The organism is Aquabacterium sp., from assembly GCF_016234775.1.
Classification (GTDB): Bacteria; Pseudomonadota; Gammaproteobacteria; order Burkholderiales; family Burkholderiaceae_C; genus Aquabacterium.
In genome coordinates, this window is the sequence record NZ_JACRAH010000027.1 from 1 (window position 1) to 57671 (window position 57671).

51 protein-coding genes and 1 tRNA gene are annotated in these 57671 nt (G+C 61.4%); 25 read left to right on the plus strand and 27 right to left on the minus strand.

Annotation, left to right across the window (positions count from 1 at the left end):
* The 3 genes from rho to HY836_RS07895 all read left to right on the plus strand — a co-directional run.
* Positions 1–687, plus strand: a 687-nt coding sequence (gene rho / locus HY836_RS07885) for a transcription termination factor Rho (RefSeq protein ID WP_290675222.1), incomplete at its 5' end; no start/stop codon positions are given.
* Positions 688–876: 189 nt separating this feature from the next.
* Positions 877–1134: a type B 50S ribosomal protein L31 gene (locus HY836_RS07890; protein WP_290675224.1), complete on the plus strand. Its 258-nt coding sequence runs from the start codon at positions 877–879 to the stop codon at positions 1132–1134.
* Positions 1135–1263: 129 nt separating this feature from the next.
* Positions 1264–2973: a hypothetical protein gene (locus HY836_RS07895; RefSeq protein ID WP_290675226.1), complete on the plus strand. Its 1710-nt coding sequence runs from the start codon at positions 1264–1266 to the stop codon at positions 2971–2973.
* An 11-nt stretch (positions 2974–2984) separates the two neighbouring features.
* Here HY836_RS07895 and phoR read toward each other — a convergent pair whose 3' ends face one another.
* The 7 genes from phoR to pstS all read right to left on the minus strand — a co-directional run bounded on the left by phoR (position 2985) and on the right by pstS (position 9683).
* Positions 2985–4316 carry a phosphate regulon sensor histidine kinase PhoR gene (phoR, locus tag HY836_RS07900; RefSeq protein ID WP_290675228.1) on the minus strand — a complete coding sequence of 444 codons (1332 nt, stop codon included), beginning with the start codon at positions 4314–4316 and terminating at the stop codon, positions 2985–2987.
* Between the two features lie 24 nt (positions 4317–4340).
* Positions 4341–5042, minus strand: coding sequence for a phosphate regulon transcriptional regulator PhoB (gene phoB / locus HY836_RS07905; RefSeq protein WP_290675230.1), 702 nt, complete (start codon positions 5040–5042; stop codon positions 4341–4343).
* A 36-nt stretch (positions 5043–5078) separates the two neighbouring features.
* On the minus strand, positions 5079–5786 hold the full coding sequence (gene phoU, locus HY836_RS07910) for a phosphate signaling complex protein PhoU (RefSeq protein WP_290675232.1): 708 nt from the start codon (positions 5784–5786) through the stop codon (positions 5079–5081).
* 51 nt (positions 5787–5837) lie between these two features.
* A complete protein-coding gene (pstB, locus tag HY836_RS07915; RefSeq protein ID WP_290675234.1) occupies positions 5838–6623 on the minus strand; it encodes a phosphate ABC transporter ATP-binding protein PstB in 786 nt (261 codons plus the stop codon).
* Positions 6624–6661: 38 nt separating this feature from the next.
* Positions 6662–7519, minus strand: coding sequence for a phosphate ABC transporter permease PstA (gene pstA / locus HY836_RS07920; RefSeq protein ID WP_290675235.1), 858 nt, complete (start codon positions 7517–7519; stop codon positions 6662–6664).
* Complete coding sequence (pstC, locus tag HY836_RS07925; protein WP_290675237.1) at positions 7516–8475, minus strand: phosphate ABC transporter permease PstC; 960 nt, start codon at positions 8473–8475, stop codon at positions 7516–7518. The genes pstA and pstC overlap by 4 nt, the downstream gene beginning before the upstream one ends.
* Before the next feature lie 185 nt (positions 8476–8660).
* A complete protein-coding gene (gene pstS, locus HY836_RS07930; RefSeq protein WP_290675239.1) occupies positions 8661–9683 on the minus strand; it encodes a phosphate ABC transporter substrate-binding protein PstS in 1023 nt (340 codons plus the stop codon).
* 250 nt (positions 9684–9933) lie between these two features.
* Between pstS and HY836_RS07935 the strand changes: the two genes are divergently transcribed.
* Positions 9934–10437, plus strand: a complete 504-nt coding sequence (locus tag HY836_RS07935) for a fasciclin domain-containing protein (RefSeq protein WP_290675241.1) — start codon at positions 9934–9936, stop codon at positions 10435–10437.
* Between the two features lie 74 nt (positions 10438–10511).
* Here the strand turns inward: HY836_RS07935 and glmM are convergent, their stop codons facing one another.
* From glmM to HY836_RS07955, 4 genes are all read right to left on the minus strand, one after another.
* A complete protein-coding gene (gene glmM / locus HY836_RS07940; protein WP_290675243.1) occupies positions 10512–11843 on the minus strand; it encodes a phosphoglucosamine mutase in 1332 nt (443 codons plus the stop codon).
* A 61-nt stretch (positions 11844–11904) separates the two neighbouring features.
* Positions 11905–12765 (minus strand): dihydropteroate synthase, encoded by an 861-nt coding sequence (gene folP, locus HY836_RS07945; protein ID WP_290675245.1) that lies wholly within the window; start codon positions 12763–12765, stop codon positions 11905–11907.
* Between the two features lie 44 nt (positions 12766–12809).
* Entirely contained in the window at positions 12810–14714 is a 1905-nt protein-coding gene (ftsH, locus tag HY836_RS07950; RefSeq protein ID WP_290675247.1) for an ATP-dependent zinc metalloprotease FtsH, read from the minus strand.
* Positions 14715–14940: 226 nt separating this feature from the next.
* Entirely contained in the window at positions 14941–15615 is a 675-nt protein-coding gene (locus HY836_RS07955; protein ID WP_290675249.1) for an RlmE family RNA methyltransferase, read from the minus strand.
* A gap of 17 nt (positions 15616–15632) precedes the next feature.
* On the opposite strand from HY836_RS07955, the gene HY836_RS07960 reads away from it, so the two are divergent.
* A complete protein-coding gene (locus tag HY836_RS07960) occupies positions 15633–16100 on the plus strand; it encodes a YhbY family RNA-binding protein (RefSeq protein ID WP_290675251.1) in 468 nt (155 codons plus the stop codon).
* Here HY836_RS07960 and HY836_RS07965 read toward each other — a convergent pair whose 3' ends face one another.
* From HY836_RS07965 to carA, 4 genes are all read right to left on the minus strand, one after another.
* On the minus strand, positions 16101–16553 hold the full coding sequence (locus HY836_RS07965; RefSeq protein ID WP_290675253.1) for a DUF4149 domain-containing protein: 453 nt from the start codon (positions 16551–16553) through the stop codon (positions 16101–16103). It abuts the gene before it with no gap.
* A gap of 20 nt (positions 16554–16573) precedes the next feature.
* Positions 16574–17050: a transcription elongation factor GreA gene (greA, locus tag HY836_RS07970; protein ID WP_290675255.1), complete on the minus strand. Its 477-nt coding sequence runs from the start codon at positions 17048–17050 to the stop codon at positions 16574–16576.
* Between the two features lie 173 nt (positions 17051–17223).
* The gene (gene carB, locus HY836_RS07975; protein ID WP_290675257.1) at positions 17224–20499 is read right to left on the minus strand and encodes a carbamoyl-phosphate synthase large subunit; all 3276 of its coding nucleotides are present in this window, start codon (positions 20497–20499) and stop codon (positions 17224–17226) included.
* Entirely contained in the window at positions 20492–21670 is a 1179-nt protein-coding gene (carA, locus tag HY836_RS07980) for a glutamine-hydrolyzing carbamoyl-phosphate synthase small subunit (protein WP_290675259.1), read from the minus strand. The genes carB and carA overlap by 8 nt, the downstream gene beginning before the upstream one ends.
* A 223-nt stretch (positions 21671–21893) precedes the next feature.
* Here carA and bfr point away from each other — a divergent pair, with 223 nt between their 5' ends.
* The 5 genes from bfr to HY836_RS08005 all read left to right on the plus strand — a co-directional run bounded on the left by bfr (position 21894) and on the right by HY836_RS08005 (position 25734).
* The gene (gene bfr, locus HY836_RS07985) at positions 21894–22373 is read left to right on the plus strand and encodes a bacterioferritin (RefSeq protein ID WP_290675261.1); all 480 of its coding nucleotides are present in this window, start codon (positions 21894–21896) and stop codon (positions 22371–22373) included.
* Positions 22374–22493: 120 nt separating this feature from the next.
* Positions 22494–22706 (plus strand): (2Fe-2S)-binding protein, encoded by a 213-nt coding sequence (locus HY836_RS07990; protein WP_290675263.1) that lies wholly within the window; start codon positions 22494–22496, stop codon positions 22704–22706.
* Between the two features lie 173 nt (positions 22707–22879).
* Positions 22880–23431 (plus strand): hypothetical protein, encoded by a 552-nt coding sequence (locus HY836_RS07995; RefSeq protein ID WP_290675265.1) that lies wholly within the window; start codon positions 22880–22882, stop codon positions 23429–23431.
* Between the two features lie 77 nt (positions 23432–23508).
* On the plus strand, positions 23509–24516 hold the full coding sequence (locus HY836_RS08000) for a D-2-hydroxyacid dehydrogenase family protein (protein WP_290675267.1): 1008 nt from the start codon (positions 23509–23511) through the stop codon (positions 24514–24516).
* A gap of 12 nt (positions 24517–24528) precedes the next feature.
* Positions 24529–25734, plus strand: a complete 1206-nt coding sequence (locus tag HY836_RS08005; protein WP_290675269.1) for an MFS transporter — start codon at positions 24529–24531, stop codon at positions 25732–25734.
* A gap of 100 nt (positions 25735–25834) precedes the next feature.
* On the opposite strand, the gene rlmB is transcribed toward HY836_RS08005, so the two are convergent.
* Together rlmB and HY836_RS08015 are read right to left on the minus strand one after the other, a co-directional pair.
* Positions 25835–26572: a 23S rRNA (guanosine(2251)-2'-O)-methyltransferase RlmB gene (rlmB, locus tag HY836_RS08010; protein WP_290675271.1), complete on the minus strand. Its 738-nt coding sequence runs from the start codon at positions 26570–26572 to the stop codon at positions 25835–25837.
* Positions 26573–26593: 21 nt separating this feature from the next.
* Positions 26594–27295, minus strand: a complete 702-nt coding sequence (locus HY836_RS08015) for an ABC transporter ATP-binding protein (protein ID WP_290675366.1) — start codon at positions 27293–27295, stop codon at positions 26594–26596.
* Positions 27296–27338: 43 nt separating this feature from the next.
* Here HY836_RS08015 and HY836_RS08020 point away from each other — a divergent pair, with 43 nt between their 5' ends.
* Entirely contained in the window at positions 27339–27983 is a 645-nt protein-coding gene (locus HY836_RS08020) for an arylesterase (RefSeq protein WP_290675368.1), read from the plus strand.
* 6 nt (positions 27984–27989) lie between these two features.
* Here HY836_RS08020 and phaR read toward each other — a convergent pair whose 3' ends face one another.
* From phaR to HY836_RS08045, 5 genes are all read right to left on the minus strand, one after another.
* Positions 27990–28565 (minus strand): polyhydroxyalkanoate synthesis repressor PhaR, encoded by a 576-nt coding sequence (phaR, locus tag HY836_RS08025; protein WP_290675273.1) that lies wholly within the window; start codon positions 28563–28565, stop codon positions 27990–27992.
* 99 nt (positions 28566–28664) lie between these two features.
* Positions 28665–29567, minus strand: a complete 903-nt coding sequence (locus HY836_RS08030; RefSeq protein WP_290675275.1) for a hypothetical protein — start codon at positions 29565–29567, stop codon at positions 28665–28667.
* A gap of 241 nt (positions 29568–29808) precedes the next feature.
* A tRNA-Val gene (locus tag HY836_RS08035) sits at positions 29809–29885 on the minus strand.
* Positions 29886–29905: 20 nt separating this feature from the next.
* Positions 29906–32122 (minus strand): bifunctional (p)ppGpp synthetase/guanosine-3',5'-bis(diphosphate) 3'-pyrophosphohydrolase, encoded by a 2217-nt coding sequence (locus tag HY836_RS08040; protein WP_290675370.1) that lies wholly within the window; start codon positions 32120–32122, stop codon positions 29906–29908.
* Positions 32123–32196: 74 nt separating this feature from the next.
* On the minus strand, positions 32197–33147 hold the full coding sequence (locus HY836_RS08045) for an alpha/beta hydrolase (RefSeq protein ID WP_290675277.1): 951 nt from the start codon (positions 33145–33147) through the stop codon (positions 32197–32199).
* 76 nt (positions 33148–33223) lie between these two features.
* On the opposite strand from HY836_RS08045, the gene HY836_RS08050 reads away from it, so the two are divergent.
* The 9 genes from HY836_RS08050 (at position 33224) to HY836_RS08090 (ending at position 44965) form a co-directional block, all read left to right on the plus strand.
* Positions 33224–34006, plus strand: coding sequence for a 3-hydroxybutyrate dehydrogenase (locus HY836_RS08050; RefSeq protein WP_290675279.1), 783 nt, complete (start codon positions 33224–33226; stop codon positions 34004–34006).
* Between the two features lie 3 nt (positions 34007–34009).
* Positions 34010–36163: an FAD-dependent 5-carboxymethylaminomethyl-2-thiouridine(34) oxidoreductase MnmC gene (gene mnmC, locus HY836_RS08055; protein ID WP_290675281.1), complete on the plus strand. Its 2154-nt coding sequence runs from the start codon at positions 34010–34012 to the stop codon at positions 36161–36163.
* Positions 36164–36177: 14 nt separating this feature from the next.
* Entirely contained in the window at positions 36178–36609 is a 432-nt protein-coding gene (locus HY836_RS08060) for an RNA-binding S4 domain-containing protein (RefSeq protein WP_290675283.1), read from the plus strand.
* 207 nt (positions 36610–36816) lie between these two features.
* Positions 36817–37362: a nucleotide exchange factor GrpE gene (gene grpE, locus HY836_RS08065; protein ID WP_290675285.1), complete on the plus strand. Its 546-nt coding sequence runs from the start codon at positions 36817–36819 to the stop codon at positions 37360–37362.
* A gap of 146 nt (positions 37363–37508) precedes the next feature.
* Positions 37509–39449, plus strand: a complete 1941-nt coding sequence (gene dnaK, locus HY836_RS08070; protein ID WP_290675287.1) for a molecular chaperone DnaK — start codon at positions 37509–37511, stop codon at positions 39447–39449.
* A 138-nt stretch (positions 39450–39587) separates the two neighbouring features.
* Positions 39588–40730, plus strand: a complete 1143-nt coding sequence (dnaJ, locus tag HY836_RS08075) for a molecular chaperone DnaJ (RefSeq protein WP_290675289.1) — start codon at positions 39588–39590, stop codon at positions 40728–40730.
* A gap of 163 nt (positions 40731–40893) precedes the next feature.
* A complete protein-coding gene (locus HY836_RS08080) occupies positions 40894–42540 on the plus strand; it encodes a tetratricopeptide repeat protein (RefSeq protein WP_290675291.1) in 1647 nt (548 codons plus the stop codon).
* 20 nt (positions 42541–42560) lie between these two features.
* The gene (locus tag HY836_RS08085; protein WP_290675293.1) at positions 42561–43181 is read left to right on the plus strand and encodes a HAMP domain-containing sensor histidine kinase; all 621 of its coding nucleotides are present in this window, start codon (positions 42561–42563) and stop codon (positions 43179–43181) included.
* Positions 43182–43297: 116 nt separating this feature from the next.
* Positions 43298–44965, plus strand: coding sequence for a response regulator (locus tag HY836_RS08090; RefSeq protein WP_290675295.1), 1668 nt, complete (start codon positions 43298–43300; stop codon positions 44963–44965).
* 30 nt (positions 44966–44995) lie between these two features.
* Here the strand turns inward: HY836_RS08090 and HY836_RS08095 are convergent, their stop codons facing one another.
* On the minus strand, positions 44996–47260 hold the full coding sequence (locus HY836_RS08095) for an arginine/lysine/ornithine decarboxylase (RefSeq protein WP_290675297.1): 2265 nt from the start codon (positions 47258–47260) through the stop codon (positions 44996–44998).
* Positions 47261–47451: 191 nt separating this feature from the next.
* Here HY836_RS08095 and HY836_RS08100 point away from each other — a divergent pair, with 191 nt between their 5' ends.
* Positions 47452–47883 (plus strand): NfeD family protein, encoded by a 432-nt coding sequence (locus HY836_RS08100; protein WP_290675299.1) that lies wholly within the window; start codon positions 47452–47454, stop codon positions 47881–47883.
* A 22-nt stretch (positions 47884–47905) separates the two neighbouring features.
* Complete coding sequence (locus HY836_RS08105; protein WP_290675301.1) at positions 47906–48304, plus strand: DUF2237 domain-containing protein; 399 nt, start codon at positions 47906–47908, stop codon at positions 48302–48304.
* Between the two features lie 21 nt (positions 48305–48325).
* Here HY836_RS08105 and def read toward each other — a convergent pair whose 3' ends face one another.
* From def to smc, 4 genes are read right to left on the minus strand one after another with little or no spacing between them, the layout of a single operon-like run.
* Positions 48326–48862 (minus strand): peptide deformylase, encoded by a 537-nt coding sequence (gene def, locus HY836_RS08110; protein WP_290675303.1) that lies wholly within the window; start codon positions 48860–48862, stop codon positions 48326–48328.
* 12 nt (positions 48863–48874) lie between these two features.
* Positions 48875–51058 carry an NAD-dependent DNA ligase LigA gene (gene ligA, locus HY836_RS08115; RefSeq protein ID WP_290675305.1) on the minus strand — a complete coding sequence of 728 codons (2184 nt, stop codon included), beginning with the start codon at positions 51056–51058 and terminating at the stop codon, positions 48875–48877.
* A gap of 13 nt (positions 51059–51071) precedes the next feature.
* Positions 51072–52151 (minus strand): cell division protein FtsZ, encoded by a 1080-nt coding sequence (locus tag HY836_RS08120; RefSeq protein WP_290675307.1) that lies wholly within the window; start codon positions 52149–52151, stop codon positions 51072–51074.
* 13 nt (positions 52152–52164) lie between these two features.
* Entirely contained in the window at positions 52165–55680 is a 3516-nt protein-coding gene (gene smc / locus HY836_RS08125; protein WP_290675309.1) for a chromosome segregation protein SMC, read from the minus strand.
* Between the two features lie 240 nt (positions 55681–55920).
* On the opposite strand from smc, the gene queF reads away from it, so the two are divergent.
* The 3 genes from queF to HY836_RS08140 are packed head-to-tail and all read left to right on the plus strand — an operon-like array spanning position 55921 to position 57669.
* A complete protein-coding gene (gene queF, locus HY836_RS08130; protein WP_290675372.1) occupies positions 55921–56373 on the plus strand; it encodes a preQ(1) synthase in 453 nt (150 codons plus the stop codon).
* A 37-nt stretch (positions 56374–56410) separates the two neighbouring features.
* Positions 56411–57067 carry an energy-coupling factor ABC transporter permease gene (locus HY836_RS08135; protein ID WP_290675310.1) on the plus strand — a complete coding sequence of 219 codons (657 nt, stop codon included), beginning with the start codon at positions 56411–56413 and terminating at the stop codon, positions 57065–57067.
* Positions 57064–57669, plus strand: coding sequence for a M949_RS01915 family surface polysaccharide biosynthesis protein (locus HY836_RS08140; protein WP_290675312.1), 606 nt, complete (start codon positions 57064–57066; stop codon positions 57667–57669). Before HY836_RS08135 ends, HY836_RS08140 begins: the two co-directional genes overlap by 4 nt.
* Positions 57670–57671: the final 2 nt, after the last annotated feature.

Here is a 57671-nt window from a genome sequence, read left to right on the forward strand (position 1 = left end):
CACGCCCTGGTTGCCAACCACCCCGAAGTGCATCTGATCATGCTGCTGGTGGACGAGCGCCCTGAGGAAGTGACCGAAATGCAGCGCACCGTGCGCGGCGAAGTCATCAGCTCGACCTTCGACGAACCCGCCCAGCGTCACGTGCAGGTTGCCGAAATGGTGATCGAGCGCGCCAAGCGCCTGGTCGAACTCAAGATGGACGTGGTCATCCTGCTGGACTCCATCACACGTCTGGCCCGCGCGTACAACAACGTGCTGCCCAGCTCCGGCAAGGTCCTGTCGGGCGGCGTGGACTCCAACGCCCTGCAGCGCCCCAAGCGCTTCTTCGGCGCGGCCCGCAACATCGAGGAAGGCGGTTCGCTGACCATCATCGGCACCGCCCTGATCGACACCGGCAGCCGCATGGATGAAGTGATCTACGAAGAATTCAAGGGCACCGGCAACTGCGAAATCCACCTGGATCGTCGCATGGCCGAAAAGCGCGTCTACCCTTCGATCCTGATCAACAAGTCGGGCACCCGTCGCGAAGAACTGCTGCTGAAGTCGGACATCCTGCAAAAGAGCTGGATTCTGCGCAAGCTGCTCTACCCGATGGACGAAATCGAGGCGATGGAGTTCGTTCTGGACAAGATGCGCTCGACGAAGAACAACCACGACTTCTTCGACATGATGCGTAGGGGTGGTTGAAGTAAGGCAAGCCACCCCCAGCGACCACCGCGGATCCGGCTTCGCCGGTCCGCCAGTGGTGCCCCCTTGAGGGGGCGCGCAAAGCGCGTAGGGGGTGTGCTATACTCCAAGGTTTTCCGGCTGTCGGAAAGTGTCAGGCATGGTGCCTGATGGCTCCCGATGATGCAAACAGCAGCAAGAGGTTTTGATATGCCCAAACAAGGTATCCACCCTAACTACCGCGAAGTCGTTTTCGTGGACCAATCCAACGGTTTCAAGTTCGTGACCCGCTCGTGCGCTCCTACCAAGGAAACCACCAAGCTGGAAGACGGCCGTGAACTGCCCCTGTTCAAGCTGGAAACCTCGTCGGAATCGCACGCTTTCTACACAGGTACTCAGAAGTCTGTGGACTCCCTGGGCGGCCGCGTGGAAAAGTTCCGCACCAAGTTCGCTCAGTTCCGCAAGTAATCAGCCTGGCCGCGCATGGCTTCATTGCTTGCGGCCTGCTGATTCACATCGAAAGGGTAGCTCTGGCTGCCCTTTTGCATTTGTGCCCTACCCTGTACGCCAGCGCTCGCACAGCCTGACTTTGCCCGCATGAACGCCCGTTCGCATGCCCCGGTCATCTCCCCCGCCCTGGTCACCCAGAAGGCGGTGCAGCGCCTTCCTCGGTGGGCGCTCGTGTTGTTCTGTGCGGCCTATGTGATTCCCGGCCTGCTGGGCCGTGATCCCTGGAAAAACGAAGACATCACCTCGTTCGGCCACATGTGGAGCCTGGCATTGGGACAGGCGTCCTGGCTGCATCCCAATGTAGGCGGCGTTTTGCCTACCTCCGGCGGCATCCTGCCCTACTGGCTCGGCGGTGCCTTTATCTCTGTACTGAGCCCCTGGGTCGACCCTGCTGTTGCCGCGCGTATCCCATTTGCGCTGCTGCTGGTGGCCATCCTGGCGCTGACCTGGTATGCCTGCTACAACCTGGCTTTGACTGACGCCGCCCAGCCCCTGCCACTGGCTTTTGGTGGAGAGGCCAAGCCGCATGACTATGCTCGCGCCGTGGCTGACGGCGCCTTGCTGGCCTTGATTGCCAGCCTGGGTCTCCTGCAACTCGGGCATGAAACCACACCTGAACTGTTGCAGTTGACCGGCAGCACCCTGTTTTTGTTCAGCCTGTCAGCGGTTCAACGCAAACCAAGGCAGGCCAGACTGGCGGTGTTGATCTCGCTACCCGTGATGGCAGCCAGTGGTAGCCCGGTTGTCGCGGGCTTGCTTGGGATGGCCGGCCTGGTGGTCTGCGTGCGATCCAGGCACGCCACCATGAAAGCCCACCTCATCTGGGTCTTGCTGGCCAGTGTGCTGGCACTGGGACTTGCCAGCGGCCTGAGTGCAGCCGGCTTGTCTGGCTGGGCATGGCGCCTCGACCCAGACTTCAGTCTTAAAGAATACCTCCAGCTCGTGAGTTGGTTTACCTGGCCAACGCTGCCGCTTGCCATCCTGACCGTCTGGCATTGGCGTCGGCAGATCTGGCGGCGTCACATTGCCGTGCCCTTGCTGGCGGCCACCGTCGGCTTTGCGGCATCCATGGCCATGGGGGCCAACGAGCGCGCCTTGCTTGCTGCGCTGCCACCGTTGGCCGTACTCGCCGCTTTTGCCCTGCCCATCCTGCAGCGTAGCCTGGGCTCGGCGATCGATTGGTTCTCCGTCTGCTTCTTCACCGCATGTGCCGCCGGGATATGGGTCATTTACCTGGCCATGCACAAAGGTGTGCCGGTCAAGGTCGCAGGCAATGTGGCCAAACTGGTGCCCGGCTACTTGCCTCATTTTTCCTGGCTGGCACTGATCGTGGCCGCGCTGGGTACGCTGCTCTGGCTGGGACTGGTCAGGTGGCGCACTGCTCGTCAGACACATGCACTTTGGAAAAGTCTGGTGCTGCCCGCAGGGGGTGTTGCGCTATGCTGGTTGCTCTTCATGACCTTGTGGCTTCCGCTGCTGGACCAGGCGCGCAGCTATCGCCTGGTCATGGCGCGCATGGCGCCACACATTCCTTCAGGCCAGCAGATTTGCGCGCCAGGTGCGCCGGTTGGTTTGCTGACGGCCATGGAATATTTTGGCCACCATCGCGTCAACGGCCTCCCGCTTGCCTCGGCGGGTGTGTCGGCAGCATCCTGCCCATGGCTTGTGCTCCGCGTACCCGCACATGCGAAAGCGCCAGCAGTAGAAAGTTGGCGCCTGATCGTGCAATACAACCAGCGCACACACAACTCCGAGCAGATCGTGATTTACAAGCGCGCACCACGCGCCGTTGACTGAGCATCAGCCCGTCAAACAAGGCGCGAACGAACGGCTGGCAGTGACAGCGTAAACGTCGAGCCTTTACCAGCCTCACTGGTAATGCGAAGTTCACCGCCATGACGCTGCACCACGTGCTTGACGATGGACAAGCCAAGGCCTGTCCCTCCCGTCTCTCGTGACCGACTGCCATCCACTCGATAGAAGCGCTCGGTCAGGCGAGGGATGTGCTCGGGGGCAATACCGATGCCGCCATCTTTCACACTGAACTCGGCACTGCCATCTGGCAACGTCTGCCATCGCACATCGATCGCCTTGCCCTCCGGGGTGTAGCGGACGGCATTGGAAACCAGGTTGCCCATGGCGCTGAGCCATTCGCTCTCGATACCGGCGATCTCGCAATGCTTGCCACCGGCCTCGGTCACGAATGTCATAGGATGACGGTCGCGGGATAGCCCCCTGCCATCTGTCTCTATGCGCGCCATCAGTGTGTCCACCTTGATCCAGCGATCCGATGCGGGCCTTGGGCTACCCTCGATCTGAGCTAGAGTCAGCAGATCACTGACCAGACCTTGCATCCGCTCAGACTGCTGCATCATCAAGGTGATCACGCGCTTGCGCTCTACCTCGGTCAGCGGTAATGAGCCCAATGTTTCGATGAAGCCGTTCAGTACAGTCAGCGGTGTGCGGATCTCGTGAGATACGTTGGCCACGAAGTCTCGTCGCATGGTATCGGAGCGCTCCCGTTCCGTGATGTCCTGGGACAGCACCAGCTTCAATCCGTCACCGTACACACGCACCAGAATCTGCAGCACGGTTTGCCTGCCATGGCTCACCTGGCACTTCACCACGTCACGGTAGTCTCCAGCAGCGAGGTACTGAACGAATGCAGGCTGACGGACCAGATTGGTCACACGTTGCATCAGGTCTCGCTGAGGGTTCAAGCCAAAGTGGTCGGCCGCTGCAGAACTGATCCAGGTGATTTGATCATTGGCATCAAGCAGCATCACGCCATTGGGCGATGCCTCGATTGCGGACAGAAATTCGCGCAGACGCGCTCGCTCTTCGGCAATGCGCACGTCTTTGAGATGCACGACGCGCTGCACGCGGTGGGCCACTTCCCCCCACATGCCGGGCAAATCAGGTGGCACGGCTTCCGGCGTTCTCAGCCAGTCCAGCAGCCTGTGTCCCTTGAGCGTGTCATTCACCGACAGGATCAGAACCGCTGACGCCGCAGCAGCCATGCCTGTGGTCGCAGGGTATCCGATCTGATTGCCAATCCACCAGCCCGCGAAGCCGCCCGCTGACGCCGCCAACAGACGCGCGCCTACACGTGACAACAGCCACGAATCGCTTGTATCCACGATGTCTCTTTATGAAGAGGAAACTCAGGCCGCGACGTCCGCTACCTGTTGTGTCAGGCGGTAGCCCGCACCCCGCACCGTCTCGATCAGCTGCGAGCGCTGAACGGGCGACAAAGCCTCGCGCAGACGCTTCACATGCACGTCCACCGTACGCTCTTCAATGAAGACATGATCACCCCAGACGCGGTCCAGCAACTGGGCTCGGCTGTGCACACGCTCAGGGTGGGTCATGAAGAAATGCAGCAGCTTGAATTCCGTTGGCCCGATCTTGATCTCGTGCTCACCGCGGCAAACGCGCCGTGTAGCAGGATCCAGGCGCAAACCGGCCACCTCGACGGCGGCATCCAGCGCCTGAGGGGCCTTGCGACGCAAGACAGCACGTACGCGCGCCATCAACTCATGCGTCGAAAATGGCTTGGTCAAGTAGTCATCAGCGCCGGCATCCAGGCCCGCGACCTTGTCCACCTCTTCGGCACGCGCCGTGAGCATGATGATGGGCAAGTCACGCGTACGGGTGGCGCTACGCCAGCGCTTGGCCAAGGCGAGGCCCGATTGGCCGGGCAACATCCAGTCCAGCAGGACCAGATCAGGCAGCACCTTGTCGAGCTCATTCTGGGCGTCATCGGCGTTGTGGGCTACGACCACATCAAAACCTGAATGACGCAGATTCAGGGCGATCAACTCGGCGATCGCCATTTCATCTTCAACAACCAGCACACGACTCATGAAGTGTTCTCCGTGCTTGCGCTTTAAATGGGTGACTTACTTGATGATCGACTCAACCGCCTCAGGCGTGTTGTGTCGCACATCAGTGCCCTTGACGATGTAGATGACCTGCTCCGCCAGGTTCTTGGCGTGATCACCCACGCGCTCGATGGCCTTGGCCACGAACACCAGGTCGATCGACGCAGAGATCGTGCGTGGGTCTTCCATCATGTAGGTGATGAGCTTGCGCATCAGGCCATCGAACTCGGCGTCAATCTCGTTGTCGCTCTTGATGACCTCCAGGGCAGTCTGCGTGTCCAGACGCGCAAATGCATCCAGTGCACGACGCAGGGAGGCCGTGGCCAGCGAAGCCTCGAATGACACGTCGCTCACCGGCAGACGCAGGCGGCTCGACACACCCGTGTTGATCAGGCGCTGAACCGTGCGCGCAATACGCGCAGCCTCATCGCCCACACGTTCCAGGTTGCCGATGGTCTTGGAGATGGCGATCAGCAGACGCAGGTCGCGTGCAGTGGGTTGGCGGCGCGCAATGATGGTGGACAGATCTGCATCAATGTCCATCTCCATCTGGTTGACGCGCTCCTCGCCTTGCAGCACCTGCGTGGCGGTCTCCCCGCTGAAATGAGTCAGCGCATAGATGGCCTGCGCGACCTGAGATTCGACCAACCCGCCCATTTCCAGCACACGCGTGGAAATGCCGCTGAGCTCGACATCAAACTGGCTGGACAAATGCTTCTCGGACATACGAAGATTCCTTTGAAAACCTGTTTTTGATATTGGGGGGATCAACCGTCATCAGCCGAAGCGGCCGGTGATGTAGTCCTCGGTTTCCGTACGCTTGGGCTTCATGAAGATGTCGGTGGTGGCACCGAACTCGATCAACTCACCCAGGTACATATAGGCCGTGTAGTCCGAGCAACGTGCCGCCTGCTGCATGTTGTGGGTCACGATCAGCACGGTGTAATCGTTCTTCAACTCGTGGATCAGTTCTTCGATCTTGCCGGTTGAAATCGGATCCAGTGCGGAGCAAGGCTCGTCCAGCAGCAGCACTTCGGGCTTGATGGCAATGCCGCGTGCGATACACAAACGCTGCTGTTGACCACCCGACAGGCCGGAGCCGCTTTGATTGAGCTTGTCCTTAGCTTCGTTCCACAGCGCGGCCTTCTTGAGTGCCCACTCCACGCGCTCATCCATCTCGACGCGTGAAAGGTTCTCGAACAGGCGCACGCCAAAGGCGATGTTCTCGTAGATGGACATCGGGAATGGCGTCGGCTTCTGGAACACCATGCCAACACGGGCACGGATCAGCGACACGTCTTCCTTGGACTTCAGAATGTTGTGGCCGTCCAGCAGGATCTCGCCTTCGGCACGCTGTTCTGGATAGAGTTCGAACATGCGGTTGAATGTGCGCAACAGCGTGGATTTGCCGCAACCCGATGGGCCGATGAAGGCCGTCACCTTGTTTTCGGGCAACTCCATGTTCACGTTCTTGAGTGCGTGGAACTTGCCGTAATAGAAGTTCAGGTTGCGCACGGCCAGCTTGGCCTTGGCGGGGGTCTGAGTTTGAACCTTGGCATCCATGGTGCAGGGTCTTTCGTAAACTTGTAAAGCCGCGCCAATCAGCGCTGGCGGAACATTGTGCGGGCGATGATGTTGAGCACGAGCACGCCGGCCGTGATCAGGAACACCCCAGCCCAGGCCAGCTTCTGCCAGTTCTCATAGGGGCTCATCGCGAATTTGAAGATCGTCACGGGCAGGCTGGCCATTGGATGGCTGAGGTCAGCCGACCAGAACTGGTTGGACAGTGCCGTGAACAACAAGGGGGCGGTTTCACCGGAAATGCGCGCCACGGCCAGCAAGATGCCTGTGATCACACCGGCACGAGCCGACTTCAACGTGATCGTGGCGATCACACGCCACTTGGGTGTGCCCAAGGCGTACGCCGCTTCCCGCAATGCGCCAGGCACCAGTGACAGCATGTTCTCGGTGGTGCGAATCACCACTGGCACCACAATCAACGCCAGGGCGAGCACACCAGCCCAACCTGAGAAGGAGTGCATGCGCGCGACCACCATCGAGTAGATGAACAGGCCCACCACGATGGAGGGTGCGGACAGCAGGATGTCGTTGATGAAGCGGGTCACGCTGCCAAGCCAGCCCTTCTGACCGTACTCGGCCAGGTACACGCCAGCCATGACACCCACAGGCGTGCCAATCAAGGTGGCCAGGCTGACCATCATGAGTGACCCCAGGATGGCGTTAGCCAGACCACCGACCTCTTCTGGAGGTGGCGTCATCTGCGTGAAGGTAGCCAGGGTCAGGCCATCCACACCCAGCCTAATGGTCTCCACCAGAATCCAGATCAGCCAGACCAGGCCAAAAGCCATGGCGGCGAGAGACAAGGTCAAGGCAATGTAGTTGGTGCGCTTGCGGCTGGCATACCGCCGGGCGCGCAGCGCTTGCAGTTCGGCGTTCATGAACGCGCTCCTTCGGACTTCTTGAGGCGGGCCAGCAATACTTTGGAGAACGCCAGCACCACAAACGTGATGAAGAACAGAACCAGCCCCAGGTAAATCAATGAGGCCTGGTGCAAACCTTCGCCCGCTTCGGCGAATTCGTTGGCCAGGGCCGAGGTGATGCTGTTGGCAGCTTCGAACACCGACAAGGAGTTGAGCTGGTTCATGTTGCCGATGACGAAGGTCACAGCCATGGTCTCACCCAGCGCTCGCCCCAGGCCCAGCATGATGCCGCCCACCACACCGGTCTTGGTGTAGGGCAGCACGACCTTCCAGACCACCTCCCACGTGGTGGAGCCCAGGCCATAGGCCGACTCTTTCAACAACGGCGGCGTGACTTCAAACACATCACGCATCACTGATGCGATGAAGGGGATGACCATGATGGCCAGGATGATGCCAGCCGACAGGATGCCGATCCCGACTGGTGGCCCGCTGAACATCGCGCCCAGATAAGGCACGCCCTGCGTGAGGCTTTGCAGGGGTTGTTGTACATAGGTTGCCAACAAGGGGCCAAAAACCAGCAAGCCCCACATGCCGTACACGATGGATGGCACGGCAGCCAGCAACTCTACGGCGGTACCTAGCGGGCGCTTCAACCAGGAAGGCGACAACTCGGTCAGAAACACGGCAATACCGAAAGAGACGGGTACAGCGATCAACAGTGCGATGAACGAGGTCATCAAAGTACCGTAGATCATGACCAGGCCGCCGAATTGCTCCTGAACAGGATCCCACTCGGTGCGCCACAGGAAGCTGAGACCATAGGTCTTGATGGCGGGCCAGGCCCCCACGATCAACGAGACGATGATGCCCAGCAACAAGGCCAGCGTCAGCAGCGCAGCAGCTCGGGCCAGGCCGGCAAAAACGGCATCCGCCCAAGGGGCATTCACACGACGCGAAGGAGGATTGGTCATAGGGTGGCCCTTGGTACCACGAGCGGGCGGAGCGTTCGCACCATCCATGTCAGCAGGAAGAATGGCAGTCATAGCGTGCCTCCGTTGGAGGGGAACATCCGGGTCATGTGCTACTTGATAGAACAACAAGGCCGGACACCTGCGTGACAAGTGCCCGGCTGTGCAAGAACATCAACTCAGCGCGATCACTTGTACGAAATCGCCTTGCCAGCCGTGTCGCCGATAGCGGCCCACTGCTTGCGCACCAGATCCTTGACGGAAGCGGGCAGCGGCACGTATTCCAGATCCGAAGCAGTCTTGTCACCGCTGACATACGCCCACTCGAAGAACTTCAGCGTGCTGGCAGCTTGTGCAGGCTTGTCTTGCGACTTGTGCATCAGGATGAAGGTCGCACCACTCAAGGGCCAGGCGTTCTTGTCAGCCTGGTTGGTCAGCACCTGGTAGAACGACTTGTTCCATTCCGCACCGGCAGCAGCAGCCTTGAACGTGGCGTCATCAGGCTCCACGAAGTTGCCTGCGGCGTTCTTCAGGGCCACATGAGACATCTTGTTCTGCTTGGCATAGGCGTATTCCACGTAGCCGATCGAGTTGGGGAGGCGTTGCACGAAAGCGGACACGCCTTCGTTGCCCTTGCCGCCCGCACCAGTTGGCCAGTTCACTGCAGCACCTTCACCAACCTTGGCCTTCCACTCGGCATTCACCTTGGACAGGTAGTTGGTGAAGATGAAGCTGGTGCCAGAGCCGTCAGCGCGACGAACCGGGGCGATGGCGGCGTCGGGCAGTGCCACGCCAGGATTCAGGGCGGTAATGGCAGGGTCGTTCCACTTGGTGATCTTGCCCAGGTAGATGTTACCGAGCACTTCGCCGGTCATCTTCACTTGACCAGGAGTGATGCCCTTGATGTTCACAACGGGCACCACGCCACCGATCACGGTGGGGAACTGCACCAGGCCGTCCTTGGCCAGCTCCTCGTCCTTGAGCGGCATGTCGGATGCACCGAAATCCACCGTCTTGGCTTTGATCTGCTTGACGCCAGCACTGGAACCAACCGACTGATAGTTGATTTGCACGCCCGTTGCCGCGTTGAACGCGGCGGCCCACTTGGAATAGATGGGGGCGGGGAACGATGCGCCGGCACCAGTCACGCCATCAGCCATCACGCTGCTGGAGATCAGAGCCAGGGCCACAGCCATCGTGGTGCGAATCATCTTGAAGCTCATTTGTACGCCTTTCCTGTCATGTGACAGACAAATTTCCATGCGGCGAACTGTAGGGCGCAATTGTGACGCGTATGTGACAGCAATTTTCACAATCGTCACGAAAACACAGTCCCTTGAGACCATGTATTTCATGACATTTCAGTCATTGAGTTGTCACGTGACAGTCACATGACAACTTTATCGTGCCGGCGTGCCCCCCAACATCCCAGGGAGCAAACACCTTGTACGGAGACCCCTCATGACCCTTCGCCACCCTCACGTCCTGCTGAGCAGCCTGATCGCCCTGACTGTCACATTCGCTGGTTGCGCCAGCACCGAGGTCGTTTCGACGCCCGCCAACGTGGTGGTTGCCGCCGGCGCCCAAGCAGAACTGAGCACGTTTACCAAGCTGATCAAGCAGGCCGGACTGGAAAGCACCCTGGAAGGTGCTGGGCCTGTCACCGTTTTCGCACCGTCCGATGAGGCGTTCAAGGCCATGCCGGCTGCCGCGCTGGACAAGCTCGCCAAGGATCCCGTGCACCTGAAGGCTGTGTTGAACTACCATGTGCTGCCGGGACTGATGAAGGCCGCCGATTTTGAGGGTAGCAAGCAGATCACCACGGCCAATGGCGCCAAGGCCACGGTGGCCAAGGCCGGCGACTTTGTCACCATTGACGAGGCGTTGGTTACCAAGGCCGACATCACCTCAGGCAACGGCGTCATTCACGTCATTGACCGCCTGCTGACACCGCCCAAGAAGTGAGACAAGGGCTTAGGCTTACCGACCAATGAAAAAGCCGGTCAAGACAGCCGGCTTTTTGCGTTGAGGAAAACCCATCAGGACTGTACGGCGTCAGCCAGCGCTTGCGCGCATTGGTCAGCCAGCGCCCGGTCTTCTGCCTCCACCATCACACGCAGCAATGGCTCCGTGCCTGAGGGGCGAATCAATACACGGCCACGCCCATTCAATTGCGCCAGAACGGTTTTCTGGGTATCTGCCAGCTTGGCACTGTTGCGCCAGTCCTGGCCAGCTTGCAAGCGCACGTTGATCAGGCGTTGGGGGAAAAGGTTGACGCCGTCCAGCCACTGCGCAAGAGGCTTGCCACTGCGCGCCACGGCCTGGAGCACCTGCAAAGCGCTGACGATGCCATCCCCGGTGGTATGGCGGTCTAGCGCGATGAGGTGACCAGAGCCTTCGCCGCCTAACTGCCAACCACGGCAAACCAGCTCTTCCAGCACATATCGGTCGCCCACCTTGGCACGCACAAAATCGATACCACGGTTCTGCAAGGCCAACTCGATGGCCATATTGGTCATGAGTGTGCCCACCGCGCCCGGAACGGGCTCCCCCTGATCGAGGCGATCTGCCACCATCACGTAAAGCAGCTCGTCGCCGTTGTACAGGCGCCCTTGCGCATCCACCAGTTGCAGGCGGTCTGCATCACCATCGAGTGCAACACCATAGTGCGCGCCGTGTTCTGCAACCGCCTTGACCAGCGCCTCGGGGTGCGTGGCACCCACACCCTCGTTGATGTTGAGACCGGTGGGGGCGCACCCGATGGAGATGACCTCCGCTCCAAGCTCATGGAACACCTCGGGCGCCACCTGGTAGCCTGCGCCATGAGCGGCATCCACCACCAGCTTCAAGCCCTTGAGCGACATGTTGGACGAGAAGGTGCTCTTGCAGAACTCGATGTAGCGTCCGCGCGCATCTTCGAGTCTGCGCGCCTTGCCCAGGTTGACCGAATCGACCCATTGGGGGGCGTCGTTCAAGGCCGCTTCAACAGCCTGCTCCCACTCGTCAGGCAACTTTTCACCCTTGGCGGAGAAGAACTTGATGCCGTTGTCTGCAAAAGGGTTGTGGGATGCACTGATGACCACCCCCAGGTTCAGTCGCAGTGCGCGGGTCAGATAGGCCACGCCTGGTGTGGGCAGCGGGCCCGTCAACAGCACGTCAACGCCTGCCGACGCAAACCCGGCTTCCAGCGCAGACTCCAGCATGTAGCCGGAAATACGGGTGTCCTTGCCAATGAGCACGGTTGGGCGCTTTTCGGTGCGACGCAGCACCTGGCCTACCGCATGCCCGAGCCTCAGCACGAAGTCAGGCGTGATCGGGGCCTGCCCAACGGTGCCGCGGATACCATCTGTCCCAAAATATTGTCGAGCCATGTTTTCTTGAAAATGAATTCGCACGATGCCGGGCTGCACATTGTGCCCCCGCTTATATCTGTCAGTTACACAAATTTGCCGCCTGCCAGATTTTCAGGGCATCCGCAGTCGCGCCCACATCGTGAACACGCACGATGCGCGCGCCACGCGTGACCGCCGCCAGCGCGGCCGCCACGCTGGCCGCCAGCCTGTCCTCAACGGCCTTGCCAGTGATCTGTCCCAACGTTGACTTGCGAGACCAGCCCAGTAGCAAAGGACGGCCCAGATCAAGCAATTCCGACTGACGCTTCAGCAAATCAATATTGTGCGCTGGCGTCTTGCCAAAGCCGATACCCGGATCCAGGGTAATGCGATCCGGCAACACCCCGGAGGCCGACAGTACGCCCAGCCGTTGGGTCAGAAAGGCCTTCACCTCGGAGACCACATCGGGATAGCTGGGGCGGGCCTGCATCGTGGCGGGATCGCCTTGCATGTGCATGAGACACACGCCACATTGTCCATGAGATGCCGCGAGGTCGACGGCCCCAGGGGCTTCGAGCGCACGGATGTCATTGATGATGTCCACCCCCAGGTCCAAGGCACGCCGCATGACCTCGGTCTTGCAGGTGTCCACAGACACAGGCACGCCCAGGCTCACGGCGGCTTTCAGCACCCCCTCCAGGCGAAGCCACTCCTCTTCGACCGAAAGCGTCGGCGCACCAGGGCGACTGGATTCGCCGCCGATATCCAGGATATCCGCCCCTTCCTGTATCAACCGTTCGCACTGGTGCAAGGCACTGGCAGCGTTCAGGAACTGCCCACCGTCGGAAAAGGAGTCCGGCGTGACGTTGACGATGCCCATGATCAAGGGCCTCATCAGATCCAGTTGAAAACGGGTGGTTTGCCAGATGTTCATGTCTGCAATGACGAGCTTGTTCGCCATGAAAAACGGGGCCGAAGCCCCGTAGATGGTGTTGTTGCCGGCGATCAGACTGCAGCAGGCGCACCGTCCGTACTCACGGGGGGTTTGGTGCCACCACTGGGGCGGTTGCTGGGCGGCGTCCAGTCCTTGGGCGGGCGTGGATCGCGACCTTCCATGATGTCATTGATCTGCTCTGCATCGATGGTTTCCCACTCCAGCAGGGCCGTCGCCATGGCATGCATCTTGTCCTTGTTATCCTCGATCAGCTTGCGCGCCATGGCGTACTGCTCATCGATGATCTTGCGGATCTGCTTGTCCACCTTCTGCATGGTCTCTTCAGACATGTTGGTGGTCTTGGTGATCGAGCGACCCAGGAAAACCTCGCCTTCGTTGTCGGCATACACCACAGGGCCGAGTTCATCGGTCATGCCGTAGCGGGTGACCATGTCGCGGGCGATGGCCGTGGCACGCTCGAAGTCGTTCGAAGCGCCGGTGGTCATCTGGTTCATGAAGACTTCTTCAGCGATACGGCCGCCAAACAGCACCGAGATGGTATCCAGCATGCGGCTCTTGTCCATGCTGTAGCGATCACCTTCTGGCAACTGCATGGTCACGCCCAGCGCGCGACCGCGGGGAATGATGGTGACCTTGTGGACCGGGTCAGTCTTGGGCAGCAGGCGAGCCACCAGGGCGTGACCGGCTTCGTGGTACGCCGTGTTCTTGCGCTCTTCCTCTGGCATGACCATGGACTTGCGCTCGGGGCCCATCATGATCTTGTCCTTGGCCTTCTCGAAGTCCTGCATCTCGACCACACGACCATTGCGGCGTGCGGCAAACAGAGCAGCTTCGTTAACCAGGTTGGCCAGATCTGCACCAGAGAAACCAGGGGTGCCACGCGCCAGGATGTCAGCGCGCACGTCCTGACCAACGGGCACCTTGCGAATGTGCACGTTCAGGATCTGTTCGCGGCCGCGCACATCTGGCAGGGTCACGTAAACCTGGCGGTCGAAACGACCCGGGCGCAGCAGGGCCGGATCCAGGATGTCCGGGCGGTTGGTCGCGGCAATCACGATCACGCCCATATTGGTTTCGAAGCCGTCCATCTCGACCAGCATCTGGTTGAGGGTCTGCTCACGTTCATCGTTGCCACCGCCCAGACCAGCGCCACGATGGCGGCCCACGGCGTCAATTTCGTCCACGAAGATGATGCAGGGTGCGTTCTTCTTGGCCTGATCGAACATGTCTCGGACACGAGCGGCGCCCACGCCCACGAACATTTCAACGAAGTCGGAACCCGAAATCGTGAAGAACGGCACCTTGGCTTCGCCAGCGATGGACTTGGCCAGCAGCGTCTTGCCGGTGCCGGGAGGGCCGACCATCAGCACGCCGCGCGGAATGCGACCACCGAGCTTCTGGAACTTCTGCGGATCACGCAGGAAATCGACCAGCTCCTTGACCTCTTCCTTGGCTTCGTCGCAACCAGCGACGTCAGCAAAGGTGACGTTGTTGTTGCTCTCGTCCAGCATGCGTGCCTTGCTCTTGCCGAAGCTGAACGCGCCGCCCTTGCCGCCGCCCTGCATCTGACGCATGAAGTAAATCCACACGCCGATCAACAGGATCATCGGACCCCACGACACCAGCAGGCTCATCAGGAGCGAGGGCTCTTCGCGTGGCTTGACGTCAAATTTGACACCGTTGTTGATCAGATCCCCAACGAGACCACGGTCCAGATAAGTGGCCGTGCTGCGGATGGGCTTGTCGTCCGTCGTGCGGGCAATGATCTCTGTGCCGCCACCGCCCTCCTGGAGCGTGACGCTCTTGATGCGCTTGGCGCGAACCTCTTCCAGGAAGTCCGAATAGCCGATCTGGCTACCACCTGCACTGGCACGATCGAACTGCTTGAACACGGTGAACAACACCAGCGCCACAACCAGCCAGACAGCAATCTTCGAGAACCATTGATTGTTCACCGCGGCTCCTTCAATCCATTCACACCCGCCGCGACTGACACTGTATGTATCAACCCACCGCGACAGGTTTCAAAAATCACATCTGAATTCGCCAATCTGACAAACGCTGGACGCAATCTTCGCGGTACATGGGGACGATTCTAGATCAGTCAAGAGAGACCCTGCAGATTTCGATCCCATTTGAAGCACCGCTTTTCAGCACTTAAAAGACGCCGATCAAGAAAATTCATCGGTTTTTGAGCCCGATACCCACCAGGAAGGTTTCCGCCGACTTGTCACGCGACGCTTTGGGCTTGATCGGCTTGACCACGCGGAAGTGCTCGCGGAACAACTCGACCAACTGGCTGTAGCCACTGCCATGGAAGACCTTGCAGACCAGCGCCCCCTCCTTTTTGAGGTTATTTTGCGCAAAATCGATGGCAAGTTCGACCAAATGCGCAATACGGGCGCTATCTGACACGTCGATGCCACTCAAATTGGGCGCCATGTCGGAGACGACAACGTCAACGGGCCGATCGCCGACCGCTTCGCGCAACTGCTCCAGCACGGCGTCTTCGCGGAAATCGCCCTGAATGAACTGCACGCCATCGACCGGCTCGAAATCCAGCAGATCCAGCGCAATGATGGTTCCGTTGAGCTGACCGGTCGCAGCGCCCCCAGTTCCGGCGTCCTTGGGCGCGAACTTGCGGCGAACGTACTGGCTCCAGGCGCCTGGCGAGGCACCCAGGTCCACCACCAACTGACCAGGTTTGATCAAATGGAGGGCCTCGTCGATCTCCTTGAGCTTGTAAGCAGCGCGCGAACGGTAGCCCTCTTTGCCCGCCAATTTGACGTAAGTGTCGTGGACATGGTCGTGCAACCATGCTTTGTTCACTTTTTTGCTTTTCGTTTGGACTTTCATGGCTCGATAATAGAGGGATGCCTGCTATTCAATTGACAACTGCCGAGCGCAGAGCCTACAGGGCTGATGCGCACCACCTTGACCCCGTCGTGATGATCGGCGGCGATGGCCTTACACCCGCCGTGCTGAAGGAAGCCGATAACGCACTCAAGGCCCATGGCCTGATCAAAGTGCGCGTGTTGGGCGATGATCGCGCCATCCGTGAAGAGATCTACGCCCAGATGTGCGACAAGCTCGACGCTGCACCGATCCAGCATATCGGCAAACTGCTGGTGCTGTGGCGCCCTGTCCCAGAAAAAGCGCCTGTGGAAGCCCGCGAAGACCGCGGCGCAGGCCCACGCGAGGTCAAGATCCTGAAGTTCTCCAAGAGCGGCCTGCGCCGCCCTGAGGTGAAGAAGGTTCAGGTCATGGGCAATCAGCGTGTGACCGCTGGCGGCCTGATCAAGCGTGCCAAGAAGCGCGTGACCAGCAAGAAGCCTGGCTGATCACTCGGCTCGGTTGGCTGTCAGGCGCCACGCCAGGCAGCCAACCAGCACGGCGCGCAACCAGTACAGCGCCGAAGACACCCCGTGTAAAGCGCCGAAGGACAGCTGCGTAGGCTGTCCGGCTTTGGCTGCCTCGATCATCGGGTGCATCACGAACTCGCCAAAGATGGCCAGGAACAAGGCCCCCAGGATGATCAGCAGATTGCCGGTCATCACCGTGGTCGTCTGACCTGACTCAGCCAGATCCCGAACCCGACGGCGCTCGATCATGAAGAGCACGATGGCGAAAGCCAGGCTGAGCTTCGCCTCCAGGGTGAAGATACGCCCCGCCGCCTTACCCGCCAGTTCACGCTCCAGAGCCATGAACAAGCTGGGCGCAGCCACACCGCCCACGGCCAGCATCACACCCATCCAGGTGGCAGCCAGCCATGCTTGAAAGCGCAACAACTTCATGCTGAGATGCTCTCGCTCGATCAGATGTAGCGAACTTCGATGATTTCGTAGTTGCGCGCACCACCGGGTGCCTGCACGGTGGCCAGGTCACCAGCCTCCTTGCCGATGAGGGCGCGGGCGATGGGGGAGCCAATGGAGATCTTGCCATCCTTCAGATCGGCCTCGTCGTCGCCCACGATCTGGTAGACCACCACATCGCCGGTGCTTTCAACTTCCATCTCGACCGTGGCGCCGAACACCACGCGACCACCTGCATCCAGCGAACTGGGGTCGATGATCTGGGCAGCCGACAGCTTACCTTCGATTTCCTGAATGCGGCCTTCGATGAAGCCTTGCTTGTCCTTGGCGGCGTCGTACTCGGCGTTTTCAGAGAGGTCGCCCTGAGCGCGGGCTTCGGCGATGGCCAGCACCACCGCTGGACGCTCAACGTGCTTGAGGCGCTGCAGCTCTTCCTTGAGCATTTCTGCGCCGCGCTTGGTAACGGGAATCGTGGACATAGTGCGTGTCTCTCTTGAATCGAATCAGGCGCCCTGCTCCATCAACAACGGGAACAGGGCTTCACAAATGAACGGAGCCGCGACCTGACCATCCTGAAGACGGTGCCGGGCGCGGCCCTCGTAGCTTGTCTGCTTCTCTGACAGGCGCCAAAAGCCCTGTCAGAAACAGCAGTTTAGTGCAGTTTGGCGTGCAACTCTTGCAGTGAATACACCACCAGATCGTCCTGGTGCTTCATGGCTTCCACAGCGGCTTCGCAGCCGGCCATGGTAGTGTAGTAAGTGATCCGGTTGGCCAGTGCGGCCTGACGGATGCTGCGCGAGTCGGCAATGGCTGTACGCGTCTCATCCACGGTCGTGAAGACCAGTTGGATCTCACCAGCCTTGATGGCGTCGGTGATGTGCGGGCGGCCATCCTTGACCTTGTTGACGGGCTTGACGGGCACACCAGCTTCAGCAATCGCTGCGGCCGTACCCTTGGTCGCCACCACGCTGAAGCCCAGCGCCACCAGTTCGCGGGCCACGTTCACGGCGCGTGCCTTGTCGCCATCCTTGACCGAGATGCACACGGTGCCCTTTTCAGGCAGACGCGAACCGGCTCCCAACTGGCTCTTGAGCATGGCTTCACCGAAGGTGACACCCACGCCCATGACTTCACCGGTCGAACGCATTTCAGGGCCGAGGACGGGGTCCACACCCGGGAACTTGTTGAACGGGAAGACGGCTTCCTTGACGGTGAAGTAAGGTGGCACGACTTCGCGAGGCGCCTTGCCATCCGGCGACTTCTGCGTGTTCAGCTTCTGGCCGGCCATGCAGCGCGCTGCGATCTTGGCCAGAGGCTGGCCCGTTGCCTTGGACACGTACGGCACCGTACGCGAAGCGCGGGGGTTCACTTCCAGCACGTAGACCGTGGCGTCGTCCAGACCCTTGGTCACGTCACCCTGGATGGCGAACTGTACGTTCATCAGACCAACCACGTTCAGGGCCTTGGCCATCAGGGCGGTCTGGCGACGCAGCTCTTCCTGCAGGGGCTGCGACAGGGTGTACGGAGGCAGCGAACAGGCCGAGTCACCGGAGTGCACGCCAGCTTGTTCGATGTGCTCCATGATGCCGCCGATCATCACATCGGTGCCATCGGAGATGCAGTCCACGTCGACTTCAACCGCGTCGTTGAGGAAGCGGTCCAGCAGCACGGGCGACTTGTCAGAGACGCGGACGGCTTCACGCATGTAGCGCTCCAGGTCCTTGTCGCCGTGCACGATTTCCATCGCGCGGCCACCCAGCACATAGCTGGGGCGCACGACCAGCGGATAGCCGATCTCTTGCGCCAGCACAAGGGCTGCTTCTTCGGTACGCGCCGTGCGGTTGGGCGGCTGCTTCAAGCCCAGCTTGTGCAGCAAAGCCTGGAAGCGCTCACGGTCTTCGGCCACGTCGATGCTGTCAGGTGAGGTGCCGATGATGGGCACGCCATTGGCTTCGAGGTCGAGCGCGAGCTTCAATGGCGTCTGACCGCCGTACTGCACGATCACGCCAACCGGCTTTTCCTTGTCCACGATTTCCAGCACGTCTTCCAGCGTCACGGGCTCGAAGTACAGGCGGTCGGAAGTGTCGTAGTCGGTCGAGACGGTCTCGGGGTTGCAGTTGACCATGATGGTCTCGTAACCGTCTTCGCGCATGGCCAGTGCAGCGTGCACACAGCAGTAGTCGAATTCGATACCTTGACCGATGCGGTTCGGGCCACCGCCCAGCACCATGATCTTCTTCTTGTCCGTCGGGTCGGCTTCGCACTCGCCGCCCAGCGTCTCGTAGCACGAGTACATGTAGGCGGTTTGCGTGGCGAATTCGGCGGCGCAGGTGTCCACGCGCTTGTAGACCGGGCGCACGTTCAGGGCGTGACGAGCGCGACGCACGTCGTGCTGGTTGGTGCCCATCAGCTTGGCCAGGCGGCGATCCGAGAAGCCCTTTTGCTTCAGGTAACGCATCTCTTCAGCGCTCAAGGACTCCAGCTTGCGTGCCTTGACATCGGCTTCGGTCTTGACGATGTCTTCGATCTGAGCGAGGAACCAGGGGTCGATCTTCGTTTCTTCGAACACTTCGTCCAGGCTCAGACCAATGCGGAAGGCATCGCCCAGGAAGCGGATGCGTTCAGGGCCGGCTTCACCGATCTCTTGCAGGATCTCTTCTCGATCGTTGCTGATCTCGGTCAGGCCGTCGATACCGGTTTCCAGTCCGCGCAGGGCCTTCTGGAAGGATTCCTGGAAGGTGCGGCCCATGGCCATCACTTCGCCCACAGACTTCATCTGCGTGGTCAGGCGGCTGTCGGCAGCGGGGAACTTCTCAAAAGCGAAACGCGGGATCTTGGTGACCACGTAGTCGATCGAGGGTTCGAACGACGCGGGGGTTGCGCCGCCGGTGATGTCGTTCTTCAACTCGTCGAGCGTGTAGCCGACCGACAGCTTGGCTGCGATCTTGGCGATCGGGAAGCCAGTGGCCTTGGAGGCCAGTGCCGACGAACGCGATACGCGCGGGTTCATCTCGATCACGACCATGCGGCCGTCAACGGGGTTGATCGAGAACTGCACGTTGGAGCCGCCGGTTTCCACGCCGATTTCGCGCAGGATGGCGATCGATGCGTTACGCAGCAACTGGTATTCGCGGTCGGTCAGGGTCTGAGCCGGGGCCACGGTGATGGAGTCACCGGTGTGGATGCCCATGGGGTCCAGGTTTTCGATCGAGCACACGATGATGCAGTTGTCCGCCTTGTCGCGAACCACTTCCATTTCGTACTCTTTCCAGCCGATGAGCGACTCTTCAATCAGCAACTCATTGGTGGGCGACAGGTCGATACCGCGCTTGCAGATCTCTTCGAACTCTTCAGGGTTGTAGGCAATGCCGCCACCGGTGCCACCCAACGTGAAGCTGGGGCGGATCACCATGGGGAAGCCAGAGCCACCGATCTCGGCCTGAATGCGCTTTTGCACCGCCCAGGCTTCTTCCAGCGTGTGGGCGATGCCGGACTTGGCCGAACCCAGGCCGATGGACGTCATCGCGTCCTTGAACTTCAGGCGGTCTTCGGCCTTTTCGATGGCGTGCTCGTTGGCACCGATCATCTCGACCTTGTACTTGTCCAGCACGCCGTGCTTGTGCAGATCCAGGGCGCAGTTCAGCGCGGTCTGGCCGCCCATGGTCGGCAGGATCGCGTCAGGACGTTCCTTGGCGATGATGCGCTCGACCACCTGCCAGGTGATGGGCTCGATGTAGGTGACGTCGGCCGTGTTCGGGTCCGTCATGATGGTCGCAGGGTTGCTGTTGACCAGGATGACCTTGTAACCCTCTTCACGCAGGGCCTTGCAGGCCTGTGCGCCGGAGTAGTCGAATTCGCAGGCCTGACCGATGATGATCGGGCCGGCGCCGATGATGAGGATGCTCTTGATGTCTGTGCGCTTAGGCATTGTTCTTCTCCATCAGCGCAGTGAAACGATCGAACAGGTAGCTGATGTCATGCGGTCCGGGCGAAGCTTCAGGGTGGCCCTGGAAGCAGAAAGCGGGCTTGTCGGTACGGGCCAGGCCTTGCAGCGTGCCGTCAAACAGCGAGATGTGCGTGGCGCGCAGGTTGGCGGGCAGCGTTTTCTCATCGACAGCAAAACCGTGGTTCTGGCTGGTGATGCTGACGCGACCGGTGTCCAGATCCTTCACGGGGTGGTTGCCCCCGTGGTGGCCGAACTTCATCTTGAAGGTCTTGGCGCCGGAAGCCAGGGCCATGATCTGGTGACCCAGGCAGATGCCAAAGGTCGGGATGCCGGTTTCGATCAGTTCCTTGGCCGCAGCGATGGCGTAGTCGCAAGGCTCGGGATCCCCAGGGCCATTGGACAGGAAGATGCCATCGGGCTTGTACTTCAGTACGTCCGCAGCGGGCGTCTTGGCGGGCACCACGGTGACCTTGCAGCCGCGCTCGGCCAGCATGCGCAGGATGTTGCGCTTGACGCCGAAGTCATAGGCCACCACATGGAAGCGAGGCGCGGTCTGCTTGCCGAAACCAGGCTTGCCGCCCAGTTCAGCGTTGGCCAGTTTCCACTCGGTTTCGTCCCATTGCGCCGCTTCGGTGCGGGTCACGACCTGGGCCAGGTCCTGGCCAGCCATGCTCGGCGCAGCCTTGGCCTTGGCAATGGCATCGGCGATCACGGCATCGGTCACAGCTTCACCAACCGGCAGCGCAACGATCGCACCGTTCTGAGCACCCTTGGTGCGCAGCAGGCGAGTGAGCTTGCGGGTATCGATGTTGGCGATACCGACGGTGCCTTCAGCTTGCAGGTACTGCGACAGAGTCTGGGTCTGGCGGAAGTTGGAAGTGCGGATGGGCAGATCCTTGATGATCAGACCAGCGGCATGGACTTTCGAGGCTTCGACGTCTTCACCGTTGACGCCGTAGTTGCCGATGTGCGGATACGTCAGTGTGACGATCTGGCGGCAATAGCTGGGGTCGGTGAGGATTTCCTGGTAGCCGGTGAGCGAGGTGTTGAACACCAATTCGCCGACTGTGTGACCGGCAGCGCCGATCGAAGTGCCTAGAAAGACCGTGCCGTCTGCGAGGGCCAGAAGAGCTTGGGGCAGTACGGGCAGCACGGGTTCATTCTCCGTTTGTTGTGCGCGCCCAGCTCTGCCCTCGCACGACCTTGCAACGCTACAAAAGCGTCGTATGGGCGTGACAAGTTCGAGTCCAGTAAGGAAACGAGGGGGTTTCGCTAGGCGGGGGGTGGTTGCGGGTAAACCTTAGGAGTATAACCGATCCTGTCACCATCCAGTCATCCACCCCATCCACCGGGGCCAAAGAAGGAGTGAGAAATCCATGAAAGGCGATCCCAAGGTCATCGAACACCTCAACGCCCGGTTGAAGAACGAACTGACCGCCACCAACCAGTACTTCTTGCACTACCGCATGCTGAAACACTGGGGTTTCGACAAGCTGGCAAAGAAGGAATATGAGGAGTCGATCGGCGAGATGAAGCACGCCGACAAACTCATGGAACGCATTTTCATGCTCGATGGCCTGCCCAATCTGCAGGATCTGGGCAAGATCATGATTGGCGAGGATGTGCCGGAAATCCTGTCTTGTGACCTGAAGCTGGAGTCTGGCGCCCAAGGCGCGATCAAGGATGGCATCGCCTACTGTGAGTCGGTGCGTGACTACGTGTCCCGTGATCTGCTGCAAATGATCCTGGATGACACCGAGGAGCACATCGACTTTCTGGAGACCCAACTCGACCTACTTGGCAAGGTCGGGCTGCAGAACTACCTCCAGTCAGTCATGGGTGAGATATCGAGCTGACGCGGTGCAGACGGGGCCCATCCGCTCAATCAAGCCCCTACAAACCACTTGATCATGTGTTTGCATGCGAATCATTCTTATTTACAATGATCGCATTGCATCCCTGATCGAGTGGTGAACATGATTGTCTGTGTCTGCAACCGCGTCTCCGACCGAGACATCAAGCGTCTGGCCGCGGCCGGCTGCGACTCTTTCGAGGCGCTCCAACTGGAAACCGGCGCGGCAACCTGCTGTGGTTGCTGCGAAACGTGCGCGCGTGAAACGCTCGCCTCGGCGTGCGCCGAAGAAGCCACCCGGCACGCTGCCCGCCACATCACCTTGGCCCCGGCTTGAGCCCCCATTCGAGACTTATTCCCGCCTTGAACGACTTCGTTGCATTTCGTTTCAAAGCGTGGGAATCAGGCCTTTTCAGGGCATTTTCAGGCCTTGCCCAGCCCTCAAGCTGATGCCATCAGCGCCGATACCAAGGACGAACCGCTGAGTAAAGCGGAAATCCAGAGGGCGACATGGCATCCACATTCTTCTCGAACGACGACGCAGCACCCGCAACGCCAGCCGAGATGACGGCGACGCTGGCCGCCAGGCCAACGCTGACGTCCATCAAGTGCGGGCCAATGGAACAAGACACCGTCCTTCAGCATGAAGGCACGCCGTCCAGCCTCGGGCTACGCAGGACTGAAGTGGTGCCCCCTTCCCTCTTTTCGCGTAGCCGCCCCATGTGGAAAGCATGGATCACCGGCTTCTGGTGCTGGCTGTGGGACATGGATGAGCTGCCTCGCTCACCTGCACCCGCCACGGGCTTGCGCAAGGTGAAATCCGAATTCAACTCCGCCATGTGGGACCTGCAGTCCATGCGCGCCAATCAGGTTCGGGCCTTGGTGGAGCAAGCCCGCTCCTTGCGCGAACTCTGGCACCTGCGTGCCGATGTGTTCCGCGTGATCTCGGTTCACCGTGGGCAGATTGAAGCGCAACTGCGTCTGGATGCCCTGGATAGCCATTTTCCTGTGCGCTCATCCGTCCGCGAAGAAGCTCGCTCATCCCGAGTGACGACCTGGTAAAGACACAAATCTTGCCCCTTGCCGGGCGAGATCGTTGTCAACCGTAGCAAAATGAAGGCTGGACTGCAATCAGCCCCATGAACATCATCATCCTGGACGACTACCAAGACGCCGTCCGCAAACTGCACTGTGCATCCAAGCTGGATGGCCTTGCCGCCAAAGTCTTCACCAACACTGTCAAAGGGACAGGCCAGTTGGCAGTGCGCCTTCGAGACGCCGAAGCCCTCGTGCTGATACGCGAGCGCACCCACTTTCCGAAGTCATTGCTCGACAAGCTACCCAAACTCAGGCTGATCTGCCAGACTGGCCCGGTGGGGAGCCACATTGACATCGACGCCTGCTCGCAACGAGGCATCGCCGTGGCAGAGGGCCTGGGCTCGCCCTATGCGCCCGCTGAGCTGACCTGGGCGCTCGTGATGGCGGCCATGCGCAGACTGCCCCAATACATTGGCAACCTCAAACATGGCGCGTGGCAGCAATCCGGGCTGAAGTCGGCGTCCATGCCAGTGAATTTTGGCCTGGGCATGTTGCTGCGGGGCAAGACGCTGGGCGTCTGGGGTTATGGGCGCGTCGGCCAACTCGTGGCAGGTTACGGCAAGGCGTTCGGCATGCATGTGACCGTGTGGGGCAGCGAAGCGTCAAGGGCACGTGCGCAGGCCGACGGCTACATCCCTGCCCCTACGCGGGAAGCCTTTTTTGAGGCTTGCGACGTGCTGAGCCTGCATCTGCGCCTCAATGACAGCACGAGGAATCTCATCAAGCTGGAAGATCTCAGCAGAATGAAACCGACCTCGCTGCTGGTCAATACATCGCGCGCGGAGTTGATCGACGATGGCGCCCTCGTGGCAGCACTCAATCGGGGGAGACCAGGACTGGCAGCCGTGGATGTGTTCGAGAGCGAGCCCATTATGCAAGGACACCCGTTGCTGCGGCTGGAAAACGCCGTGTGCACACCACATATCGGCTTTGTCGAGCAAGACAACTACGAGCAGTTGTTCAGTACGGCCTTTGACAACCTCCTGAACTTTCTTGCGGGCACACCGACGAACATCGTCAACCCGGACGCGCTTCGCGTTCATCACTGAGGCCCCTCGCGCTTGGAGCTTGAACGTACCCTGCCCCGCCAGGACATGAATGCGGCGCGCTGGGCGTTGCTGGCCGGCAATTTTGTGATCGGATGCGGCGTCATGGTGGTGGGTGGTGCACTCAATGACCTGACCAGATCACTGAACATCAGCGTCACACAGGGTGGTCATCTGATTGCCATTGCGGCCGTGATGATGGGGGTGGGGGCGCCGTTGCTGGCAGCCGCTGTGGCACACATGGATCGGCGCAAGTTGCTCACCTGGGCCATGCTCTGGTATTCACTTGGGCATGCGCTGTGCGCATTGGCACCCAACTACGAGTGGCTGTGGCCCGTGCGGGCCTTGACCGTGTTGTCTGCAGCCGTGTTCACCCCCCAGGCTGCCGCCACCATGGGCTTCATGAGCACGCCCGCGCACAGGGGGCGCCACATCACTTTTGTATTCATGGGCTGGTCGGTAGCCTCTGTTGCGGGCATGCCGATGACCGCCTGGATAGGCGAGCGCATGGGATGGCGCCTGGCCATGATGTTGGTCGCTGCAGGCGGGCTGCTTGCCGCCTGGATGGTGCACAAGAGCCTGCCAGCCGGTATCCGCCCGCCAGCCTTGTCGATGCGTGCGTGGCGCAAGGTGTTTCGATCGCCGCTGTTGATGGCCGTGGTCCTGGTCACGGCCTTCCAGAGTGCAGGGCAATTCACGGTGCTGGCTTATGCTGCGCCCTTGTACAAATTTGAATTTGACGCCAACCCGGAACAGATCAGCATCATGTTTGCGTGGTTTGGTTGCCTTGCCCTGGCCGGCAATCTGATCCTGAACCGCGTGGTGGACAAGATGGGGGCCGCGCCGGCCGTCACGATCACGCTCAGCATGATGGTGGTCAGCTTGCTGGCCTGGCCGCTTGGCCACACCCTGCCCTTGCTGGCTTTGGTCCTCGTTCCATGGGCCTTGAGCGGGTTTGCCGCCAACTCGGGGCAGCAGGCACGATTGGGCGGCCTGTCACCGCGCCTGGCACCCGCCTTGATGGCCTTGAATACGTCGGCCATTTACCTGGGCCACGCCGTTGGCGCATCAGGTGGGGGCTGGTTGCTGACCCACCATGGCTACGGACAGCTTCACTGGTTGGGCCTCGCCCTGATGCTCGTCGCCTGGGCCCTGAGTTGGTGGGCCCAGAAGATGTCCCTCCCACGAAGCGCCTTTGACACGCCCCCTCAAGGGGGCTGAGCCTGGAAAGGGAAGGGGCAAGGCTTCAGCCCTGGTGCGACCTGCGAGACACGCCAGCGGACTGGCGTAGCTGGATTTCTGTGGCGGCCGCTGGGTCGCTTCAAGTCAAACGCTGACGGCGCGCCTCGTACAGGCAGACGCCACTGGCCACGGATACGTTCAGACTGGACACGCCGCCCATCATCGGGATGCTGACCAGTTCGTCGCAGTGCTTGCGGGTCAACTGCCTCATGCCCGAGCCTTCCGCGCCAAGCACCAAGGCAACGGGCCCCTTGAAGTCACGACCTTCGTAGAGGCTGTGCGGCGCATCGTCGGAGGTGCCGATGATCCAGATGTCACGTTCCTTGAGTTCGGTCAGCGTGCGCGCCAGGTTCGTCACCATGAAGTAAGGCACGGTTTCAGCAGCGCCGCTGGCCACTTTGGCCACCGTGGCGTTCACACCCACGGCGTGATCTTTGGGCGCAATCACGGCATGTGCCCCAGCACCATCGGCCACGCGCAGGCAGGCCCCCAGATTGTGCGGATCGGTCACGCCATCCAGCACCAGCAACAAGGCAGGCTCGGTCAAAGAATCCAGCAAGTCATCCAGTGAATTGCTTTGCTGAATGGCCTCCACACGCGCCACAACGCCTTGGTGGCGATGCGTGCCCGCCAGCTTCTGCAACTTGTCGTCATCGCTGTCGATGACCTTGAGGCCGGCTTCTTCGGCCTTGGCCAGAAACTGCTTCATGCGTTGATCGCGGCGAGACGCGTCAACGTGCAGTTCACGAATGGATTTGGGCGCGACCTTCAGGCGCACCGAGACGGCATGGAAGCCAAATAGCAGTTTCAGACTCATGCCGGCATCCTAACCGCTGAATCAGGGCGCGACCTGCCCGGCACTGATGCGAAGCTGGCTGTGGCAGCGCTGGGCGATCTGGCTATCGTGCGTCACCAGGATCAAGGTTGTGCCGTTTTCGCGGTTGAGGTCAAACATGAGGTCCATGATGGCCTGCCCAGTGGCGTGATCCAGGCTGCCCGTGGGCTCGTCGGCCATGAGGATGTCCGGGTGCATGACGAAGGCACGTGCCAGGGCCACACGTTGCTGCTCGCCACCGGACAACAAGGCAGGCCGATGCCGCAATCTGCCACCCAGGCCGACACGCTCCAACATGGCCGAGGCCTTGGAGCGCGCATCCTTGTCGCCACGCAACTCCATGGGCAGCATCACGTTTTCAAGCGCAGACAAATGCGAAATGAGTTGAAAGCTCTGAAAGACGAAGCCCACGTGGCGGGCGCGGTGAGCCGCCCGCTCGTCCTCATTGAGTTCGAACAGACTTCGGCCGCACATGAGCACCTCGCCGCTGCTGGGCACATCCAACCCGGCCAGCAAGGACAGCAAGGTGCTCTTGCCCGAGCCAGATGCCCCAACGATGGCCAGTGACTCCCCTGCCGGCACGGTCATCGTGATGTTGTGCAAAATGGCCAAAGGGCCACCCGAATCGGCCACGACCTTGCTCAGATCTCGTGTCACGATGGCGGGCGCCGCAGTGGCGATGTGAGTAGATTCCGAAGACGACATGGGCATGAACGAATTGAGGCTTTCTGCGCTAACAATGAATCAGATCAAGACCAACTGTACGCGACGCGGGATTCTCATTGCAGTAGCAGGCTTTTGGGCCGCGTGCCATGGCGCACTCGCCGCGCCCGGCAAGGCTGCCTCCATTCTGGTTATGGGGGACAGTTTGTCAGCGGAATATGGTTTGCCCAGAGGCACTGGTTGGGTGGCGTTGCTGCAGGCCAGATTCAAGGCTCATGGCGTGCCAGGGGACGTCATCAATGCCAGCATCAGTGGCGAAACCACATCTGGCGGACTGACGCGCCTGGCACCGCTGCTCAAGCAGCATCAGCCTACGCATGTGGTGATCGAACTGGGCGCCAATGATGCGCTGCGCGGGCTGCCACTCAAGAGCAGTCAGGCCAATCTGCAGGCCATGATCACGCTCAGCCAACAAGCCGGCGCCAAAGTGCTGTTGATCGGGATGATGGTGCCGCCCAACTACGGCAAGCGTTACGCGGATGACTTCCAGAGTATGTTCCCCAGCCTGGCGCGGGCTCATCACACGGCGCTGGTACCTTTTCTGCTCAAGGGGATTGCCGACAGGCCCGATGCACGCGACTGGTTTCAGGCGGACGGTATCCATCCGCTGCCCAAAGGGCACCCGATCATGTTGGATCAGGTGTGGGTGGCGCTCAAGCCGCAACTGTGAGGCGACTTACTTCTTGGGTGTCAGCCCGGCGCCCAGATTGCCCATGAGGGTCTCGGCCTGCTTGCTCATCTGATCCTGCATCTGGGTGAACATCTGGCGCGACTGCTCGATGTAGCCGCCCATGAAGTTCTGCATCAGCGGATTCTGCAGGTTGATCACCGAGTTTTCAGTAAGCCGGGACTGCAGATCAATGAACGACTGGATGTTCTTTTCCAGGTAGTTGCCCATCAGCCCCTGCATGGTGTGCCCATAGAAGCGGATGATCTGGGCCAGGGCCTGGGTGGAGAACATGGGCACACCCGCCGTTTCTTCTTCCAGGATGATCTGGAGCAGGATGCTGCGCGTCAGGTCCTCCCCGGACTTGGCATCCAGCACCACGAAGTGCTCGCAGGCCATCACCATGTCCTTTACGTCGGACAAGGTGATGTAGCTGCTGGTACGGGTGTCATAGAGTCGCCGATTGGGGTACTTCTTGATGACGCGTAAGCCGGCTTTGGCCGCAGCCTCAGGAGATTCGTCCGTCGGTGGCAGTGCATCGCTCTCGTCAGCTTGTGTGCGGCGACTTTTGGGGGCTGCGCTCATGTCCGTCTCCTTTGGAATGAAATGCATTGTAGGAGCGGATTGAACCAGCCCGATGCAACTATTGCACTCCCGCATCATCGGCTCGAAACCGAACGGCGTTCAGGGTGCCATCTGCGCACCAGGATCCGACAAACTCAGTGCAGCCAGGAGCAGGCCCTGAGCCGTCGCATGGAAGTCTGACGGCGGGTCTTCGGGCGGGAAATTCGAGGGCCAGAACTTGTGCCAGATCTGCCGGAAAACCCATGGCTGAAACCAATGTGGGGCGCCCTGAAACATACGGTCCCCACTCCACCCCCCGTCCGCTCGCTGCTGCTCAAACACCTGCCTCAGCCAGACTGGCTTGACGGCTTGGGGCCCAGCCAGCCAGTAGAGCATCAACACACGCTGAATGTAAGCGTCCTTGAAAACCGGGTCGAGGTGCATTTGTAGTCGCACGTCGGCAAGTAACTCTTCACGCAATGGCCCCGTGGCAGGCTTTACGGCGCACCCCATCTGGCGAGTCAACTCCACGCCCATCAGTTGATGCGTCGAGCAGACGTTGTCTCGACCGAAAACTTTGAGCGCCATCGGCCTGCAGGCATTGGCCTCCAGAAATTGCGTTGTAGTCTGCCCCTCCACGCCCAACTCGACCGGAGCGCAAGTCACTGCATGGTAAAAAAGCTTTTGATAAGGCGACAGTTCGGCCAGCAATGCTGGGTCATGAACCACGGAGGCCTGAGGTTCGACCATCCTGCGCCAAGGTACAGTCTCATTGTCGCCGACGAATATCTGCCTCCTGGCGCGCTGCACAAGCTCCTTGAGGTATGGCTCATCCTGGTGTTCCGACGCCACACGCAGCATCCACCATAGTGCAGCATTGCCATCGCCGAGCACCTCGGCCTCATGGTTCTTGAACCAATTGAGCGCATGTTGGTAGGCCTGTCGCCGTTCAGTCATGCTCGGCGTCACGTCCGATCGATTGCCACGCCAGGCAAGCGCCCCCCAGATCAAAGCGAGCAGCAAGCCCCCCATTGCGGCGGCCATGCCTAACCTTCGGAACCACTTTCCCATTTCCCACCCCAGATTGAATGTCTGGGCAGCATTTTGAATGCAACGCAGACTTGCGCGTTGCCGACGTAAGCTGCGTACAGACGTAAAAAAACCGCCTTGTGAGCGGTTTTCGGTTTTGCCAGCTAAACCCTTGGTAGGGACGCCGGAAGGGGGGTATCTGGCAATGACATTTTGTTCCCATCACTGAAAGTGATGGTAGGCGCGATTGGATTCGAACCAACGACCCCCACCATGTCAAGGTGGTGCTCTAACCAACTGAGCTACGCGCCTGGAAGACCATGACTATAGCACTATTTTCGCCTTGCGCGCAAGACGCCGTTAATTTGCGACACTTTGGCGAGCATGGCGCCCAACTTGGCGGTGTCACCAGTCTGCACGGTCAGGGTGATGTTGATGCGCTCCTTCACGACCTGGCTGTGCAGGGACAGCACGTGGATCTTGCCTTGCGCCAGCACATCGCACACGTCACGCAGCAAGCCCGTGCGGTCATGAGCCTCGACCAGCACGTCGACCGCGTACTTCGCCGAATCGGCCACGGCCTGGCGCCCCCATGCCACCGGGATGATGCGCTCAGCATGCCGCCCCATCATCTGGCGGAAGTTGCTGCAGTCCTGCCGGTGCACGGCCACGCCTTTGCCACGGGTCACGAAGCCACCGATGGCATCAGGCGGTGCAGGCTTGCAGCAACGCGCCAGTTGCGTGAGCAAGGAGTCCATGCCGACCACCAGCACACCACGGCCATCGCCGCCCAGATCGACCTCGCCTTTGGACAGGCGGTGCGTCAGGAACTCGTCGGGATCGGGTTCGGGTTCCGCGGGGCGCAGGTGCTGTTCGATGTTGCGCAGCGAGTACTCGTCCTTGCCCACCACGTCGAACAAGGCATCGGCATTGCGAAACCCGAGGCTGCTGGCCAGGTCTTCCAGCTTGGTGGCGGTCTTGCCCTCGCGTTGCAGCAGCTTTTCAACGGCTTCGCGCCCACGCGCAATGCAGGCTTGCTGAGCCAGTGCGTTGAACCAGGCCTTGACCTTGGAGCGTGCGCGGTGGCTGCGCACGTAACCTAGTTCGGGGTTGAGCCAGTCCATGGACGGCCCCCCATCCTTGATGGCCATGACCTCGATGGTCTGGCCGCTTTGCAAGGCGGTGTTCAAGGGCACCATGACACCATCGATCTTGGCGCCGCGGCAGCGGTGTCCCAGATTGGTGTGTAGCGTGTAAGCCAGGTCAATGGGCGTGGCGCCTGCCGGCAGGTCGATGATCTCGCCGCCAGGCGTGAACACGTAGATGCGATCTTCAAACAGGCCGTTGCCCGCCGCGCCGCTGTGCTCGGTGTCCGCCGCAGCCAGGTCGCGCTCCCACGCCAGCAACTGGCGCAGCACGGTCTTGCGCGCTTCGGCCACACGGCTTTCGAAATCACCAGCTGCCTGCACACCTGCATAGCCCTTGGTGCCGGCTTCCTTGTAAGCCCAGTGTGCTGCCACACCGCTTTCAGCATGGTCATGCATGGCCTGCGTGCGGATCTGCACCTCGATGAAACGACCCTGCTCGTCCCTCACGATGGTGTGAAGAGACTGGTAGCCATTGGGCTTGGGCCTGGCGATGTAGTCGGAGAACTCGTCGGCCTGCGCCTGCCAGACCTCGTGCACGCGGCTGAGGGCGGCATAACAGGCGGGCACATCATCAACGATCACGCGCAAGGCGCGGATGTCGAAGACCTTGTCGATCGACAGGCCCTTGCCCTGCATCTTCTTCCAGATGCTGTAGAGGTGCTTGGGCCTGCCTTGCACCTGCGCATGGATGCCCGCCTCGCGCATGGCATCGGCCAGTTGGTGGCGCACCTGCTCAATGTGCTGCTCTCGCTCCAGCCGCTTTTCCTGCAAGGACCTGGCGATGCCCTTGTACGCATCGGGCATCAGAAAGCGGAAGGACAGGTCTTCCAGCTCCCACTTGATCTGCCAGATACCCAGCCGATTGGCTAGAGGCGCAAAGACCTGCATCGATTCACGCGCCAGCGCACGAGGGCACGGCAGCTTGCTCTCGGCATAGTGCCGCAAGGTCTGCAGGCGCGAGGCTAGGCGCAAGAGCACCACGCGCAGATCACGCGAGAAGGCCAGCAGCATCTTGCGGATGCGCTCGATCTGCTCGGCCGCCAGCGGGCCTTCGGCGTTGTCACCCAATGCATCGCGGGCGTTGCGCTGCACATGCACCAGCTTGCGCGTGTGAGCGACGATCCCGGCGGCGTCGGCCCCGAACGCACGTGCAATCACGTCCTCAGGCTGAGTCAGGTATTCACTGGCGTAGACCAGGTAAGCTGCCGCACGCAAGGACGGCGGTGCGCCTATGCCTTGCAGGATGAAGCTCACGCCATCGGCATGGGTGAGCGCGTCTTCGCCGGTATCGAAACGTTGAGCCAGCAGCAGGGGCTCGGCAAAAGCACGAGCCTTGGCCAGAAGTTGCTCGGAGGCAGAAGCCCCCTGCTGCTGTTCGCCCGGCTCACCACCCGGTGCCATCTCGGCCAGCTCCACGATGGGGGCATGAGCGAGCGCATCCGTTGTTGAGGCGACCGGGTTGAGCAGACCTGTTTTCATGCAAGAAGGAAATGGATCAGCGGTTCAAGCTGGGTCGGGTTGTTGAGCGTCGGGGCGTGGCCCACGCCTTCGAATTCGATCAGTTGCGCCTTGGGGCCGCGCTGTGTCATGTCGGTGGCGGTATCGATGTCCAGCAGATCAGAATTCTTGCCGCGCAAGAGCATGACCTGGCACTTCAATGCGTCGTAGACCTGCCACAGCATGGCTTCACCACTGGTGGCGCTGTCTTGTGTGATGGTCTTGAAGGGCTCGGCCAGCGCTGGGTCGTAGTGCAGGACCAGGCCATTGCCATCAGGCGCCGGGCGCAGCAAGGGGCGCGACAGGTTCAGCCACTGCTCTGGTGTGTGGGGCCCGAAACCGGTAGAGATGCTCCAGAGGTAATCGGCAGCCTGCTGCTCGTTGTCAAAGCGCATGGGCTGACCCAGGTACTCGCCGATGCGCACCATGGCTTCATAGCGCAGCTTGGGGCCCACATCGTTGAGCACGAACTTGCGCAGCTTCACGCCACTGACTTCAGGCGGCAGGGTCGAGAAGCCCAGACCAATCAATCCACCCATGGATGTGCCCACCCAGTCGATCTCGAGCGGCTCGGTGGCCTTCACCTGGGCGCGCAACTGTTGCATCAAGGCAACCATGTCCGCCACATAAGAAAAGACTTGATAGCCCTTGGCATCGGCCAGCCAGTCCGAATGGCCGCGGCCCACCACATCGGGGCAGATCACCTGGTAGCGGTCGCACAGGCTGCGCGCCAGGCTGTCGAAGTCCCTGCCCTGGCGGCTCAGGCCGTGCACACAGATCAGGATGCGCGGATTGGACGCATCACCCCATTGCCAATAAGCCATGCGGTGCGTCTGGGCATCGGTCTTGCTGGCACCCGGACATGTCACATATTGAAGGACCGGCTCCATGCCGGATGCAGATGATGTGTCGTTCTGAATACTGGTCATGGCTATACGTTTGGATGTGTCGTCAGATAATGGGCCAGTCCACATTGTGTTTCTTCTTGCCGACAGGAGGCCCGAGATGTTGAATGGAAAAACCGCCCTCGTGACAGGTTCCACCAGTGGGATCGGTCTGGGGATCGCCGAAAAACTCGCTGCACAGGGTGCCAACATCATTCTGAACGGATTTGGCGACGTCGAGGCGCCCAAGGCTTCTGTCGCATCGGCGGGACAGGCTCATGGCGTGAAGGTTGGTTACCACGGTGCGGACATGTCCAAGCCTGCCGAGATCGAGGCCTTGTTTGCGTATGCCCAGGCCGAGTTCGGTGGCGTGGACATCCTGGTGAACAACGCCGGCATCCAGCACGTGTCCAACGTGGAGAACTTCCCCGTCGAGAAGTGGGACGCCATCATCGCCATCAACTTGAGCTCGGCCTTCCACACCATGCGCCTGGCTGTGCCCGGCATGCGTGCGAAGAACTGGGGCCGCATCATCAACCTGGCGTCGGCGCATGGCCTTGTGGCCTCGGCTGGCAAGTCGGCTTATGTGGCGGCCAAGCATGGCCTGGTCGGCCTGACCAAATCCGTGGCACTGGAAACCGCCACCACGGGCGTGACGGTCAACGCCATCTGCCCCGGCTGGGTGCTGACCCCGCTGGTGCAAAAGCAGATCGATGCCAAGGCAGCCAATGAAGGTGTGTCGCTGGCGGAAGCGCAAAAAGGCCTGCTGGGCGAAAAACAACCTTCCTTGCAGTTCGTGACGCCAGGTCAGCTGGGCGATCTGGCCGTGTTCATGTGCTCGCCAGGCGCCGACAATGTGCGTGGCGTAGCCTGGAACGTGGACGGCGGCTGGGTGGCGCAATAAAGCATGACGGTGGAGCCCGCAACCCTTGGCGAGCTGACCGAGGGTTACGCGGCGGGTGTGCCCTACTCGCCGCTTTACGACGATCTGTATCACCCCGCCAAGGGCGCCTGGGCCCAGGCGCAACATGTGTTCATGGCGGGCAATGGCCTGCCCGGGCGCTGGCAGGGCCGCACCCGCTTCGTGATCCTGGAGACGGGCTTCGGCCTGGGCAACAACTTTCTGGCCACTTGGGCCGCCTGGCGCGCCGATGCGCGGCGTTGCGACCACTTGGTCTTCATCTCGATTGAGAAGCACCCATTGCATCGCGACGATCTGGCGCGGGTGCATGGTTTGCCTGGCGACAAGGTGGTGGACCTGGGCAAGATGTCTGACAGCGATCGTGCCGCCCGCTTGGAACTGGCACAGCGCCTGACAGACGCCTGGCCTGCGTTGACGCCTGGCATGCACACGTTGCACTTTGACGAACCGGCGGATGGCGGCGTCAGCACCAGTCATGCCGACAAGGTGACCAGCCCCGCACCACAGCGTGTCACCCTGCTGCTGGGGCTGGGCGACATCGCCGACCTGCTGCCCAAGTTGATGGCCAGCGTCGACGCTTTCTACCTGGACGGCTTTGCCCCCGCCAAGAATCCGCAGATGTGGGATACCGGATTGCTGTCGAGGCTGAACCGGCTGGCCGCGCCGGCCTGTACGGCGGCCACCTGGTCATGCGCCCGCCCCGTGCGTGACGCCTTGACCACGGCAGGCTTCAACGTGGAGCGCGTGGAGGGCTTTGCCTACAAGCCGCACATGTTGCGCGCCAGCTACCAGCCCCGCTTCACGCCACCACTGCAGGCCGGCGGCTGGCACCCGGAACCCGCACAACCCGAGGATCGCCACGCCATCATCATGGGTGCGGGCCTGGCAGGCTGCGCAGCAGCGCGGGCACTGTGCCTGGAGGGCTGGCGCGTCACCCTGATCGACCAGCACGAAGGGCCAGCCAGAGAAGGCTCCGGCAACCCCGGTGGCATGTTTCACAGCGTGCTGCATGCCGAGGATGGCATCCACGCGCGGGCACACCGGGCGGCGGCCATGGCCACCTGGCGAATGGCCCAGGGCTGGATCAAACAGGGGCAACTCAACGGACAGGTCGATGGCTTGCTGCGGCTCGATGGCAAGACCACAGCCGAACAAGCGCGTGAATGGCTTTCGCAGCAAGCCTTGCCTGCAGATCATGTGCAGTGGCTGGATCAGGAGCAGGCTCGAATGCTGTCAGGCCTGCCTGTAGAAAGTGGTGGCTGGCTGTTTCACCAAGGTGGCTGGCTGCACCCGGCCGGCCTGGCCAGCTTGATGCTGGAATCGGTTGCCTCGCTGACACGCGATGGGCAGCCCTTGTTGGGCACAGTCTGGGGCCAGGCTGTCACAGCGATCACGCAGACAGCGGCTGGCGACTGGCAAGCGCGTCGCGGTGACGACGTCCTGGCTTGCGCGCCAACGCTGGTCATGTGCAATGCCATGCAGTCCAACCATCTGCTGGAAGGCCTGTCGCCCAAGCAGGCCGTGACCACCTTGCCGCTGAGCGCGGTGCGCGGGCAGATCTCCCGGATGCCACTGGCCTCAACCGAAGGCCTCCAGCGCCCTCATTTGCCGGTGGCCGGCAGCGGCTACGTGCTGGCCCTGCCAGACGATACCTTGCTGTGCGGCGCCACCACCCAGCACCATGATGACGACCCCGCAGTGCGCGAGGCCGACCACCGCCACAACCTGCGTCAGGCCGCGCGACTGGGCGCCTGCCCCTCCTGGCCCGAATCCCACGCCCTGCCCGAACAACTGCAAGGCCGCACAGCCTGGCGCGCAACCACGCCCGACCGTTTGCCACTGGTCGGCGCCCTGCCCTGGAGCCAGGAACGCCTCACCGCTACCCAGACCAGCCGCCGCCTGGACCAGGTCAGACTCATTCCCCGGCAACGCGGTGAAAGAGGAGGGCTCTTTGCCATGACCGGGCTCGGCTCCCGCGGTATCACCTGGAGCTGCCTGGCCGCCGAGTTGCTCGCGCACTGGGTCACCGGCAGCCCTTGCCCCGTTGAAACTGATTTGCGTGATGCACTCGACCCAGCCCGCTTCCTGGTACGTCAGATGACGCGCCCCAGCAAGACGCCGCCACATAAGGCGCAGTAAAGTAGCCCCATCACATGAAAGACGAGAACCGCCCACTCCCTGGCTTGACTGAGCGCCTGCGCCTGGACAAATGGCTCTGGGCCGCCCGCTTTTACAAGACACGCAGCCTGGCCGCCGACGACATCGACAAGGGCCGCATCCAGGTCAACGAGCAGGTGGCCAAGCCCTCGCGTGAACTGAAGGCGGGCGATCGGGTGGACATCCGCAACGGCGCCCTGACCCGCACGGTGATCGTGCAGGCGCTCAGCACCGTGCGGGGCCCGGCGCCCCAGGCGCAGCAGCTCTACGAAGAGACGACAGAGAGCATCCAGCGTCGGGCGAACTTCCAGGAGCAGCGCAAACTGGCCAGCGAACCCGCTGACGCCATTGAGCAGGGCCGCCCCACCAAGCGTGATCGGCGCCAGTTGGCGGATTGGCAGCGCTGGTCGGCCAGCGTGGACGAATAAGCCTGCCCGCCACGACAAGGGCAGGACCAAAAAGGTCGTCCGAAAAATCAAGCCGCCAGTTTCTCGCCAGATGGCAAAGGCCTGCGACAATCGTGGGTTCGGCGCTGTTACAAATTTCTTCGACAAACGGGCTTGAAAAGCCTGGCATCGCCCTGAAATGCGCATGGTTTTCGCATTCCTCCAACCTAATTTCAAGAAGCACGCGAGATGAGCGACACGTCCGCCACCCCAGAGCAACAAGCTGCACCCGGTACCGCCGGTGCACCCGAAGAAGTCGGTTTTGTGCCCGTTGAGCAGCAACTGGCTGAACTGATCGCCAAGCACGCCGAAGTGTCCGACGCCTACCTGCGCGCCAAAGCCGAAGGCGAGAACATCCGCCGTCGTTCGGAAGAAGAAATCAGCAAGGCCCGCAAGTTCGCGGTCGAATCCTTCGCCGAAAGCCTGCTGCCCGTGCGTGACAGCCTGGAAGCCGCGCTGGCCTCCCACGCAGCCAAGCCTGACACCCCTGTTGAAACCGTGCTCGAAGGCGTGCAGATCACCCTGCGCCAACTGGCATCCGCCCTGGAGCGCAACAAGGTGCTGGAAATCAATCCCGCCGCCGGCGCCAAGTTCGACCCTCACTTCCACCAGGCCATCAGCATGGTGCCTGCCGACCAGGAAGCCAACACCGTGGTGGGCGTGCTGCAAAAGGGCTACTCCATCGCCGAGCGCGTGCTGCGCCCTGCCCTGGTGACCGTCGCTGCGCCGAAGTAAACAAACCAGTCCGCAACCGTCCTCCAAACCCTGTTTTGTCCGCAAATAGTTGGAACAGGGCCTTGAAAAAAGGAACGGTTGTTCACATATCAGTACACAAGCGGAAGCACGAAGCTTCCAAAGCAAATTCGATAGGAGCTATCTAAATGGGCAAGATCATTGGTATCGACCTGGGCACCACCAACTCGTGCGTGGCCATCATGGAAGGCAACACCACCAAGGTGATCGAGAACAGCGAAGGCGCTCGCACCACCCCTTCCATCATCGCGTATCAGGAAGACGGCGAGATCCTGGTGGGCGCCTCGGCCAAGCGCCAGGCTGTGACCAACCCCCGCAACACGCTGTATGCCGTGAAGCGACTGATTGGCCGCAAGTTCACTGAAAAAGAAGTTCAAAAGGACATCGACCTGATGCCCTACACCATCGCGGCAGCCGACAACGGCGACGCCTGGGTTGAAGTGCGCGGCAAGAAGATGGCGCCTCCCCAAGTGTCGGCCGAAGTGCTGCGCAAGATGAAGAAGACCGCGGAAGACTACCTGGGTGAAGAAGTCACCGAGGCCGTCATCACTGTACCGGCCTACTTCAACGACGCACAACGTCAAGCCACCAAGGACGCTGGCCGCATCGCCGGCCTGGAAGTCAAGCGCATCATCAACGAACCTACCGCTGCTGCGCTGGCCTTCGGCCTGGACAAGCATGGCGCCGGTGACCGCAAGATCGCCGTGTATGACCTGGGCGGCGGCACGTTCGACGTGTCCATCATTGAAATCGCCGACGTGGACGGCGAAAAGCAGTTCGAAGTGCTGTCGACCAACGGTGACACCTTCCTGGGCGGCGAAGACTTCGACCAGCGCATCATCGACTTCATCATCACCGAGTTCAAGAAGGAATCTGGCGTTGACCTGTCCAAGGACGTGCTGGCCCTGCAGCGCCTGAAGGAAGCCGCTGAAAAGGCCAAGATCGAACTGTCTAGCAACACCCAGACCGACGTCAACCTGCCCTACATCACGGCTGACGCCACCGGCCCCAAGCACCTGAACATCAAGCTGACCCGCGCCAAGCTGGAAAGCCTGGTTGAAGAGTTGATCGAGCGCACGATTGCCCCTTGCCGCATGGCCATCAAGGACGCAGGCGTGGCTGTCGGCGACATTCAGGACATCATCCTGGTTGGCGGCATGACCCGCATGCCCAAGGTGCAGGACAAGGTCAAGGAATTCTTCGGCAAGGAACCCCGCAAGGACGTGAACCCTGACGAAGCCGTGGCCGTGGGCGCTGCCGTGCAAGGCCAGGTGCTGGCCGGTGACCGTACCGACGTGCTGCTGCTGGACGTGACCCCGCTGTCCCTGGGTATCGAAACCCTGGGCGGTGTCATGACCAAGATGATCACCAAGAACACGACGATCCCGACGAAGTTCGCACAGACCTTCTCGACCGCCGATGACAGCCAGCCTGCCGTGACCATCAAGGTCTACCAGGGCGAGCGTGAAATGGCCTCGGGCAACAAGATGCTGGGCGAATTCAACCTGGAAGGCATCCCACCCGCACCACGCGGCGTGCCCCAGATCGAAGTGGCCTTCGACATCGACGCCAACGGCATTCTGCACGTGAGCGCCAAGGACAAGGGCACCGGCAAGGAAAACAAGATCACCATCAAGGCGAACTCGGGCTTGTCCGAGGAAGAAATTCAGAAGATGGTGAAGGACGCCGAACTGAACGCAGCCGAAGACAAGAAGAAGCTGGAAATCGTTCAGGCCAAGAACCAGGGCGACGGCCTGGTGCACAGCGTGCGCAAGTCCCTGACGGAATACGGCGACAAGCTGGAAGCCGACGAGAAGGACAAGATCGAAGCCGCGATCAAGGAAGTTGAAGAAGCCCTCAAGGGCGACGACAAGGACGACATCGAGGCCAAGACCAATGCCCTGATGACCGCCAGCCAGAAGCTGGGCGAGAAGATGTACGCTGACATGCAGGCCACTCAAGGCGCTGCGGGTGCAGCCGGCGCCGAAGGTGCCGCTGGTGCAGAACAAGCCAAGCCCGCTGACGACAACGTGGTCGACGCCGAGTTCAAGGAAGTCAAGAAGGACTGATCGGGGCACGGGGCGCCAACGGTGCCCCTCGCTCCAGCAGACAGGGCACAGGCCGTGTGAGCGTCAAGCTCATGCCCTGTGCCTTTGTTGGATCTAGACAGACCAGCACGCGACACACTCGCACAGCCCATCAAGATCATGGCAAAACGCGATTTTTACGAAGTTCTGGGCGTCGCCAAGGGCGCCTCGGACGACGACATCAAGAAGGCCTACCGCAAGCTGGCCATGAAGTTCCACCCTGACCGCAATCAGGGTGACAAGGCCAAGGAAGCCGAAGAGAAGTTCAAGGAGGTCAAAGAGGCCTACGAGATGCTCTCCGACCCCAAGAAAAAGGCGGCCTACGATCAATACGGCCACGCTGGCGTGGACCCGAACATGGGTGCCGGCCGTGGTGGCCCTGAAGGCTTTGGCGGCTTTGCCGACGCCTTTGGTGACATCTTTGGCGACATATTCGGCCAGGGTGGTGGTGGGCAGCGCCGTGGTGGTGGCCCGCAGGTCTACCGAGGCAGCGACTTGTCGTACGCCATGGAGATCACGCTGGAAGAAGCCGCCGCCGGCAAGGACACGCAGATCCGTATCCCCGCCTGGGACGAATGCGGCGTCTGCCATGGCTCCGGCGCCAAGCCCGGCACCAGCGCCAAGACCTGCCCGACCTGTAATGGCTCCGGCACGGTGCACATGCGCCAGGGCTTCTTCAGCGTTCAGCAAAGCTGCCCGCATTGCCAGGGCACCGGCAAGGTGATCCCCGAGCCCTGCACGGCCTGTCATGGTCAGGGCCGCGTCAAGAAGACCAAGACGCTGGAAGTCAAGATCCCGGCCGGCATCAACGAAGGCATGCGCATCCGCTCGGCAGGCAACGGCGAGCCTGGCACCAATGGCGGCCCTCCTGGTGATCTGTACATCGAGATCCGCATCAAGCAGCACGACATCTTCGAGCGCGATGGCGACGACCTGCACTGCTCGGTGCCCGTTCCGCTGACGTCGGCTGCGCTGGGTGGCAACATCGAAGTGCCCACGCTGGGTGGCAAAGCGGAGATCGAGATCCCCGAAGGCACGCAACATGGCAAGACCTTCCGCCTGCGCGGCAAGGGTATCAAGGGCATCCGCTCCAGCTACCCTGGCGATCTGTACTGCCACATCTCCGTGGAGACCCCCGTCAAACTCACCGAGCACCAGCGCAAGCTGCTCAAGGAGCTGGACGAGTCCTTCAAAAAGGGCGGCGAAAAGCATTCACCCAACTCCAAGAGCTGGACAGACCGCGTGAAGAACATCTTCAAGTAAACGCGCGCCACCTGACAAGACATAGGCACCTGGAAAGGTGCCTTTTCCATTTTTGGACAGGGGTTTCCCCCGTGCGCTGCCTCAAGTTTGTGCACATGCTTGCCGAAATGCGAAAAGTACTGGTCCACGCGGGACCGGATCGCCATTTGTCATGCGAGGCGCCATGGCCATACAAACTTCTCCATCATTTCCCGGCATTCAGGCCCTGATCATCGACGACATGTCGGTACAGCAGTCCACACTGAAAGGCCACCTGGGCATGCTGGGCATCGGCAAGGTCGATCTGGCCAGCACCGCTGAAGAAGCCACCAAGCTGATCAAACAACGGCGCTACAACCTGATCCTGTGCGACTACAACCTCAATCAGAAGACGGACGGGCAACAATTGTTCGAGTACCTGCGAGACAACAGTCTTCTCGCGGCAGACTGCCTGTTCTTCATGATCACGGCAGAAAGCAACTATGCCTCGGTTGCCGCGGCCACCGAGCACAGCCCTGACGCCTACCTGCTCAAACCCGCCACGGCCGCTGATATCGGTGATCGCCTCAAGACCCAACTGGAAAAGCGCGCGGCCCTCTTGCCCATCTCTCAAAAGCAACTCAAGGACGACCTGCCGGGCGTACTGGGGGAATGCGACAACTTGATGGCGCAGCAAAATCGCTGGTTCATGCAGGCCCTGCAGATCAAGGGCCAAACGTTGCTCAAGTTGGGCAAAAACGATGAAGCCAAAGGCACCTATCGTGCGGCCCTGGAGAAAAGGCCGGAGCTGGTGTGGGCGCAGCTTGGCCTGGCTCGTGCGCACAAGGCAGCGGGCCAGTTCGACGAGGCCAAGCACCTGGCACAGCAGATCATCCAGTCCAGAGAAGGTGAAAAGAACGTCGCCGCCTACGACGTGGTGGCCGAGGCCCTGGAGGCGCAAGGTGACCCGCAGGCTGCCATGTGGGTTCTGCGGGATGCGGCCACCGTGGTGCCATCTGCCCGTCGTCAGCGCATCGCGGGCGAAAGTGCCTACCGCAACGGGGACCTCGACACCGCCAAGGAATTCCTGCACAAAGCCACCAAGGCCACCAAAGGCTCCGTGATCGCGCAAGCTCAGGACACGCTGCTGTTGGCGCAAACACTGGTTGACCTGGGGGAGTCCGCCGACGCGGTGAAGTTGCTGAAGGAGGCTGGCCCCGCCTACCAGACCAGCCCGACATTTGGCAACGTGGCGCTGGCTATCCAGGCCCAGGCAGAGTGCAAGGCAGGCAAGCCCGAAGAGGCCCAGAAACTATTGGCGAAGGCCCGCGCCACCATGCGCAAGGGCCGTGCTGACTTCGCGTCGGTGGCGCTGGCCAAGGCCGAACTGATGAGTGGCAACGTGGAAGTTGGACTCAAACTGCTGAGCAGCACGATCAGTGCCGACCACGAGAATCCGCGCATCAAGCAGATGGTCAGCAACACGCTCCGAGAGACTGGTCACGAAGACAAGGTTCACGACATCGTCGACGCGGGCGCTGTGGAGCTGGAGAACCGCGTCAAGGATGCGAGGAAACTGTTCAGAGACAGCAAGATCGATGAAGCCGTACGCGCCATCGAAGGCGCCGTCCATGACTACCCCGAAAACACCGGTGTGTTGCTTCAAGCTGCCCAGCTCAACTGCATGGCGTTGCGCCTGAAAAAGGTGCACAACTACGACATGATCGACCGCGTCCAACTCTACCTGACCCGCCTGGAAAAGCTCATGCCCACCAGCGACCGCGTCGTCATGATGCGCCGCTACTTCCGAGAAACCATGCTCGAGCTGGAAAAACAGCCCGCACAAGCCTGAGCGGGCTGACGAGACCCAACATGGAAGCCTCATCCTTCGCCCTCATCGCGCACGACCTGAAGAACGCCCTTGGTTCTCTGGAGGGGGAACTGGAGGGCCTGATCGACGACCCATCGCCTGCCATGGCGCACAGCGCCTACATGCGCTGCACGGAGTTGCGTCGACAGTTCGTGCAATTCCTCACGGTCTACGGCGCAGCAGGCGACATGCATGCCCATTGCGAAGACGAGTCACCCAAGGATGTGCTCGAACTGGTCTACCGGGCAGGTCAGATCCGGCATTTGAGTTTGCCCAATGCGCCACGGGTAGTGCTGGAGGTCGGCGTGGACGCGCCCTCTTTCTGGTACTTCGACCAAAGACTGGTGCACATGGCCCTGGATGCAGCCTTTCACAACGCCAGCAGATTTGCGCGCAGCCAGGTTACCCTGGGCTTGCGCGCACAGGACGGCTTCCTGGTTTTTGTCATCGATGATGACGGCCCCGGGCTGGGGGCTGCAGACCCATCTGCCGCATCGACTGGTCTTGGCACCGACCTATGCCAGGCAGTGGCCCAAGCACATCGAAGCGGTGAACGCCGGGGACGCATCGATCTGCAGAACCGGCCGGAAGGTGGCGCACGGTTCGAACTATGGCTCCCATGATTTGGCCTGCCGAGCACGCACTTTTTCACGGATGCAGCGCTCGCCAACATGAGAAAGTCGGCATATTCGTCGATTAGGCCGTTTGCCGATTCGACCCGCTACCGCAGGCGAACGCCATGAACTTCCCGACAATCGCGTCCAGTTCTCAGTCGCAGTCAGGTATCCCTGTCACGGACCTGAGCACCTGCCGTGCATTGATCATCGACACCAACCAGACCTCGCGCAGCATCTTGCGCTCGATGCTGGCCGATCTCGGGCTGCAAAGCATTGTTCAAGCAGGCAAGATCAGCGATGCACGACGCGCCCTTGAACACCAGACATTTGACGTGGTCTTGTGCGACTACCACTTCGATGACTCCAACATGACCGGGTCGGACCTGCTGGACGACCTGCGTCGCGCGCAACTACTGCCCTATGCCACCGTGTTCGTGATGGTCACCGGTGAAGCGTCTTATGTGAAGGTGGCGGAGGCCGCCGAGTCGGCGCTGGACAGCTACCTGCTCAAACCGCACAACTCCAATACCTTGGCGCAACGGCTGCACATGGCACGCCATCGTAAGGTGGTGCTGTCCAACATCTTCGAAGCCATCGAGCGCGAGGAGTTCGGTATCGCTGCCGAGTTGTGTCTGCAGCGCTTTGCCAATCGTGGCGAATACTGGGTCTACGCGGCTCGCATCGGTGGCGAGTTGCTGTTGCGACTGGGGCGTCACGAAGAGGCCCGCAAGCTCTTTCAGGCGCTCGACGAGATCAAGGCCATGCCCTGGGCTCGCCTGGGCATCGCCCGCGCGCAACTGGAAGGTGGCCATGCCGCACCTGCACGGCGCACGCTGGAAAGCCTGCTGTCGGAGAACCCGACGTTCGCCGATGCGTATGACGTCATGGGGCGTGCGCAGTTGCAGGCAGGCTCTTTTGAAGAGGCCTACGAGACCTATCAGCACGCGGCGGAGATCACGCCCTCGTCCATCGGGCGCCTCCAGAAGGTGGGCATGCTGGCCTACTACCTCGGGCGCAATGACGAAGCTTCACGAAGCCTGGAGCGTGCGGCCAGTCTGGGTGTCACGTCGAAGATGTTCGACTTCCAGAGCCTGGTCATGCTGGCCCAGATTCGCTTCGAGCAAAAAGACTACAAGGGTGTCCAGCGTTGTCTGAGCAACCTTCAGCATGCGTTCGAGAAGCAATCCAACAGTGGGCGCCTGCGTCGCATGACGGCCCTGGTCAACGTGCTGGCGCTGATGCTGCAAAGACAAGTGGCTGAGGTGGTGCGCCTGATCAAGGACATGTCGACCGACTTCGACCAGCCTGACTACGACTTTGAGGCTGCCGGCAACATGCTGGGCCTGCTGACCAGACTGCGCAATAGCGAACTGGAACTGCCAGATGCGGAGTTGTGGGTGCAGCGCCTGTCATCGCGGTTCTGCATTTCCAAGCCCACAACCGACTTGCTGGCCATGTCAGTGGCCAGTTACGAGCCCTATTTCGAGGCCGTCCACGCTGCCTACAAGGCCGTCGTAGAGCACGCAGAAAAAGCCATGGGCCAGGCCAAGGAAGGCTCACCCGCCACAGGCATCAAGACCTTGCTGGTGCATGGCTCCAAGACCCAGAACGCCAAGTTGCTGGATCTCGCGGAGATGGTGCTCAATCGCTATCGCGGCCAGATCAAGGACGCCGAGATCCTCGCCGAGATGGTGCAGGACATGCGCAGCAAGTTCTGCCGAGCCAGCGCCCATGTTCAGTTGGGCGCCAACTCGGGTCGTCAGGCCGGCGGACTCAATCTGCGCAGTTGAGCGCAGCACCGTGCCAAGGCGGCCGCAGGCTTACTTGTCCGCCGCAACGCAATCCACGTAATAACGCACACCGCCACCAGGCAACTCTTCGGCCACCAGGCCGTGCACGTCTGTGGCGAAGCCCGGGAAGGCCGCGTTGAAGTCACGTGCGAACTTCAGGAAGTCCACGATCTTCTTGTTGAAACGCTCGCCGGGGATCAGCAGCGGGATGCCGGGGGGGTATGGCGTCAGCAAAGCGGTGGTGATGCGCCCTTCCAGCTTTTCGATGTCCACGCGCTCGGTCTGACGACGGGCGATGCAGGCATAGGCGTCCGACGGCTTCATGGCAGGCTCCAGGCCCGACAGGTACACCTCGGTCGTCAGGCGGGCGATGTCCCCCTTGGCATAGGCCTCGTGCACGCTCTGGCACAGGTCCTTCAAACCCATGCGCTCGTACTTGGGGTACTTCTTGCAGAAGTCCGGCAGGATGCGCCACAGGGCGACGTTCTTGTCGTAGTCATCCTTGAACTGCTGCAAGGCCGTCAGCATGGTGTTCCAGCGGCCTTTGGTGATGCCGATGGTGAACATGATGAAGAAGGAGTACAGGCCCGTCTTCTCGACCACCACACCGTGCTCGGCCAGGTACTTGGTGACGATGGATGCAGGGATACCGGTTTTGGCAAACTTGCCCGACACATCCAGGCCCGGCGTGATGATGGTGGACTTGATCGGGTCCAGCATGTTGAAGCCGTCGGCCAGGTTGCCGAAGCCATGCCACTTCTCGTTGGCCTTGAGCACCCAGTCCTCGGGCTTGCCGATGTCGTCGGCGGCAATCTTGTCCGGGCCCCAGACCTTGAACCACCAGTCCTTGCCGTATTCCTTGTCCACCTTGCGCATGGCACGGCGAAAGTCCAGCGCTTCGCGGATGCTTTCTTCCACCAAGGCGGTGCCACCCGGCTCTTCCATCATGGCCGCCGCCACGTCGCACGACGCGATGATCGCGTACTGCGGCGAGGTCGAGGTGTGCATCAGGTAAGCCTCATTGAAGAGGTTGCGGTCCAGCTTGACGTTCTGCGAATCCTGCACCAGCACGTGCGAGGCTTGCGAGATACCGGCCAGCAGCTTGTGGATGGACTGCGTGGAATACACCACGGCCTCCTTCGGGCGCACGCGGCCCTTGCCCATGGCGTGGTACATGCCGTAGAACTTGTGGAAGGCGGCGTGCGGCAGCCAGGCTTCGTCGAAGTGCAGGTTGTCGATCCAGCCGTCCAGCGTGGCCTTGATGGCCTCGGTGTTGTAGAGCACGCCGTCATAGGTGCTCTGCGTGAGCGTCATGATGCGCGGCTTGGCCTTCTTGGGGTCCACGCCCTTGAGCAAGGGGTTGGCGGCGATCTTCTTGCGGATGGTGGCCGGCTCAAACTCGCTCTTGGGAATGGGGCCGATGATGCCGTAGTGGTTGCGCGTGGGCGTCATGAACACGGGGATGGCCCCGGTCATGATGATGCTGTGCAGGATGGACTTGTGGCAGTTGCGGTCCACCACCACGATGTCGTCGGGCGCCACGGTGTGGTGCCACACCATCTTGTTGGAGGTGGACGTGCCGTTGGTGACGAAAAAGCAGTGGTCGGCATTGAAGATGCGCGCGGCGTTCTTCTCGGACTCGTAGATCGGGCCGGTGTGGTCCAGCAACTGGCCGAGCTCTTCCACGGCATTGCACACGTCGGCGCGCAGCATGTTCTCGCCGTAGAACTGGTGGAACATCTGGCCCACGGGGCTCTTGAGGAAAGCCACGCCACCGGAGTGCCCTGGGCAGTGCCAGGAGTAGGAGCCGTCCTGCGCGTAGTCCATCAGCGCCTTGAAGAACGGTGGCGCCAGGCCGTCGAGGTAGCTCTTGGCTTCACGGATGATGTGACGCGCCACGAACTCGGGCGTGTCCTCGAACATGTGGATGAAGCCGTGCAGCTCGCGCAGAATGTCGTTGGGAATGTGCTCGGACGTGCGCGTTTCGCCGTACAGGTAGATCGGGATGTCCGCGTTCTTGAAGCGGATCTGCTCGATGAACTTGCGCAGATTCAGCACGGCGGGATCCAGCTCGGGGCCCGGCGTGAACTCCTCGTCGTCAATCGACAGGATGAAGGCGCTGGCGCGGCTTTGCTGCTGGGCGAACTGAGCCAGGTCACCGTAACTGGTCACGCCCAGTACTTCGAATCCCTCTTTCTCGATGGCCTCAGCCAAGGCACGGATGCCGAGACCGGACGTGTTCTCGGAGCGGTAGTCTTCGTCGATGATGACAATCGGAAAGCGGAAACGCAGCATGGCCAGCAGTACCTTTGAGGTGCGAAACGGGAGCGGAAATTCGAAAAGTCCACGAAAAGTCCGCGCAGTTTAGGGGTTTCAGCCCCCTATTTGTTTGATCTGGTGGACAAGTTTTCCTTCAAACCCCCTGGACTGTGGCCAGGCGCCGGTTTTCGGTCGTAAACTTATCCACCGAAAGGGGGAAGACGCCCATGAGCGAGTCGACTCTTTGGTGGATTGTGGCTGCGTTTTTTGGCAGCCTCGAACTGCTCTCTGGTTCGCTGTACCTGCTGATACTGGCCTTTGGTGCAGTAGGCGCGGCGCTGTGCGCCCTTTCCGGTCAATCCCAAAACGTGCAATTCGTCGTCGCCGCATTGGTGGGTGGCGGTGGCGTGCTGTTCTGGCATCGCCAACTGCTCAAGCGCGGCCCCATCGACACTGAGGGTTATACGACGACAGGTCTTGATCACCTGGATGTGGGCGAGGAAGTGTCTGTCGCAGGCTGGGGGCCAGACGGTACCGCTCAAGTCGTCTATCGCGGCAGCGCCTGGATGGCCAGGCACCACGGCCCACATGTTCCTCAGACGGGGCCCCACCGCATTCGCGCCATCGAGAGTTGTTATCTCGTGCTCGAGCCGATCTGAACCTGCCGGACAAACAAACATCATGGGTGTGGAACTGACCTCCGGACGCAATGTGCTGGGAGGCCCCTTGCGTGCCTGCTCCTTCGATCCGCTGACAGGCTTCTTCCGGGATGGCTGCTGCCGCACGCGCGGCGAAGATGAAGGTCAACACGTGATCTGCGCACGTGTGACCCAGGAGTTCCTGAGCTACTCCCTGAGTCGGGGCAACGACCTGATCACGCCCCGCCCTGAATGGCGTTTTGCGGGCTTGAAGCCAGGCGATCGCTGGTGTCTGTGTGCCGCACGCTGGCTGGAAGCCTGGAAAGCCGGCGTCGCACCACCCGTCGTGCTGGAGAGCACCCATGAAAAGGCCCTTGAGGTGGTCCCGTTGGACGTGCTGCAGGCCTATGCCTACCAGCCAGTGAGGCCCGACAGCGCCTGAACGCAGCGGACAGGCTTGGCCTCAATCTTCCTGCAGGGCTTCCAGTTCGGGAAAGAGCACCGAGGTGTAGCCAAATTGCCTGAAATCCCGCACCCGCATGGGGTAGAGCTTACCGATCAGGTGATCGCACTCGTGCTGCACGACCCTGGCGTGAAAGCCCTCCGCTTCGCGGTCGATGGGCTGACCGAGCTGGTCGAAGCCCTGGTAGCGAATCCTGGCAAAACGCGGCACCACGCCACGCAAGCCCGGAACCGACAGACAGCCTTCCCAGCCGTTTTCTTCTTCGTCCGACAGCGGCGTGATGATCGGGTTGATCAGCACGGTTTCAGGCACAGGGGGTGCATCTGGATAGCGCTGGCTGCGACCAAAACCGAATATCACCACCGACAGGTCCACGCCGATCTGCGGCGCCGCCAGACCGGCGCCCTGCGCATGGGCCATGGTGTCCTTGAGATCCTGGATCAGCGCGTGTAGTTCGGGCGTGTCAAAGGCCTGAACGGGCTCGGCCACCTTGAGCAAGCGGGGATCACCCATCTTCAGGATCTCGCGGATGGCCATGGCTCGTGTTCCTCAGCTTGGATCGGAGGTGTCGGATGCGGGGACCGCCGCGGGTTCGACTGCGGCTTCGGCTGCAGCGGCCTGAGCCAGCAAGGCCAGCAAACCCGCCTCGTCCAGCACCGGCACACCCAGGCTCTGGGCCTTGTCGAGCTTGCTGCCAGCCTCTTCGCCTGCGATCACGTAATGCGTCTTCTTGGACACCGAGCCCGCCACCTTGCCGCCGGCCTCCTCGATCATGGCCTTGGCATCGTCGCGTGACAGCGTGGGCAAGGTACCGGTCAGCACCAGGGTCTTGCCCGCCAGCGGCAGCGAGGCCGCGTCGGCTTCGGCTGAGGGCTCGTGCTCGGGCCAGGTCACGCCAGCGGCACGGAGTTGCTCGACCACTTCGCAGTTGTGTGGCTGTGCGAAGAAGGTGTGAATGCTCTGCGCGACCACGGGGCCCACGTCGCGCACGGCCAGAAGTTGGTCCACCGTCGCATGCATGATGCCGCCCTTGCGTTCGTCATCCTTGTGGCCCATCTGGCCGAAATGGCGCGCCAGGTCTTTGGCGGTCGCTTCGCCGACATGCCGTATGCCCAGGCCGAACAGGAAGCGAGGCAAGGTTGTGGCCTTGCTCTTGTCCAGCGCGTCGATAATGTTTTGGGCACTTTTGTCCGCCATGCGGTCCAGCGCAGCCAGTTTGAGCAGGCCCAGCTTATACAGGTCAGGTAGCGTGCGCACCAGGTCGCTGTCCACCAATTGATCGACCAGCTTGTCGCCCAGGCCTTCGATGTCCATGGCGCGGCGTTGGGCAAAGTGCAGCAAAGCCTGTTTACGCTGGGCGGCACAAAAAAGGCCGCCCGTGCAGCGGTGGTTCACCTCGCGAGGCTCACGCACCACCGTGCTGCCACACACGGGGCAGTTCAACGGCATGCGGAAGTTGGGCACGTAGCTGGCACGCGCCTCGCCCACCACGCCCACCACTTCGGGGATCACATCGCCCGCGCGGCGCACGATGACGGTGTCCCCTACCCTGGCGCGCTTACGGCGCAGCTCGAACAAGTTGTGCAAGGTCGCGTTGGTCACGGTGACGCCACCGACGAACACGGGCTTGAGGCGCGCCACAGGTGTCAACTTGCCGGTGCGCCCGACCTGGATGTCGATGCCCTCGACCTGCGTGAGTTGCTCCTGCGCCGGGTATTTGTGCGCCACGGCCCAGCGTGGCTCGCGGGTCACGAAGCCCAGGCGCTCCTGCAGTTCGCGGCTGTTGACCTTGTAGACCACGCCATCGATGTCAAAGGGCAACTGGTCTCGTCGTTGGCCGATGGCCTGATGAAAGGCCACCAGGCCTTGTGGGCCTGAAGCGCCTTGCGCCACCGTGCGTTCGGCGCAAACGGGCAGGCCCATCTCGGCCAACGCATCCAGCAAACCGCTGTGTGTGGGCGGCACGGCCCAGCCTTTGACTTCACCAAGGCCGTAGGCAAAGAAACTCAAGGGCCGCTTGGCGGCGATGGCCGGATCCTGCTGGCGCACGGCGCCTGCAGCCGCATTGCGCGGGTTCACGAAGGTCTTGTCGCCATGTTCGCGCTGGCGTTCATTCAAGGCTTCGAAATCGTCGCGGCGCATATAGACCTCGCCACGAACTTCCAGCACCTCAGGCGTCGAATCAGAAGCCTTCAGTTTGAGCGGAATCTGCCCGATCGTGCGGATGTTCTGGGTGACGTCCTCTCCCTGCTCCCCATCACCACGCGTGGCCGCCTGCACGAGCACGCCTTGTTCGTAACGCAGGTTGATGGCCAGACCATCGAACTTCAATTCGGCGGCGTATTCCACCGGAGGCTGATCCTCCGTCAGGCCCAATTCGCGCCTCACGCGGCCATCAAAGGCTTCCGCGCCGGTGGCCTCGGTGTCCGTCTCGGTGCGGATGGACAGCATAGGCACGGCATGGCGCACGGGCGTGAAGCCGTCCAGCACCTTGCCCAGCACGCGTTGCGTGGGCGAATCTGGCGTCAGCAGTTCAGGATGCTCTGCCTCCAGGACTTGCAGGGCCTGAAACAGGCGGTCGTACTCGGCATCCGGGATCAGAGGCTCATCCAGCACGTAGTACTGGTGCGCGTGGCGATGCAGTTGGTCTCGCAACTGTGCCGCCTGCTCGGCGGGCGACGCTTGAGCCGGCGATGCCCCTTGTGGCTCGCCAAACAGATCAGACTGGCTCATGCCGGGCTCCGCTTCAGCTGAACAGTCGGCGCGTGGAGGCAGCACCCGCCGCCAGGTCACGCGCCGCCAGAGCTTCGTACAGCTTGCCCAGTTCGCCTTCGATCGCGGCGAAAGCTGCTGCCGTGAACGGATGCCCCTGGTCATCGGCCATCACCGCATCCATGGACATGGACAAGGCTTCGCCAGCTGCACACCAGGCTTTGAACGGTTGCTGCTCGACACCTGTTTGTGGCACGTCGAATGAGAGCACCAACTCACGCAGGGTCGCCTGCTCCTGGTCTTCGGCAAAAGCCGCCTGGGCGTCGAAGTGCAGCGTCAGGATGGGCGGGGCGCCCTCTTCGTGCGAAGGCAGCACCAGGCGGCCCGGCAAGGCGCCTGGCAGGAAGCCGTGGCGGGCTGCCTGCTGGGTCACATAACCCAGCGACCAAGCGCTGCCCCGTGCATGCAGACGCAAGGCCAGTTGGGCGTCGTGAGCGCCGGCAAAGGCATCCAGTTCCTTGGCGCGCGCCACCACATCCAGCATGTCAGGAAACTCTGGCGAGGCACCCAGCGCATCGGCCATGGCCTGGATTTTTTGCACAAACTCGGAGTACTCGATCTCGTTCAAGCCGCCCGTGCGATTGGCCAGCAAGACGCCAGCCTGCAGTTCGCTGTAGATCACGCCTGCCTGAGGCTGTTCCCACTCACCGCAATCGGTGCGCAGGCCTTCGATCAGCATGGGCTTGCTGCCGGCCCGGCGCGTAGTGGGCACATGCAGCAGGATGTGGTCGCCACTCATGGGCGAATCGATGCTGATGGTGGCGATGGCGTCCACCAGCGCATCCAGGCGCGGGCCGGTTCGCTTGACAGGAGGCAGGCCGGGCTGGCCGCCGGAGCCAGGGCGGTCGTCCATGGGCTGGGTCGGAACGTTGTCGAACTCAGATTGGGAGGCCGCATCAGACGTGCGCACCGAGCCATCCATGGGCTCCAGGGTGGCGCGCTTGGGTTGACGTGCGGCGGCCTTGCGGGCCGTCCAGGCGCCATGTGCGACCACTGCGGCCAACACACCACCGCCCAGAATGGCCAGATACAAGGTCAGGGAATTGCTGCTCATTATTGATGTTTCCTCAGGCGGCGTGGGCCATGCCCAGCGCGGCTTCCATGTCCACCGCCACGATGCGGGACACGCCCTGCTCCTGCATGGTCACGCCAATCAGTTGCTCGGCCATCTCCATCGCGATCTTGTTGTGAGAGATGAACAGGAACTGCGTGCCGCTGGACATGCTCTTGACCAGTCGGGCGTAGCGCTCGGTGTTGGCGTCGTCCAGCGGCGCGTCCACTTCGTCGAGCAGGCAGAACGGGGCGGGGTTGAGTTGGAAGATGGCGAACACCAGCGCGATCGCGGTCAGGGCCTTTTCGCCACCGGACAGCAGGTGAATCGTGCTGTTTTTCTTGCCGGGTGGCTGGGCCATGACCTGCACGCCAGCGTCCAGGATTTCGTCGCCCGTCATGACGAGCTTGGCGGTGCCGCCCCCAAACAGATTGGGGAACATGCGGCCAAAGTGCTCGTTGACGGTGTTGAAGGTGGCACCCAGCAGATCGCGTGTTTCCAGGTCGATCTTGTGGATGGCGTCTTCCAGGGTGTGGATGGCGTCCATCAGGTCGGCCATCTGCGAATCCAGGAAGCCCTTGCGCTCACGGGCTGCGGTCAGTTCATCGAGCGCGGCCAGGTTGACGGCGCCCAGGGCATTGATGTCACGCTGGATGCGGTCGATCTCGGTTTGCAGGCCGTAGAGCTTGACGCCATCGCGCTCGATCACTTCAGCCAGGGCTTCGAGATTGACCTCGGCGGCCGTCAGTTGCTCCAGGAACTGCGCGCCACCCAGTGTGGCGGCCTGCAGCTCCAGTTGCAGCTTGGTGATCTCGTCACGCAAGGGCTGCAGGCTGCGCTCGAACGACATGCGCTGCTCATCGGCCCGGCGCAGTTGGGCAGACAGGTCTTCGTAGCGATTGCGGGTCTGCAGCAGCAGGCCTTCTTTTTCCAGCTTGACGGCCAGCGCGTCGTCCAGACCGGTCTGCGAGGTGGACTCGCTCAGGCGCGCATGCTCTTCGTGCAATTGCGCCGCCGAGGCTTCGTTGGTCTGGATCTGCTGGGCGGCGGTCTCGATGCCGCGTTGCAACTCGCCACGGCGAGCCGCCATGGAGCGGGCACTGAACTGGGCCTCCTGGGCCTGACGCTCCAGGGCACGTGATTGCTCACGCGCCTGGTTGAGCTTGCGCTCGGCTTCGATCACGGCTTCTTCAAGCTGGGCGTGCTTTTCCTGGGCATCGGCCAGGCTCAAGTCCAGCTCTTCAAAGCGGGCTTCACCCATGGCACGGCGTTCCTGCAGATCACCCAGTTGCGCATCGATCTCGGCCAGTTCCTCTTCGATCTGGCTGCGGCGCGTGTTGGTCTGCTCGGCCTGCTGTGTCAGGCGCAGCACTTCCACCTGCAACTGGTGCGTGCGCTGCTGGATTTCGCTGGTGTCACGGCGGGCCGTGGCCAGGCGTTGAGCGGCATCGGTGTAAGCGGCTTCGGCGCGGATCAGGCTGGCGCGAGCGTCTTCGGCGATCAGCGACTGCGCACGAAGCTGTTTTTCCAGATTTTCGATCTCTTGCGCACGCGCCAGCATGCCGGCCTGCTCGGAGTCAGGCGCATAGAAGCTCACGGCGAACTGGCTGACCATGTGGCCAGCCCTGGTCATGATGACCTCGCCATGCGTGAGCTTGCTGCGGTTGGCCAGCGCTTCTTCCAGATTGCCTGCGGTGTAGACGCCTTCGAGCCAATCGTTCATCAAGGCCTTGAGACCCTGATCGTTGAGGCGCATCAGATCGGACAGGCGCGGCAGCGTGTGATGCGTGTTCTGGATGCCGGGCTGAGGCAGGCTGTAGAAGGCCAGCTTGGCGGGCGGTGCGTCGTTTTCAAACGCACGCACCGTTTCCACGCGGCCCACCTCCAGTGCGGACAAACGCTCGCGCAGCGCCGATTCCAGCGCGTTTTCCCAACCAGTTTCAATGTGAACGCGGGTCCACAAGCCTTGCAGGCTTTCCAGGCCGTGCTTGGCCAGCCAGGGCTTGAGCTTGCCTTCGGTCTGCACCTTCTCCTGCAAGGCGCGCAGGGCATCCAGTCGGGCGGACAACTCGGCCTGCTTGGCGGCCTGCGTGTTGCTGTCGGCCTGCGCGGCCTTGCGGCCTTCGTCCAGCATGGGCACGGACTCGGTCAGCTCGCCCAACTGGGCTTCGAACACAGCCAGCTCTTCCTGGCCGATCTCCAGTTGCCGACGCATGTCGATCAGGCGGGCATCGTCCGTGGCGGCCAGGCCCTGACGCTCGGTGGCCAGACGTTCACGGCGCAGGCTCAACTGGCGCGACTGGTCATCGATGTTGCGCGACTCGGCGGCCAGCAGCTGGATCTGCTGCTGCACCTGGCCGGCCACGCCACGTTGCTCGTTGGCGCGCGCGGTAGACGCACGCACAGCGTCTTCGAAACTCGGGATGTTGCCCGCCAGCTCTTCAGCCTGGGCCGCCATGATCTCGGCCTGTTCTTCGGCGGCCAGCATTTTCTCGGCCAGCTCTTCCAGCTCGAACTCGGCTGAGGCGCGGCGCTCGGCCCACTGGTCGTTCTGGCCCTTCAGTTCGGCCAGGCGTTGTTCCACGCGCTGGCGTCCTTCCACCACATAGCGGATGCGCTCTTCCAGGCGGCTGACTTCCAGATTGGCCTCTGCCAGCACACCTTGTGCCGTATGAAGTTCATCGCTGGCAGCGTAGTGATCCTGGCGCACATGCTCCAGCTCGGCCTCCACCGCACGCAGCTCGGCCATGCGGCCTTCCAGCGCATTGGTGGCCTCCAGCACAGCCTGCTTGATGCGCGTTTCCTCGGTGGCGGCATCGCGGTGCTTGAGGAACCACAGTTGATGCAGCTTGAGCGTGCCCTGCTCTTGCAGGCCGTGATAACGCGTGGCCACCTCGGCTTGTTTTTCCAGCTTGTCGAGGTTGTTGTTCAGCTCGCGCAGGATGTCTTCCACGCGGGTGAGGTTCTCGCGCGTGTCCTTCAGGCGGTTCTCGGTCTCGCGGCGGCGCTCCTTGTACTTGGAGACGCCGGCGGCTTCTTCGAGGAACAGGCGCATCTCTTCCGGCTTGGATTCGATGATGCGGCTGATGGTGCCCTGCCCGATGATGGCGTAGGCGCGCGGGCCCAGGCCGGTGCCCAGGAACACGTCCTGCACATCGCGACGGCGCACGGGCTGGTTGTTGATGAAGTAGCTGGAGTTGCCATCGCGCGTCAGCACGCGCTTGACCGCGATCTCGGCGAACTGGTTCCACTGGCCGCCCGCACGGGCGTCTTCATTGCTGAACACCAGCTCCACGCTGGAGCGGCTGGCGGGCTTGCGGTTGCCGGAGCCGTTGAAGATCACGTCCTGCATGGATTCGCCACGCAGCTCGGACGCCTTGGACTCGCCCAGCACCCAGCGCACCGCATCCATGATGTTGGATTTGCCACAACCGTTGGGCCCCACCACCCCGACCAGTTGGCCCGGCAGGTGGAAGTGCGTAGGTTCAGCGAATGACTTGAAGCCAGACAGCTTGATCGAATTCAGTCGCATGCTTGGTGTCGGCCCGGGACTCGCGCCTCCGAAAAACCCGCTAAGTCATTGATTTGTTTGACAAAACCTGTTCGAAGACAGGCCAGAATCAACCAAAGATGATAGCATTGCACTTTTGCCGATTCCCCCTTTAACGATAAGTAGTCCGCCATGGCCAAGAAAGCCCCCGCCACCAGCGCCACCGAAGTCAAGCCCAACGCCAAGACCAAGGCGCCTGCCAAGACCGGCAAGCCAGCCGACTTGAAGGTGGGCGCACGCGCCAAGCCGGCCACACCGCCCTCGGCGCCTTCGCGCGAGTTGGACGTGTTCCCCAATCCGGCACCCCAGCGCGACTACGTCATCCAGTTCCAGGTGCCCGAGTTCACCTGCTTCTGCCCGTTGACCGGCCAGCCCGATTTCGCACACTTCACGATCGACTGCATCGCCGACAAGCTGTGCATCGAGCTCAAGAGCCTGAAGATGTACATGTGGAGCTACCGCAACGACGGCGCCTTCCATGAAAAAGTCACCAACGACATCCTGACCGACATCGTGAAGGCCATCGACCCGCGCTACGTGCGCATCACCGCCAAGTGGTATGTGCGTGGCGGCATCTACACCAACGTGGTCGTGGAGCACCGCAAGAAGGGCTGGAAGCCCGCCCCCAAGGTGGACCTGCCCCAGCACAACGCTGAAACCGGCCTGCTGGGCTGATTCAGCCCGCTGACCGCCACGCCACCATGACCATGTGATGGGCACCCTGCCCGCCTGGCTGGATTGGGCCCTGCTGATAGCGGCCCTCGGTGTTGCTTTGCTGTTCAAGCCCTGGCTCCCGCTGAGGCATGCCCCCCTGCAGAGCCCCTGGATGGGCGCGATGGTGCTGCTGCCCTGCGTCTGGTGGACACAGCACCTCTTGCCCAACGGCCTGGCCCTGCATGTCACCGGCGCCTGCCTGCTGGTGCTCATGTTTGGCTGGCCCCTCGCCATCTGGAGCTTGCTGCCCATCGCCCTTGTTGCCAAACTGATTGAGGCACGTGCCTGGCCTGACGCCGACGCACTGGTCACCCACATCGTCTGGCTGGGCGTGATTCCCTCCACGCTCGCCCTGATGTTGGGCCTGGCAGTGCGGCGCTGGATGCCCCAACACCTGTTTGTCTACATCCTGGGGCGAGGGTTCGTGGTCACCGCTCTGGCCGTCACGCTCACGGGCTACTTCGCCATCTTCGCTCAGCACAAACCTGATGCCCTGTCGACCGAGGATTGGATGCTGGCCAACTGGTTGCTTGGATGGGGCGAGGCCATCAGCACGGGCATGATCACGGCCATTTTCGTGGCATTCAAGCCTGAGTGGATGTTGACCTATTCCGACAAGCGCTACCTGCCGGGCGCAGCCGGCAAACACCCATGACGCGATCACTTTGCGCCTCATGGATGGCAGCGCTGCTGTGCGTGCTGCCCGACTTTGCAGCACACGCCTGCACAACAAGACCTCTGCCTCCTGCTGCACTGCCCGATAGCCTCGAATTGCCAAAGGGTAGCCGCGTTACCCAAGCCTGGTCCTGCAAGGACAAACTAGGCGAGCAATTGGTGCTGGCGACCCTTTCGACCAACAGTCAGCCCCTGCCCCCGAGCCAATCGGAGGCAGAACTCACTTTCCTCAAATTCCGCCAGACGCCACTTGGCTGGAAGCGGGACTGGCAAGCCCGTGATTTTTTGCACGACCAGCCTGCCCAACGCACCAACGAACTGATCCTGCTGGGTGACTACGACGGTGACGGACAAGCTGACGTTTTTCTCGCTTACGCCATTCCAGGGCTGCCTGCGGAGCCGGACGAAGGCAAGTTGCTGGTGTTCTACAAAGATCAGAAATACGCCATCCGGGGTGCCGTGGCCCGCACACCCAGCGATTTCGGATCAAGAAAACTCTCCGCCAACTTCCTGACGCTGCCTCAAGCCATCCAGACGCAGGCCTTCAGGCTGTGGGACAAGCTCAACAGCCCCCACCATTAGGG

What these genes read in the sequence shown, in the direction of transcription:
- HY836_RS07890 (WP_290675224.1), top strand. Translation starts at nt 877, where the DNA reads ATGCCCAAACAAGGTATCCACCCTAACTACCGCGAAGTCGTTTTCGTG.
- HY836_RS07895 (WP_290675226.1), top strand. Translation starts at nt 1,264, where the DNA reads ATGAACGCCCGTTCGCATGCCCCGGTCATCTCCCCCGCCCTGGTCACC.
- phoB (WP_290675230.1), bottom strand. Translation starts at nt 5,042, where the DNA reads ATGAGTCGTGTGCTGGTTGTTGAAGATGAAATGGCGATCGCCGAGTTG.
- phoU (WP_290675232.1), bottom strand. Translation starts at nt 5,786, where the DNA reads ATGTCCGAGAAGCATTTGTCCAGCCAGTTTGATGTCGAGCTCAGCGGC.
- pstB (WP_290675234.1), bottom strand. Translation starts at nt 6,623, where the DNA reads ATGGATGCCAAGGTTCAAACTCAGACCCCCGCCAAGGCCAAGCTGGCC.
- pstA (WP_290675235.1), bottom strand. Translation starts at nt 7,519, where the DNA reads ATGAACGCCGAACTGCAAGCGCTGCGCGCCCGGCGGTATGCCAGCCGC.
- pstC (WP_290675237.1), bottom strand. Translation starts at nt 8,475, where the DNA reads ATGACCAATCCTCCTTCGCGTCGTGTGAATGCCCCTTGGGCGGATGCC.
- pstS (WP_290675239.1), bottom strand. Translation starts at nt 9,683, where the DNA reads ATGATTCGCACCACGATGGCTGTGGCCCTGGCTCTGATCTCCAGCAGC.
- HY836_RS07935 (WP_290675241.1), top strand. Translation starts at nt 9,934, where the DNA reads ATGACCCTTCGCCACCCTCACGTCCTGCTGAGCAGCCTGATCGCCCTG.
- glmM (WP_290675243.1), bottom strand. Translation starts at nt 11,843, where the DNA reads ATGGCTCGACAATATTTTGGGACAGATGGTATCCGCGGCACCGTTGGG.
- folP (WP_290675245.1), bottom strand. Translation starts at nt 12,765, where the DNA reads ATGGCGAACAAGCTCGTCATTGCAGACATGAACATCTGGCAAACCACC.
- HY836_RS07955 (WP_290675249.1), bottom strand. Translation starts at nt 15,615, where the DNA reads ATGAAAGTCCAAACGAAAAGCAAAAAAGTGAACAAAGCATGGTTGCAC.
- HY836_RS07960 (WP_290675251.1), top strand. Translation starts at nt 15,633, where the DNA reads ATGCCTGCTATTCAATTGACAACTGCCGAGCGCAGAGCCTACAGGGCT.
- HY836_RS07965 (WP_290675253.1), bottom strand. Translation starts at nt 16,553, where the DNA reads ATGAAGTTGTTGCGCTTTCAAGCATGGCTGGCTGCCACCTGGATGGGT.
- greA (WP_290675255.1), bottom strand. Translation starts at nt 17,050, where the DNA reads ATGTCCACGATTCCCGTTACCAAGCGCGGCGCAGAAATGCTCAAGGAA.
- carB (WP_290675257.1), bottom strand. Translation starts at nt 20,499, where the DNA reads ATGCCTAAGCGCACAGACATCAAGAGCATCCTCATCATCGGCGCCGGC.
- bfr (WP_290675261.1), top strand. Translation starts at nt 21,894, where the DNA reads ATGAAAGGCGATCCCAAGGTCATCGAACACCTCAACGCCCGGTTGAAG.
- HY836_RS07990 (WP_290675263.1), top strand. Translation starts at nt 22,494, where the DNA reads ATGATTGTCTGTGTCTGCAACCGCGTCTCCGACCGAGACATCAAGCGT.
- HY836_RS07995 (WP_290675265.1), top strand. Translation starts at nt 22,880, where the DNA reads ATGGCATCCACATTCTTCTCGAACGACGACGCAGCACCCGCAACGCCA.
- HY836_RS08000 (WP_290675267.1), top strand. Translation starts at nt 23,509, where the DNA reads ATGAACATCATCATCCTGGACGACTACCAAGACGCCGTCCGCAAACTG.
- rlmB (WP_290675271.1), bottom strand. Translation starts at nt 26,572, where the DNA reads ATGAGTCTGAAACTGCTATTTGGCTTCCATGCCGTCTCGGTGCGCCTG.
- HY836_RS08015 (WP_290675366.1), bottom strand. Translation starts at nt 27,295, where the DNA reads ATGTCGTCTTCGGAATCTACTCACATCGCCACTGCGGCGCCCGCCATC.
- phaR (WP_290675273.1), bottom strand. Translation starts at nt 28,565, where the DNA reads ATGAGCGCAGCCCCCAAAAGTCGCCGCACACAAGCTGACGAGAGCGAT.
- HY836_RS08040 (WP_290675370.1), bottom strand. Translation starts at nt 32,122, where the DNA reads ATGGCACCGGGTGGTGAGCCGGGCGAACAGCAGCAGGGGGCTTCTGCC.
- HY836_RS08045 (WP_290675277.1), bottom strand. Translation starts at nt 33,147, where the DNA reads ATGACCAGTATTCAGAACGACACATCATCTGCATCCGGCATGGAGCCG.
- HY836_RS08050 (WP_290675279.1), top strand. Translation starts at nt 33,224, where the DNA reads ATGTTGAATGGAAAAACCGCCCTCGTGACAGGTTCCACCAGTGGGATC.
- mnmC (WP_290675281.1), top strand. Translation starts at nt 34,010, where the DNA reads ATGACGGTGGAGCCCGCAACCCTTGGCGAGCTGACCGAGGGTTACGCG.
- HY836_RS08060 (WP_290675283.1), top strand. Translation starts at nt 36,178, where the DNA reads ATGAAAGACGAGAACCGCCCACTCCCTGGCTTGACTGAGCGCCTGCGC.
- grpE (WP_290675285.1), top strand. Translation starts at nt 36,817, where the DNA reads ATGAGCGACACGTCCGCCACCCCAGAGCAACAAGCTGCACCCGGTACC.
- dnaK (WP_290675287.1), top strand. Translation starts at nt 37,509, where the DNA reads ATGGGCAAGATCATTGGTATCGACCTGGGCACCACCAACTCGTGCGTG.
- dnaJ (WP_290675289.1), top strand. Translation starts at nt 39,588, where the DNA reads ATGGCAAAACGCGATTTTTACGAAGTTCTGGGCGTCGCCAAGGGCGCC.
- HY836_RS08080 (WP_290675291.1), top strand. Translation starts at nt 40,894, where the DNA reads ATGGCCATACAAACTTCTCCATCATTTCCCGGCATTCAGGCCCTGATC.
- HY836_RS08085 (WP_290675293.1), top strand. Translation starts at nt 42,561, where the DNA reads ATGGAAGCCTCATCCTTCGCCCTCATCGCGCACGACCTGAAGAACGCC.
- HY836_RS08090 (WP_290675295.1), top strand. Translation starts at nt 43,298, where the DNA reads ATGAACTTCCCGACAATCGCGTCCAGTTCTCAGTCGCAGTCAGGTATC.
- HY836_RS08095 (WP_290675297.1), bottom strand. Translation starts at nt 47,260, where the DNA reads ATGCTGCGTTTCCGCTTTCCGATTGTCATCATCGACGAAGACTACCGC.
- HY836_RS08100 (WP_290675299.1), top strand. Translation starts at nt 47,452, where the DNA reads ATGAGCGAGTCGACTCTTTGGTGGATTGTGGCTGCGTTTTTTGGCAGC.
- HY836_RS08105 (WP_290675301.1), top strand. Translation starts at nt 47,906, where the DNA reads ATGGGTGTGGAACTGACCTCCGGACGCAATGTGCTGGGAGGCCCCTTG.
- def (WP_290675303.1), bottom strand. Translation starts at nt 48,862, where the DNA reads ATGGCCATCCGCGAGATCCTGAAGATGGGTGATCCCCGCTTGCTCAAG.
- ligA (WP_290675305.1), bottom strand. Translation starts at nt 51,058, where the DNA reads ATGAGCCAGTCTGATCTGTTTGGCGAGCCACAAGGGGCATCGCCGGCT.
- HY836_RS08120 (WP_290675307.1), bottom strand. Translation starts at nt 52,151, where the DNA reads ATGAGCAGCAATTCCCTGACCTTGTATCTGGCCATTCTGGGCGGTGGT.
- smc (WP_290675309.1), bottom strand. Translation starts at nt 55,680, where the DNA reads ATGCGACTGAATTCGATCAAGCTGTCTGGCTTCAAGTCATTCGCTGAA.
- HY836_RS08135 (WP_290675310.1), top strand. Translation starts at nt 56,411, where the DNA reads ATGGGCACCCTGCCCGCCTGGCTGGATTGGGCCCTGCTGATAGCGGCC.
- HY836_RS08140 (WP_290675312.1), top strand. Translation starts at nt 57,064, where the DNA reads ATGACGCGATCACTTTGCGCCTCATGGATGGCAGCGCTGCTGTGCGTG.